We start from the raw sequence: 57,671 nt of genomic DNA, 5'->3' as shown, positions 1-57,671 counted from the left end.
GAAGTCGAAAGTGCTGCTGCCATCCAAAAAGCCGTTGGCAATGACTTCACTATTTATCTTTCCGATCGTTCAAACGCCTCCAACCGACACCTTCAGTTTAACGACACCAACCAATACACAGGCTTTGCCGTGCGCAATGGCGTAAGCGTATTAGACAAGCCAGACTTCTCTATCACACGAGGCAACAGCAAGCTTCGCTTCGCGAGCTACCTTGTTTTAAATCCAAACCAAGAAAACGAGACTCACCTACTCTCTGTACATCTGAAAGCGGGTTGCAGTGGCGCGTATCGTAATAACCGCGATTGTAAGATAGTGAAACAACAAGGACAGGCACTAGCTAAGTGGATAAAGGCGCGCGAGGACAACAAACAACATTATGTCGTGCTTGGCGACTTTAACCACAACTTGGGTTATCAAGGAGATTGGTTGTGGGACGTGATATCGGACAATACTAGTGCAAAGCTAGTGACTAAAGACACTAAAGCGGAATGTAAAGTGCGCTCTAATCGTAATCCGAATAAAACCCACCAATTCCGCTCGGTGATAGACCACATCATTGCGAGTGGTGATTTAAAGGCGTCGTCTGGTGTTCAAACCGTTTTCAAAACACAAGATGTACTCGACTATAAACTGAGTGACCATTGCCCGGTTTCTACGACACTCACTTTTTAGCGTTTAAGTACTCTTTTTAACGTTGAAGTACTTTCTTTATTGACGAACCACTCTTTTAGCGGTGAATGACCCAACCAACATTGCCGCTATAAAGAGCAGAACTTGTGTGTTGCCAGTAAAAAGGCTGGCAACCGCAGGACCAGGACACACACCCAGTAAGCCCCAACCAATACCAAACAGTGCTGCACCACCGACTAACTTTTTGTCTATCGTTTTAGAAGTCGGACAGACAACCTCATCACCAAACACAGATTCGCTTCTTGGCTTTATTAATAAAAGATAAGCAGGAACGAACACAACAAGTGCTCCGCCCATAACGAAGGCTAAGCTTGGGTCCCATGAACCGGTAATATCAAGAAAGCCGATCACTTTTGCCGGATCTGCCATACCAGAGACCACCATACCAATACCAAAGAGCACACCAGAAAATGCAACAACGGACATTTGCTTAATACTTTTCATTACGTGAGTTTTCATAACGACACTATTCCTCACGATACTAGCAAGACGGTTAACATGGCTGTGGCCATAAAAGTACACGTCGCGACCACAGAACGGATTGAGAAACGCCCTATTCCACAAATGCCATGGCCACTAGTACAACCATTGCCGATACGCGTACCAACACCGACTAACAAGCCAGCAACGATAACTAAAATAAGATCACCGCTGTACTGATCTGGTACATGCCCGCCAAGAACATAAACAGCAAACAAGCCACCTAATACCATCGCAATTAAAAAAACAATTCGCCAAACGCGGTCTGCGCTCTCAACGGCACCGTTTAAGATCCCACTGATCCCAGCAGTCTTGCCAGTAAATAGCATCAGTGTTATCGCTGATACGCCAACTATTATGCCGCCCAACAGCGACATCCAAGGAACTTCAAACATAGCAACCGCCAAACTAATTACTTACAGAACACTTGCTTAAAGGCCTCAACCAACGGACCAACTCTTTCATCAGAAATTGAATAAAATACCTGCTGAGAAACTTTTCTAGCTTTAATAATGTCGTGCTTTCTCAATACGGTGAGATGTTGTGAAAAAGCAGATTGGCTTAATGATGAACCTTCAAACAGTTCACCAACCCCTTTCTCGCCTTCAATCAGCTTACACATCACGATTAGGCGCTCTGGATGAGCCATAATTTTAAGCAGCTCACTCGCTTCGGTCGCACTTTGTAGCATACTGTCGCCCATTCTTATGCCTCTTCATTACTACATTACATTTCATTAGATATTACTAATTAATATTATTAAGTCAATGCTAATGTAGATTAAATAACATTAGACTTAGCTAATTTATTTAAGTAAGGTGTAGGCGTTTTCGATCATTCAGCAGGAGAAATCCATGAGCAAAATCGTGATTATTGGTGGGGTTGCTGGCGGTGCATCTGCAGCAGCTCGCGCTCGTCGTCTTAGTGAAGACGCAGAAATCATTATGTTTGAACGCGGTCCATTTGTGTCATTTGCAAACTGTGGCTTACCCTATCACATCGGTGGCGATATCCAAGAGCGCAGCAAACTGCTTCTTCAAACGCCTGAGAGCTTTCTAGCGCGTTTCAATGTTGATGTCCGTGTGATGAACGAAGTGGTTTCTATTAACCGTCAAGACAAAACGGTTACGGTTAACAATTTGCTTGATGGCTCGGAATACCAAGAGAGCTACGACTTTCTTCTACTCAGCCCTGGCGCAGGTCCAGTTGTGCCGCCTATTCCGGGTATTGATAACCCGTTAACGCACTCGCTGCGCAATATTCCAGATATGGATCGCATCATTAAAACGATCGAAACCAACAAAGTTGAACACGCTACGGTCGTTGGTGGTGGTTTTATCGGTTTGGAAATGATGGAAGCCTTCCACCAGCTAGGCATAAAAACCACATTAGTTGAAATGGCGGATCAAGTGATGACGCCCGTTGACCGTGAAATGGCTGGCTTCGCACATGCTGAAATTCGTGAGAAAGGCATCGACCTTAAACTTGGCGTCGCACTTGAGTCGGTGAAATTCGTACCTAACGAGCACGTGGCAAGTTTCGACTCTGGTGAAAGCGAAAAACACCAACATCTAGAAGGTGAATTGGAATTAACACTAAACAATGGTGAAAGACTCACCACCGATATTCTGATTATGGCAATTGGTGTTCGCCCCGAGACCAAATTAGCAAAAGAAGCTGGCTTAGAAATCGGCGCTCTTGGCGGTATTTATACCAATGAATACATGCAAACCAGCGATCCTTCGATCTACGCTGTCGGCGACGCGGTAGAAGAGAAAGACTTTGTGACTGGCGAGCAAACTCTAGTGCCACTTGCGGGCCCGGCAAACCGTCAAGGCCGAATGGCAGCAGACAACATGCTTGGCCGCCAAGAAACTTACCAAGGTACGCAAGGCACGGCGATCTGTAAGATTTTTGATTTAGCCGTCGCTTCTACTGGTAAAAACGAGAAACAGCTGAAACGTGAAAACATCGCTTATGAAAAAGTGTATGTGCATACAGCAAGTCACGCGAGTTACTACCCAGGTGCAGAAACCGTGTCATTCAAAATGCTGTTTGATCCAGTAACAGGTAAAATATTAGGTACGCAAGCAGTAGGTAAAGACGGTGTTGATAAACGTATCGACGTAATGGCAGTTGCTCAGCGTGCTGGTATGACGGTAGAACAACTGCAACACCTCGAGCTAACTTACGCGCCACCTTATGGCTCTGCTAAAGATGTAATTAACCAAGCGGCGTTTGTGGCAAATAACATCATCAAAGGTGACGCGATTGCGATTCATTATGATGAAATGGATTCACTGACAGAAGACCAACTGTTACTTGATGTTCGTAATCCTGGTGAATTGGAGTCCGTTGGTTATCTTGAAGGTGCAATTAATATTCCTGTCGATCAACTACGTCGTCGCATGCACGAACTTCCTAAAGACAAAGAGATCGTGATTTACTGTCAAGTTGGGTTACGTGGTAACGTAGCATACCGTCAGCTGGTCAACAATGGTTACAAAGCCCGCAACTTGATTGGTGGATACAGAACTCTCAAATTTGCTCGCTTATAACTTGATAATAAAAAGAGAAAACCACGTGCTTGGTTTTCTCTTTTTTTGCAGGAAAGAAAGCGTAGATCATTCACCTTCAATTGCCAAACGGACTGCTGCTTGAGCATGGATAGAAGTGGTATCGAGTAGTGTAACATCGGTGTGACTTTGGTTTACAAGTAAGGCAATTTCAGTACACCCGAGAATCACAGCTTCAGCTCCCTGCTCTTTTAGTTTTTCAATAATTTGCAAGTATATCGTCCTTGACTCCTCTTTGATTTCACCTTGGCATAACTCTTTATAAATAATGTTATGTACTTTAGAGCGGTCGTCTTGATCGGGAATTATGACATCAAGCCCATAACGGTCGGAAAGCCTTCCTTTATAAAAGTCTTGCTCCATTGTGAATTGAGTACCAAGGAGTCCGACCTTTTGAACCCTTTTCTCACGAAGTAACTCAGCAGTCGCGTCTGCGATATGTAGTATGGGGATATTAATACTGGCTTCAATTTGAGGCGCAACTTTGTGCATTGTGTTAGTACAAATAAGAATGAAGTCAGCGCCCCCTTTTTCTATTGAAGATGCAGCATCAGATAGAATGCTTGCCGTTTCTTCCCATTTACCTTGATGTTGAAGTTTCTCTATCTCCGAAAAATTCACGCTATACATACAAATTTTTGCGGAATTTAGGCCGCCTAACGCCTCTTTGACTCCTTCGTTGATCAATTTGTAATAACTAAGCGTCGACTCCCAGCTCATACCACCTAGAAGACCGATAGTTTTCATATAACTCTCCAATCGTTATACACCACCGTGCCAGGGGTGTTTTTACAAAAAAAATCAGCCACTTAAATAAGCAGCATTCAAGCGTCTTCACTATTGAGCATTGGGTAACACGAAAATAAAATCATTCCCACAAGGACCGCTACGCGATTCTCATATATCCTCGCAATATCGTTACTGCATTTCCAGAAAGCTTAACGTGCTCAGTGCTTAACAACTCTGTATGGACGACCCCACTTCTCTTGGAGGCTTGGAAGCCTTTCAGTTGCTTTTTGTTGAGCTCTTTAGCCCAGTAAACACATAAAGCGCAATGTGCAGAGCCTGTAACTGGGTCCTCATTAACACCTACCCAAGGCGCGAAGTATCGAGAGACAAAATCGGCGTCAGTGCTTGATTGAGCAGTGATGACGACGCCACGGCCTTTTTGTTTAAGCAGCGCACCAAATGTTTAAGCAGCGCACCAAAATCAGGGTCGAGCTGTTCAAGCACAAATTCATTATTAATGACGATCAACTGCTTATTATCAAACTGACCGTAGGCGGCTACATTGGCGGCATCTAGCCCCAAGCCATGAAGTAAGTCTTTGTTAATACTAGCTCTCATATCTAAAGTTGGAGCAGGAAACACCAAATGAATTTCTTCATGATCGAGTTGTGCAGTTAAAACCCCGGATAGCGTAACGAACTCAATCGTATCTCCAGTATTATATAACCCCTGCTCTTTCAGAACGTGCGCCGTTGCAAGTGTGCCGTGTCCACACAAAGCAACTTCCGTCCTCGGTGTAAACCAACGAAGTTGCATTGTACTGAGTGACAGAAATGCCGTTTCAGATAACGACATCTCGGCCGCGATGGCCAACATCGTTTCCTCATCAAGGCTTGACTCTGTGATACAAACACCCGCGGGATTACCTTTGAAAACCTCTGATGTAAACGAGTCAACCTGAAAAATTTTAACTTCCACGAAATATCCTTAAGTTCTATCAAACACGTAATTCTGTATCACGTGATTTTTAATATCTGTTGTTTGAGCGAAAAAAACCTATGAAATTTTCTACCAACCTTATAGGTCTTGTTGGAAGCGCTAACGAACAGGAGAATGTAGTTAATTATGCAAAACGTAAAAAGCCATCATCAATGTGACTCAATTGGATATCTTATCGGAGTTTTCGGCGTTTCTTTAGTTCTAATATGGATTGGTATTTATAAATTCACACCTACAGAGGCCAAGCTTATACAACCGCTCGTTGAAAATCATTTTCTGATGAGTTGGTTGTATGATGTGATGTCAGTTCAAGCCGTATCAAACATCATTGGCGCAACAGAAATCATTGTCGCTATTGGATTAATCGTTGGCCTTAAAAACACACGAGTCGCTTATTTTTCTGGCATAGCCGCCGCAATTATTTTTCTTGCGACACTCAGCTTTCTAATTACGACACCGAATACATGGAAAGTGTCTGATGGGGTTTTGGTGACAAACTTCTTTTTAGTAAAAGATATTCTATTTTTAGCCATTGCGATTAGCGTCATCGAACGAAACAAGCCAAACAGAGAATAACTCTAAATAGTTCGAAATCTTGTTTTTCCAGAACGTAGCCTGAAAGGTGCAAACGACTTACAGGTCGAATGGTTCTGTCAATAACTCTAAACAAAGACTCTTAAATTTAGAATGTTTAAGAGTCTTTGCCTTCTAATGATGCGAAACAACATCCTAGCGTAAAGTGAAAAGAAAAGCCTTTCACTCTACTGCTAAGGTTTATTGATACTTTGCTGAAGTAATGAACTCACCGAATGTCTCGCACCATACAACAACCGTATTGTATTCAGAAATTGAAGTGCTTTGAGGAACCTCAACAACGAAGTTATCGAACGTTTTGACATCACCAATTAAGCTCATCTCAGATTTAAGGTCATTAAACTCTTGTTCCGTTTCGACAAACTTAGGAGATAGATAGAGTTTATAGTCTGGTCCGGGAGCGAGTTTTCCTACCAACGTAATGACTTCAGAACTCAAATGAATCTCTCCCTCTCCCCAATGAAAAGCATCGCTACCTTTGAGTTCCCTCTTAAACACTGCGCTGTATTCTGCACCTTGCTTGCTCTTAGCAACTTGTTCATCGGTCGGCGCAGGTGGTGCAATAAGGATCGGTAAAGTATAGATACCTATCGCAATGCCAATAGAAACTGCCACTAAGTGACTGATTGTTAATTTAATTATATTTTTCAAGGTCATAAGCATCTTCTTATTAGTTTTACTACTTGAAATTAGATTCAAATCGGCCTTATCTGTCTATTATCGAGCAGCATAATGTCATTAACATTATACACAAGCTATGCGCACTAAATGCAGACTGAGCGCAATTAAAAACGGCTGATAATTAATATCAGCCGTTTGCTTATCGGAAATGTCGTTGTGCCGGTTTGGTCACTATTCCGCTTCCACCAAAGCGATCTTATCGGATGTCGATTTTTCCAATTTTATCGCAATAAACTTAGAGGTTGGCGTAAACGTTCTATCCCCATAACTGTCCAAAGGAACTAATGGGTTTGTTTCTGGATAGTAAGCCGCCGCCTGACCTGCTGGCACATCATAGGCAACAAGCGTAAATCCGCTTACACGACGCTCTACGCCATCTTCCCATAATGATACCATGTCCACTTTGCCGCCCGGTTCAAAACCGAGTTTACGAATATCCGCTTCATTGATGAACAGCACTTCGCGCATGCCAAATACACCACGATAACGATCATTTAAGCCGTAAAGTGTCGTATTGTATTGGTCGTGTGAGCGCATGGTTTGCAAAATCAAATCTGGCTTTTGGCCTTTTTCGAGTATCGCTTCGCTGATCAACTGCTTCGGCAACTCGCTAGAGCTGAACTGTGCTTTGCCGCTTGGTGTATTCCATCGACGCTCGGCAGCTGGGTTTACCAAGTGGAATCCACCTGGGTGTTTAAGCTTATGGTTAAAGTCGGTAAAGCCCGGAATCGTGTCGGCAATCAAATCGCGAATACGGTCGTAATCTTCAATTGCCCACAACCAATCAATTGGTTTTGCCCCGAGTGTCGCATTGGCAATACCAGCAATAATCGCTGGTTCTGAACGCAAATGCTCCGAACGCGGTTTTAGCTGACCAAATGAGATATGCACCATGCTGAAAGTATCTTCAACCGTCACACCTTGTGGGCCCGTCGCTTGCTGATCAATCTCGGTACGGCCTAAGCACGGAAGAATAAGCGCATCTTTACCTGTGACAAGGTGAGAACGATTTAACTTCGTCGAAATGTGTACGGTTAAATTACAGTTTCGCATCGCGTTGTGCGTACGTTCTGTGTCTGGCGTTGCTTGTGCAAAGTTACCGCCCAAACCGATAAATACTTTCGCTTGTCCTTCTTCCATCGCTTTAATGGCTTGCACAGTGTTGTGGCCTTCACCACGCGGGACGGCAAAGTTAAATCGACTTTCAATGCGATCCAATAACAGATCTGAAGGTTTTTCATCAATGCCCATCGTACGGTCGCCCTGAACGTTACTGTGACCACGCACTGGTGAAAGACCCGCGCCCGGCTTACCAACGTTACCTCGTAACATTTGCACGTTTGCGACTTCTTTAATGGTTGGCACAGAGTGACGATGCTGAGTCAACCCCATCGCCCAACACATGATCACACGTTCTGCACGTCGATACATGCTCGCCACCATCTCGATTTCACTTAAATCAAGACCCGATTGTTCAGCGATGTGTTCCCAAGAGGTTGCGTCCACTTCAGCCAAATACTCATCAATACCTATCGTGTGTTGCTTGATGAACTCACGGTCAAATACCGCTTTGCCACCGTTTTGCAATGCCTCGCGTTCCCATTGCAACAAGAATTTCGCGATGCCACGAAACACTGCCATGTCTCCACCTAAAGCAGGACGCAGGTACGCCGTGTTTGTAGGCTCTGAGCCGTTACTCAACATCTCAATCGGCATTTGTGGGTTTTGGAAACGCTCTAACCCGCGCTCTTTGAGCGGGTTTAGACAGATAACCTGTGCACCACGTTTTACCGCTTCGCGCAGAGGTTCAAGCATTCGTGGGTGGTTCGTGCCCGGGTTTTGACCAATCACGAAAATCGCATCAGCTTCTTCAAAATCATCAAAGATCACTGTGCCTTTACCAACACCAATAGTGTCTTTCATCCCGATTGCACTGGCTTCGTGACACATGTTGGAACAATCTGGGAAGTTGTTGGTACCGAATGCGCGCACAAATAGCTGATATAAAAACGCCGCTTCGTTGCTTGCACGACCAGAGGTATAAAACTCCGCTTGGTGCGGTGAATCCAATTGATTGAGATGTTTCGCGACAAGAGAAAAAGCCTCATCCCAAGAGACAGGTACATAGTGGTCGGACTCGGCATCGTATCGCATTGGGTGCGTGATACGGCCTTGGTATTCCAACCAGTAATCGGTTTGCGTTGAGAGAGATGAAACGTTGTGATTGGCAAAAAACTCAGGATCAACCAGACGATTGGTCGCCTCCCAGTTTACCGCTTTCGCGCCATTCTCACAGAAATTGACTTTACCGCTATCTGGCGACTCACCCCATGCACATCCCGGGCAGTCGAAACCGCCATTTTGGTTGGTTTTGAGCATAGTGCGAATGTTTTTAACTGCATTTTCACTGCCCCACCAACTTCTGGTTACGGCTTTCAGTGCACCCCAACCACCAGCTGGACCTTTGTATGTTTTTATTTGTTCTTTTTGGCTCACGACTTTACTCCTCGCAGATATACCAGCAAGCAGGGTGCCCGTGAAAACAAGCGCGTTATTTATTGAGATAATGCGGAAGTATTGAAGGGCTTAGTTTCTAATCCATGTATTTTTTAATCCAAATAAGTAACCACTCAACATGCTCTCGCTTGTCCGAGCGTTTACTTATCTAGATTCTTGATATCGGATACCCGCCTACTGTTTCTAAGACTGGTAGATTCAATTCGCATTGTTGCGTCTTGATCTAAATCAAAGATTAAGTCGTTATTCAATATGCGTCCAATTGATAATCCTGACCGAGTGATAAACAAAATCTATGACGAATTTTTCCACTGACGGTCATAACATTTTTAATCAATACAATTTATGAGGTTAATCGTTTTCCCATCCGATTCCACCTAGTTCGCTTAACGAGCTCAATAAAATCGGTACTCTTGATAATAGATAATATCTATCACACTATAGATACTTTAAATTTGACCCTAATTAATATCAGGAATAGCCTTGATTCAGATCAATTTTGAGTGTGGTTTTATTCTTGACTTGGTTTTCCATTTCCCAGTTAAAACGCTCCAGCGCTTAAAAAGTACGGTAGTGCTGTGCCCTTTTTAGGGAGTTCCCCCGTACATGTGACTCACAACGCAAGGTTAACAAGCCATTATGGATATCAAACAACTTAAATATCTCATCGCACTTGAACAGACCAAACACTTTGGTCAAGCCGCCGCATTGTGCCACATTACGCAGCCTACCTTGTCCATGAGAATCCGAAGCTTAGAGGAAGAACTCGACCTCGAATTAATCCAAAGAAGTCAACGATTTGAAGGGTTTACTGAAGCCGGAGAACGCATTTTAGCTTGGGCAAAAACCGTCTTAGCCGCTCATGATGGATTGCAAGCCGAGGCTGCTAACTGCCGTGGTCAGTTGGTCGGCTCTCTTCGGCTTGGAATGGTGCCACTCGCCAGCCAAAACCCGATGGAATTGCTCAAACCATTAGCTCACCAGTTCCCTGAGTTACGCTTTCAAATACTCTCCATGACGACCGAACAGATCATAGACCAACTCAATCGCAATCAACTTGATTTGGGGATGTGTTATGTCGATCAAGTCAACACCGCTTACTTCGATGTTATCGAACTAGATTCAACCAAACTTGGCGTTTTATTCGATGAGCGTCATTTTGATTTTGCCGAATCTGAAGTGTTGTGGGAGTCACTCAATAACATTCCGCTAGGGCTGCTTTCGAAGGGCATGCACTATCGCCACTCAATTGATCTTAGCTTTGTGAGTAAAGGGCTGGTTCCGCAAACCGTCATTGAAAGTAACTCCACCTTTCACTTGATCCAAGCAGTAACCAGTGGCCTTTGTTGCGCCATTATGCCGCTGAACTGTGGATTGGAAGAGTTGAACGATACGCTTCGCATTATCCCTATCGAAGAAGCCGCCGTTCACGCCCCGCTAGGTTTGTTAAAGCGAAAACAAGAACCCTTCTCCGCGCTAACCGATCAGTGCTTCGCAGAAGCAAAAAACATATTTAATCGATAACAAGAATCCACACGTCAATTTTTGGCATACATAACGGCTTATGAGGTGATTTCATGAGATGTACTACTCAATCTTATTTTGAACTGTCCGATTTCAATCAAGCACCACCTCAACCAAGTGCGTTCAATTACCGAGAATTGATTGATGGCCGCCCAGTGCAACAAATGTCGCTGGCGAGTGAATCCGCCTTAGCTATCAGCTACAACTGCATTAGCCAAGCGGTCATGATGGTGACGCCAGGCCATCTGGAAGACTTCGTGAAAGGATTTAGCCTAAGCACAGGCATCGTCCACGACTTCAAAGAGATCAAAGACATTGAAATTGGTGGCGATCACGAATCTCATTATGCGGAAGTAGAAATCAGCAACCGCGCTTTCTGGGCGCTAAAAACACAACGTCGGAATCTTGCAGGCACAACCGGATGCGGCATTTGTGGCGTCGAGGCTCTGGAACAAGCTTTGCCTGATTTAGCACCGCTAACACCGTCTCTTCCTCCGCGCTCCGATGTATTCGAAGGGCTGCGAGACAAAGTCGCACTGCATCAAGAAGCCGCACGTGAATCTGGCGCGCTACACGCCGCTTTATTTTCAGATTTACAAGGCAACATCAAGTTGTGCCGAGAGGACATCGGCCGTCACAACGCGCTAGATAAGTTGATTGGCGCATTGGCCAACAATCACATCGAACCTCAAAGTGGCTTCGCAATCATGACAAGCCGTTGCAGCTTAGAGTTGATCCACAAAGCCGTTCGCGCGCGTATCCCCACTCTGGTTTGCTTATCTGCACCTACAGCGTTAACTGTCGAATGGGCAAGAAGAAACCATTTGAACCTAATTCACTTACCAAAACACGGCTCGCCGCGTCTATACAGCCCTGCGCCTTAACACGTCAACCTAGCCGAATTCCTAATATTTCTAACAGAGACCTCTGGGTCTCTGTTGTTTGCTTCTCGTTCCCAATTGATACTTAGCGACAAGACACTATTCTCTCCAACCAAACGTGCTCACCCCTTGTCAGCACTAAGCTTGCATATATTAACCTGCTTGCATTTGAACGCTTTCCAATCCGATAAGAACCCTGTCAAAAACCCATAAATTAGTAAGGATTTTGTGTGACTCTTTTCACGCTTTTCCGCCTTCCTAGGCATTTCTAGGAATTTTTCCTAGCCGATCTAGGCAACCATCTCATGTGCCTCACAAAACCACTCTCTAGAATTCCGCTCAGTCAAAGGTAACAAGAGCACATAACGGTCGCCGTTGTGTTTCTAAAACAATTACAAGAGAGTTCATCATGTTAAAATTCCTCGAACAGGTGCGGAAGCCGACCCTCGATCTTCCTGTCGAAGTTAGAAGAAAGATGTGGTTTAAACCGTTCATCCAATCTTACTTGGTCGTATTTATCGGCTACCTAACCATGTACTTGATTCGTAAGAACTTCAATGTCGCGCAAAACGACATGATCTCAACTTACGGTTTGAGCATGACAGACCTAGGTCTTATTGGCCTTGGCTTCTCCATCACATACGGCATCGGTAAAACCGTTGTCTCTTACTACGCTGACGGTAAGAACACCAAGCAATTCCTCCCTTTTATGCTGATCCTTTCTGGTCTTGCAATGCTTGGTTTCAGCTTCAGCATGGGCGGCGGTAGTGCAAGCCTGTTCTTGATGGTGGCTTTCTACGCTCTGAGTGGTTTCTTCCAAAGTACTGGTGGCCCTTCTAGTTACTCAACCATTACAAAATGGACACCTCGTAACAAACGCGGCTCTTACCTAGGCTTGTGGAACATGTCACACAACGTTGGTGGTGCGGGCGCAGCGGGTGTTGCTCTTTTCGGTGCCAACTACCTATTCGACGGACACGTAATCGGCATGTTCGTGTTCCCTTCTATCATCGCGATCATCGTTGGTTTTATCGGTATGCGCTTTGGTAGCGACTCTCCAGAAGCTTACGGTCTAGGTAAAGTAGAAGAACTTTTCGATGAAGCAGTGAGTGAAGAAGACACCGCCGCTGAAGAAAACCAGATGACCAAAAAAGAAATCTTTGTTGAATACGTTCTTAAAAACAAAGTTATCTGGCTACTTTGCTTTGCCAACATCTTCCTTTACATCGTTCGTATCGGTATCGACCAATGGTCAACGGTATACGCGTACCAAGAACTTGGTCTGTCAAAAGAAACGGCAATCTCTGGCTTTACTCTATTCGAAGTCGGTGCGCTTGTGGGTACTTTGATGTGGGGTTACTTATCTGACTTAGCAAACGGTCGCCGCGCATTGGTTGCTTGTGTGTCTCTTGGTTTGATCATCGTATCGCTTGAGTTCTACCAACACGCCACTAGCGAGTTCATGTACTTAGCCTCACTATTTGTATTGGGCTTCTTGGTGTTTGGTCCGCAACTTCTTATCGGTGTTGCCGCGGTTGGTTTTGTCCCTAAAAAAGCAATCAGTGTGGCTGACGGCGTAAAAGGTACATTCGCTTACCTAATCGGTGACAGCTTCGCGAAACTTGGTCTCGGTATGATTGCAGACGGTACACCTATCTTCGGCTTAACAGGTTGGAAAGGTACCTTCGCAGCTCTAGATACCTCCGCCATGATTTGTATTGTTTTGCTTGCTTTCGTCGCTATCGCGGAAGAGAAGAAGATTCGACACGCGAAGAAGCTTCAACTTGCACAAAACCAAGCCTAACTTCTCTGCGCGCTTTACTTCGGTAAAGCGCGCAAGATCATTAAAATGAGTTGATCAATTCAGTATCATTAAAGGTTTTTCTATTGGCTCCTGTTGGAGCTTATTGTTGTTAGTCGTCTGCTCTATTTGGTTGTAATAATGATTCATGTTGCTCTAGTTGATGATCACGTCATCGTGCGTTCAGGTTTCGCACAATTATTAAATTTAGAAAGTGATATTACCGTTGTCGGTGAATTCGGCTCTGTCGCCGAAGCGCGCAAAGGCTTGCCTGCGGTACACCCTCATGTCGTCATCCTAGATATCTCCATGCCAGATGAAAGCGGCTTAAACTTTCTTAGCGAAATACCAACTGGCATTGCCTGCGTGATGCTTAGCGTGCATGACTCCCCTGCGATGGTGGAAAAATCACTAAAGCTAGGTGCAAAAGGCTATCTTAGTAAACGCTGTAGCCCAGACGAACTTATTCAAGCCGTGAGAACCAGTGCTTCTGGCGGCTGTTACCTCACATCAGATATTGCACTTAAACTTGCAACGCCTAGCGACAACACCACCTCTCTATGCCAACTGACAAAACGTGAAAACGAGGTATGTCAGCTACTTGCGACCGGGTTGGATGTAAAGTCTGTCGCGGCAGAGCTTGGCTTGAGCCACAAGACCGTGCATGTGCATCGTGCGAATGCCATCGACAAACTCGGCGTGAAAAACAACGTTGAGCTCGCCAAACTATTTTCTCAAGAGTCCTTTTAATGCGAGCTTACGCTGTTACCACCATTTGCGGACTATTTGTTATGGCTTGCGCCTGGTTCTGCTTATGGGTGATTGCCTATTACTTTGTCAATGATCCCGAACTGGCGATCTTATTGTTTCCTTTCGCTTTAAGATTAGGTGTCGCCCTACACACTCGCACCGCTTATTGGCCGACGATTTACCTTTCGGAGTGGGGACTTTCCATCGCACTTGCAATGTTACTGGGTCAACCGCAGTGGCTTACCGTGCTGATTGCGAGCATTGCCAGTATCCCGGTCACTCTGATTGCGAAAAAATACTACTACGGAGACCAAAACCGCCATTTAGCCGTGATGAGCGCAGTCATTATCATTAGCGCGTTTATTAATGTGATGGCCGTTGGTTTTCACGTTCCTTCGGTTTACATGGTATGGCTGGCTAGCATTTCTGGAGGCTTGCTCGTGGTGCCTATGTGCTACTTGTTATGGAGTTATTTGTTCCAAAGTCGTTGGTCTCCGCTTAGCTCTCTCCTACTAAGTAATGCCGTTGTATTTCAGGTGCGTCATATCGTGCTTTATGCGCTACTTTTGATCGGCAGTATTTTGGTGCAAACCAGTTTGCCTGAAGAGCTAAAACGATTTGCGCCATTTTGTATGGCGATTCCAATCATCGTGCTTGCTCTGCGTTACGGCTGGCAAGGAGCCCTGCTCGCCACCATGCTCAACAGCATTGCGCTGATTGCGGCTCGCAGCGGCGTATCAAATCTAGAAATCACCGATTTGTTATTATCTCTCTCGGCGCAAACCATCACCGGCATTATGCTCGGCTTAGGGGTTCAGAAACAAAAAGACCTCAATCACAAACTGCGCGGCGAACTTGCACGCAATCAGAATTTGTCTCGCCAGCTTATCAAAGCGGAAGAATCGGTAAGACGCGATATTGCGCGCGAGCTACATGACGAAATCGGCCAGAACATCACGGCAATCCGCACACAAGCCAACATCATTAAGCGGGTAAATAACGCAGAAACACGCGTTGGTTGCGCCGACATGATTGAAGGGCTTTCCCTCAACGTGTACGACACTACTAAGCGACTGTTAAGCAAGCTAAGACCCAAAATGCTGGATGATTTGGACTTGAAAGAATCCGTCGAGCAACTGACGCGAGAGATGGAATTCGCCAATCACGGAACGACTGTTCAACTGAACTGGCAAGGCGATTACACAAGCCTGAGTGACACACTCAAAGTAACCCTATTCCGTTTATGCCAAGAGTCATTAAATAACGCTGCCAAGTACGCAGAAGCGCAGTTGATCAATATTGAACTGACAATTGGAGAAGCTGCGGTGTCACTGATGATTCACGATGATGGTGTCGGATTCAAAGTTCAGGACAGCATGAAAGGCATGGGCGTTCGCGGCATGCAAGAACGTGTGCACGCGTTAGGTGGAAAAATGGTTATCTACTCCACCAGCGATCAAGTGATCGGCACACAAATCAGCATTACTTTACCTAAGGTGTAACTCAAGATGTTTGGATTTTTACGTTCACCTAAGTTTACTCAACCGAGCCTGAGCAACGAGCAAATCGACCAGCGTTACCACCATTGGCGTTTGCACATTATGTTGGGGATGTACATCGGCTACGCAGGTTTCTACTTTACCCGTAAGACCTTTAACTACGCCGCACCAGCGATGATTACCGATCTTGGCTTAGATAAAGGCGATTTGGGTCTTATCGGTACACTTTTCTACATTACTTACGGCTGTTCGAAGTTTATTTCTGGCACGATTTCGGATCGCTCTAATCCTCGTTATTTCATGGGATTAGGATTGATTGCGACAGGTCTGGTCAATATCGCGTTCGGCTTTTCTAGCTCACTCGCGGCTTTCATTACTCTGTGGATCTTAAACGCGTGGTTCCAAGGCTGGGGCTGGCCTTCATGCTCCAAGCTGTTAACCACTTGGTATTCACGCTCCGAGCGTGGCTTCTTATGGGCCATTTGGAACACCGCACACAACGTTGGTGGCGCGCTGATCCCTATTTGGGTGGGCTATTTAACGTTGCACTACAGCTGGCGTGAAGGCTTTATTCTACCCGGCATCATCGGGGTATTGCTCGGTCTATTCGTTTGTTGGCGATTGCGCGATAAACCCACAACAATGGGTTTACCAAGTGTCGGACAATGGCGCAACGACGCGCTAGAACTTGCGCAAGAAAATTACGGACGTGGCCTCACCTACCGCGAAATTCTGAAATCGTACGTATTTAACAACAAATACATCTGGCTGCTCGCGTTCAGTTATGTGTTGGTTTACATCGTTCGTACCGCAATCAATGACTGGGGAAACCTATACTTGACCGAGCAGCATCACTATAGCCTGATTAACGCCAACGCTGCTCTGTCTATGTTTGAAATTGGCGGTTTTGTTGGTTCATTGGTTGCGGGTTGGGGCTCAGACAAACTCTTCGGCGGTAACCGTGGGCCAATGAACTTGCTGTTCGCGATTGGGATTTTCTTATCTGTCTCTGCGCTTTGGCTGATGCCTCTGACCAACTTTGCATTCCAAGCGGCGGGATTGTTCTCCATCGGCTTCTTTGTCTTTGGACCACAAATGCTGATCGGTATGGCGGCGGCGGAGTGCTCTCACAAAGATTCTGCCGGCGCGGCAACAGGATTCGTGGGCTTGTTCGCCTACATGGGCGCAGCATTGTCAGGTTATCCACTGGCGTTAATTCTTGAAGAATATCATTGGACGGGTTTCTTCATCACCATTTCAGTTTGTGCAGCCGTCATTGGCCTTTTGTTGCTGCCATTTTTGCAAGCGCAACCATCACGAAAACCACTCGAACCAAAACCTCGGTTGTAAATCGACTTATCGCCCTTCGGGCAAATTGGCGAGTGACCTAACCGAGCTCGCCATCCTTATTTAATGTATCTCTGCTCAATTTTTCTTCCGATTCAGTTCGGAGGGTTAACTATGGGAAAAATTCATGAATTTGAACACTATTTCATCGTATAGCTTCTTTCAAATGAACAACAAAATCCAAAACTACGCTTGGGGAAGCACCTCTTCTATTCACGATTTGTTTGGCTTTTCTAACGAAACGAATGAGCCTCAAGCAGAAGTATGGATGGGTACTCACCCAAACGGCTGCTCTGAAGTTCAGATTGAGCAAAACACGCTGCCTTTGTCTGAACTGATCAAACAAAACCAACCCGCTTATTTATCAGCAGAAACCGCAGCGAAATTTGGCGACCTGCCCTTTCTGTTTAAGATCTTAGCGGCCGAACACGCACTGTCGATTCAAGTTCACCCAAGCAAACAAGATGCCGAAATAGGTTTCGAAAAAGAGCAAAGTGCTGGGATCCCACTAAACGCGAGCCATCGTAACTACAAGGATCCGAACCACAAACCTGAGTTGGTGTACGCGCTAACAAGTTACCAAGCCATGAACGGTTTTCGCTCGTATTCCGAGATTATTGAGGCATTTAGCCTTTGCGATATCGATGAGCTACGCGCGCCACTAGATGCATTCAAACACGAAGCCAACTCACAAGGTTTACGCGATTTCTTTGTGCACATTCTGACCATAGAAGGAGAAACAAAAGAGCGAGCACTGAAACAACTTCTTGCCCACGCTTCACGTCAATCGGAACAAGGCACTGACAGCGACGTTTTCCAGCTCATCTTGGATCTATCCACTCAATACCCCGGCGATGTCGGCTTGTTTGCGCCATTACTGTTGAATGTCATCACGCTGCAACCTGGCGAAGCGATGTTCCTGAGCGCAAGAACGCCACACGCTTACATTAAAGGAACGGGATTAGAGATCATGGCGAACTCAGATAACGTTTTGCGTGCAGGACTCACGCCGAAACATATGGATGTTGAAGAACTGGTTAAATGCACAGACTTTGTGCCTAAGCCGTTTAACGGCCTTGTTCTCGAACCCAATGCCAATGGTTGCCAAAGCCTTTACCCCGTTCCAGTGGCAGACTTTAGTTTCAGCATTCTTAACGAACCGAACAATGAAGTGATTGAGGCTAACAGCGCAGAGATTTTGATGGCGATTGATGCCGACCTGACACTCATCAGTGATAACGGTGAGACGTTAACCGCCGCGAAAGGACAATCGGTATTTGTTCCTGCTTACGTTGGCCATTACCGTATTCAAAGTGCGGGACGTGTGGCTCGCACCTTTAACTAACTTCTGGATAACGGATTCAAGCTAGCGTCTGACCCAAGGGACTGGGTTAGACAGCTTATTCCTCTCATAGATTGAGCCTGTCCGGTTTTAAGACACTCATTCTTACACCTTATCGACTCAAAGCCGCTGCGGTCTAAACCATCTAAGTTCTCTAAGAACCATAGATTCCTCTATTCACTGCAACATTCATTGTCAAAACCCATTTATTTCCAGTAAATTCGCCGCGCCAATATCAAATCACTTGGATAATAAAGGCGCTTGCACAGTGGTATTTGTTGCAAAACGTATAATCAACGTTGTAATCAAAGCCTCAATCACTACAATCTCTGGTTCGATTTTTCAGTTAACGTTTGTATGCCGAAGTTAAACCAAGATAACCCTGTTCAAAGCTCCGCCCTTTCCGATATCGAAACCAGCAGTAAGATTCAATCGGCATTAGAACCGAAGTTTCACAAGCCAGAGAAACGTCTCTGCTTAAGCCCTGGCCTGTCGGATAAGCATTTGGCGCGCCGTTGGCAAGTATTGGAACACGTGACCAATAAAGATCATCTCCTTGATCCTTTCACGCAGTCACATTGCGATGCTTACTCCAACAACATCGAGCACTTCATTGGTACTGTTAATGTGCCGGTCGGCATTGCAGGCCCTTTGCGCGTCAACGGCTTGTATGCGAACGATGACTTTTTGGTTCCGCTTGCAACGACAGAAGCCGCGTTAGTCGCTTCCTACAACCGTGGCGCAAATCTTATCACCGCCGCTGGTGGCGCGAGCGCATTGTTACTAAGTGAAGGGGTGAGCCGAACACCAGTATTCGCCTTTAATCACCTTGCTGACGCCGGCCAGTTCGTCAGTTGGGTTGTGACCCAGTTTGACGTATTTCGTCAAATTGCGGACTCCACCACCTCACATGGCAAACTCAAAGACATCAATGTAAATATCGAAGGAAACCATGTTTATTTGGTCTTTGAATACGTGACTGGTGACGCTTCCGGACAAAACATGGTGACCATCGCAACAAACGAAGTGTTCCATCATATTTTGGCGACCAGCCCAATCAAACCAACTCAAGCATTCTTGGATGGCAACTTATCAGGCGACAAAAAACCAAACGCGCACACACTGCGCTCGGTACGCGGTAAGAAAGTATCCGCCGAAGTGACCATTCCTGCTGAGTTGGTGGAAAAATATCTGCATACGACGCCGGAGTCTATGGTTCAATTTAGCAAAATGACCACGGTGGGTGGTTTACTCAGCGGGACAATTGGCGTCAACGCGCATTACGCAAATGCCCTTGCCGCGCTGTACATTGCTTGTGGTCAAGATGCAGCTTGTGTTGCAGAGTCTGCCATTGGAATCACTCGTATGGATGTAGACGCTCAAGGCAACTTGTACGCGTGCGTGACCTTGCCAAACATCATGGTGGGGACGGTTGGTGGTGGTACTGGCCTTCCAACGCAAAAAGCATGTTTGGATATTTTGGGTTTGCACGGCAACGGCAATGCGAAAGCGTTAGCCGAAGTCGCAGCTGCGCTTTGTCTGGCTGGCGAACTCTCGATCGTGGGCGCATTTTGTGCCGATCACTTTTCTCGTGCTCACCATAAGCTTGCCCGAAAATAACCTTTGTTGCTTTGTACAAGAGAACATCCGTGTGGTTTTCTCTTGTGCAAACCAATGGACTTTATTTATTGGCTCAATAATTTCTTGAAACTAACTTAAGCCTTAACAAACATACCAATCTCTTGTTAACAGTACTTTAGCTGTCCCCCTTCTATATCCATTGCGATATCTCTGCTTGTTACTCTTCATTGGCCATATTTAATATCAGTATCTTAGAAAAAATAGCATCAAAAACTTCTAGCACTATAGTACCAAATTCATCGTTTGAGTTTTTTGTTCACCACTTATAGCTACTATACTCGCCTATGCAGCTGCTTGATTTTCATAAATTTACTAAACAGCTCAAAAGAGCTTAATAACTCCCGTTAAATGGACTTAAATCGTTACTTCGGGTAAGCGAGTTAACTATGAGACGTCAGAAGCTAAATAAAATCTCTGCTTGGGTACTAGGATTGGCTATCTTATTGCTGAGCCATGTGCCTAATGTATCAGCACAAATACAGCAATCCCCATCCGATCAAACCGTTGCGCGTTTTCTCTATCAAACCTCTTTTGGACCAACTCCTGCGTTAATTAATGAGGTTAGGGAAAACGGGTTAGAGGACTGGATACAGAAACAAATCAACCTGCCAGCAACCTACCATCAACCACTTTATCAAACGCCTTTTTCTAAAGGCCTACAGTCAAACCGAGAAAATGCTTGGTATCAGATTGTTGTTACTGCTGAAGATCAGCTCAGACAGCGAACGGCTTATGCATTGAGTCAGATCGTAGTCGTTTCTCGTTATGGCGGCGTTCTTTCCAGCAAACCTACAGGGTTAGTGAATTACTACGATCTGTTGGTTGAGCATGCGTTTGGCAACTACCGAGACCTGTTGTATGACGTTTCCATCCATCCAGTCATGGGGAGCTATTTGTCTATGCTCGGTAGTGCAAAAGAAAATAGTGCGACAGGAACGCTTCCCGATGAGAACTTTGCTCGAGAGTTAATGCAGTTATTCACTATCGGTTTGTATGAACTCAATTTAGATGGCAGTAAAAAGCTAAACCACGAAACAGGCAAACCTATCCCCACGTACAATCAAACTGATATTCAAGAGCTCGCGCGAGCATTAACTGGATGGAAAAATTCCGACATCGCATTCGTGAAACCGATGCGAGTTATCAGTCAGCGACACGACACCGGCGAGAAGCGATTTCTAGGGAACGTGATCCCATCGGGTCTAACCGCACAAGAAGAGCTTTCAAAAGTGATTGATATGTTGATGTCTCACCCAAATGTTGCTCCATTTGTTTCAAAGTTACTTATCCAACGTTTGGTCAGTTCAAATCCAAGCCCAGAGTACGTCGCGCGTGTTGCTACGATATTTAACAACAATGGGGAAGGAGAAAAAGGCGATCTAACCGCCGTTGTTCGAGCCATATTGCTCGACCCTGAAGCATTAGGGATGACGGATACCCCGCCTATAAAAGTGAAAGAACCGATACTGGTCCTGACTAATTTTCATCGAGCATCAGGTTTTACGATTAAAGGATCACGTTACGAAGACGCAACAACGATGATGAACATCGCTAATCAAGGGCCGCTTCGTTCTCCTTCCGTGTTTAATTTTTACTCTCCAGACTATCAGCCGTCTAACGAGTTTACGGAGTCTGGTATTAACTCTCCAGAGTATGAACTTCTCAATTGGTCTGTTTATACCGATTTGGTCAACTATATGTTAACCAGCACTCGTAGAGGAGGTGGTGATTCCTACCACTTCGATCTTAACGAGTTTTATCTTCTTCTGGACGATCACCGTGCCTTAGTCGAATTGGTTAACGAGCGTTTCTTTGCTGGAACGGCTTCTGCTGAATTGAAAGAGCTCATGCTCACCGCCCTGAATGATTATCGTGGGGACTATGTGCCAACAACAAAACTCGCTCTAGTGATATTTACCGCCATTTCTGGCGACGAATTCTATATTCAGGATTAGGAGTGAATTATGGATATTTCACGACGACATTTTATACAAAGCACGCTATCGATGGGCGCACTAGCCTCTCTTAGTCTGCCAGGTTACTCTCTCGCAGCGCCATCCAATGACTTTCGAGCATTAATATGTGTGTATTTAGCAGGCGGAAACGATGCATTCAACACCATACTGCCATTATCGGAGGCGCACTATCGTCAATATTCCAAAGTCAGAGGGCCACTCTCTGTCGCCAAAGAAGACATACTCCCTATCAATTTAAGTGCTGTCGATAGCTCAAATCACCCAGTGAAGCTCGGCTTACACCCAAAGTTAAATGCGTTAACTTCCGTTTTCGAACAAGGCGATGCCAGCATCGTGCTCAATAGTGGCATTCTCAACCATCCCGTCACCAAACAAGCTATTGAGCAAGGTGAAACATCACTTCCCGAGCAACTGTTTTCTCATAATTCTCAAACAGACGCTTGGTTACTTGGTGGAATGAGCGAGTCTAAAAATCTTGGTTGGGCTGGCAGAATGTTGGATGTATTAAACTCTGAATCAGAAATAACACCGCTATACAGTGTGCATGGCAACTCGCTTTGGTTACGGGCAATGGAACACCGCCAAACCGTCCTGAAAAAAGATCGCGCAGTTCAGCTTACCGCGATTGATAACCCGCTATACAAGGGGATCTATGATCGCCTTCTCTCTCATCAAACTGACAATCTATTTAATGGTCATTTTAATTTGATGGTTGATGAGTCGATGGTAATGAGTAGTGTACTGAGCGAGCAACTCAACCACATTGCTGACGAGCCGCTGTTTACGTCATCGACGCTCGGCAAGCAGATGCAAACCGTGTACAAATTGATAGCAAGCCAAGATGTCCTGAAGCAGCAACGACAAGTCTTTTTCGTTAAACACTCTGGGTATGACCTGCACGATTCGCAACTGACACGTCATCCAGTGTTACTTGAGGATCTCGCGACAAACCTTTTAGCAATGTATCGTGCGGTCGAACGGTTAGGGCTAAACAAGCAAGTCACCTCTTTCACTATGTCTGACTTCGGTCGACGGATGATGAGCAACGGAAATGGTACCGATCATGGCTGGGGTGGCCATCAACTATTAATTGGAGGCGCGGTAAATGGGAAACAACCTATCGGTACATGGCCGGAACTAATACTGGGCGGAAACGATGATTACTCTCAAGGCCGACTCATACCCAAAATTGCCGCTGATCAAGTTGGTTCAACACTAGCGCAGTGGATGGGCGTGAGTGATAACGCTGCACTGGAATACGTCTTCCCGAACATCCGTAATTTTACTCATTCAAACCTGGGTTTTATGGCTTAAGATATTTTTCAGGTTAGCTGTAGAACGCATCATCAAATAAGGGAGCCTCGCGCTCCCTTACTCATCTTATGTTTGCAGAGTGTCCGTTACACCTCGTCGCGACGGCGTTCGTTACACAGCTTAATGGCACGCTCAAGTAATTCTAACGCGGATTGCTCACATTCAGGCAGAACCGCATCACTTTCAGAAACTGGCGTTACGCGGTCACCCCATTTCAATACTGCCGCACCCCATGTCAAACCTGCACCAAATGCAGCAAGAAGCATATTATCACCTGGGTTAACTCGACCTTGCTCTACCGCTTCACACAATCCAATTGGCACCGTCGCAGCTGAAGTATTGCCATAGTTTTGAATGTTAACAAACGCTTTGTCGTGTGGAATTCCAGACAGGTCACACAAGGTTTGAATAATACGAATATTCGCTTGATGCGGAATCACAACATCGATTTGTTCCGTCGTTAACTGTGATGCTTTCAGTACGGTTTTCGCAGCTAGCCCCATGCCTTTTACTGCACGTTTGAAAATTTCTTGTCCTACAAAGTTGAAATCCCAGTAACCGTTGTCTTCCGCAAAGCGATCCATACAAGTACCAAACTTTGGTACGGACAGAATATCGCGGCCTTTTGCGTCACAACCGATTTGAGACTGTAGTAAACCCGTTTCTTTTTCCGTTCTTGATAACACAACGGCGCCCGCACCATCACCAAATAGAACAGCGGTATCTCGCATTGCCCAATCGATGTAGAAAGACAATCTTTCCGCACCAATAATGATCGCGTTACGATAGTTACCTGATTGAATCAAACGTGTGCCCGTTTCTAGGCCATAGACAAATCCCGTACATGCGGCATTTAAGTCAAAGGCAGCGGCTGCACGAATACCTAGGTTCTGCTGTACCTTAGACGCGATATTTGGAATCAATGAATCTGGTGAACAAGTCGCCACAATGATTAAATCCACGTCTGTTGCATCGACGCCTGCTCGAGCTAATGCATGTTTAGCAGCAACGGTCGCCATGTCTGACGTGTTTACATGACTAATACGGCGGTTTTCGATACCAGTGCGGGTACGAATCCACTCATCGGAAGTATCGAGGAAAGTGCTAAGATCATCGTTAGAGAGCACGGCTGGCGGAACACATTTCCCCCAACCTGTAATTTCAGCGTAGTAATTTGTCATCGCAGACCTATTTATTGTTGTATTTTAATAAAATTTCTTAGAACCTTAGGCTCAAATACAAACCTGCGCTGCGTTATTTCGGCAGGTTAAAAAATAAGTATACAAATAATGAGGCTGACTGGTAAGTCATGTTTTCATCAATACGTAATAAAGGAAGAAGTCATGTCATCGTTTAAAACTCGCTGCCCTTCGTGCGGCGGTCTAAATCGTGTCCCTAATGAGCGCGTTGCCGAATCTGCAACTTGCGGTAAATGTAAAAGTGCACTTTTAGACGGCTCGCCTATCGAAGGTACACAAGATAACTTTTCTGCTCTATTACAAAGTGATATGCCTGTTGTAGTAGATTTTTGGGCCCCATGGTGCAACCCGTGCGTTGGTTTTGCTCCTGTTTTCTCTGATGTTGCTCATGAGCAAGCCGGAACGGCTCGTTTTGTTAAGATTGATACCGAAGCTCAACAACAACTTGCGACGCAATTTGGTATTCGCAGTATTCCTACCATTATGGTTTTCAAGAATGGTCAACGCGTTGATATGATCAATGGTGCGTTACCTAAAACTCAATTCGATCAATGGTTAAATCAAGCACTTACTAAATAATCTTCCACGCCAACCTTGTTTGTAGGTTGGCGTTTTTATGCAACTTATCAACCTATCTAGTTAACAAATATTATTTATCGAAACGACTTAAATTTATCATTTTACTTGCCTAACTATTAGCCTCATATTCGCGCCGAATAACCCTTAGATTTCATTTAACTTATAGGCGCAAAACAGTGGAAAACACAGTCGTTCCTGCAGCATCACCACGAGTTACAGTTCCAGTCGTCGCACTGTCTCTTTATGCGGTGGCTTCGGGCTATTTAATGAGCTTGATCCCTCTCATGCTCGGTGAATACAACATCTCAGCAGATTACGCGAGTTGGTTGGCGAGTGTGTTTTATGGCGGCTTATTAACCGGTGCTATTTTTATTGAACGTATCGTACGTCAAGTTGGTCACCGTAACGCGTTTATTGGTTGCTTGGCCGTATTTTCGCTAACTATCGTCACACTACCCGTGTTTGCTAACGGATTGATGTGGCTTGCCGCTCGCTTTATTGCCGGTATCGCGGTTGCTGGTGTTTTTGTCATTGTTGAGTCTTGGCTAATGTCTGGAGACGAAGCATCGCGTGCGAAACGTTTGAGCTTGTACATGCTATCGCTTTATGGTGGTTCAGCATTAGGCCAGTTTGGTATTGGCGTGCTTGGCGTAAGTGGCGGCGTTCCGTTTATTGCGATCACGACGTTGATCCTAATGGCGATGCTGGTGCTAATGTTCATTGAGTGTGAGCAGCCAAACAGCCATGAATCAACCGCTTTATCATTTAAGCAAATTGCCAAACTAAACCATGCAGCAATTATTGGTTGTGTTGTTTCAGGTTTGACCTTAGGCGCGATCTACGGATTAATGCCAGTTGAGTTAACTAACCGTAAAATTAGCCATCAAGACATTGGTACATTGATGGCGCTAGTGATTCTAGGTGGCATGCTAGTTCAACCAATGGTGACCGCGTTAAACAAATACATGAGCCGCACAGTGCTAATGGCGTTTTTCTGTATTTTGGGTATTTTTTCGATCGGTATGACGTTTATTTCCTCGTCAGCCGTGGTATTGGCTGCTGCATTATTCTTTTTAGGTGCAGCTACTTTTGCTTTGTACCCGATTGCAATCAACTTAGGTTGCGAAGGTCTTGATGAACGCTTTATTGTCTCTGCGACACAAGTCATGCTGTTTAGCTACAGCATCGGCTCTGTTGCTGGTCCTGTTGTCGCTGATAAATTCATGGGCCAAGAACACGGCTTGCTAGGCTACTTGTTTGCCGCTTTGGTTGCGACTGGCGTATACATGCTACTTGCTGCGAGCAAAACCAAGCAGCGTATGGCCGCTGGCCTCTAACCACGCCGCTTCTACTCAACGAAAACGAGGGCATGTCGCCCTCGTTTTTTTATTCTTCGAATTTTTGTTTAGATAAACGCTTGTGACGGTTTGACGCGTTCGCTGCAGGCTTTTCCGGTACCATGCGCTTTTCATGAAGCAAATGACGAACCGCCAAGATGGGATGTTTCAGTAACATTCTGGGGCCAGAGTAACGCATGACCAAACGCATTTGTTCTTTCGGCTCTGGTTTGTAGCAGTGAATCGGACATTTGTTACACGTCGGTTTATTCTCTCCATAAGGACAGCGGTCGAGGCGCACTTCTGCGTATTCAAGCAGCTCACGACATTCTGAGCATAAGTCACGTTTTGTTCCATGATGGTCATGACAGTAAACCTCTACCATGGCTTTTACTGTCTTAAATTCAGTGGCGAGTTTGCCAAGTAAAATATCGCTCATGCGCTATCCAAAAATCACAACATCATTGTGTAAAGTTCTAACGTGCGGCCATTATCATATTGCTGCTCAACTCGTTCAAACTCAAAGCCCAGTTTTTTGAGCAAACTTATACTACGAATATTGTCATTATTGGTGATGGCAACCAAATTATCGAGTTTCATTTCCTCTCTAGCGTATTCCAGCACTGCGGTTGCAGACTCCGTTCCGTAGCCGAAGCCATAAGCGGAAGGTAAAAATCCATATGCGAGATCATAGTATTGTAATGTGTCACGTTTAACCAACCCACAAATCCCGATGGGTTGCCCATCTTCTTTCTTCTCTACAACGAGTAAACTCACGCCTTTAATTTGTTGCATGCGTAGCATGTTTTCTTTTATGTAACGCGCCGCTTCATATTCGGTACGAATTTGTTTGTCTCCGACAAAACGGTAGAAGTCTGGGTGGTTATAAAGTTCTAGTATAAATGGTGCATCATCTACACTCACAAGACGCAGTATCAAACGTTCGGTGTACAGTGTTTTCATTTGGGCTCCATTAAAACGCGATAGATGATTGGACATAGGAACGTACTTGAATTTTGCGACCGATACCGGCGCTTATTTAGTTGTAACTTGATAAAAAAGTAACTATCCTGCCTCGCTAAATTAAAGGACCACCACCATGAACCGCAAGAAGAAAATCAATCAGATCTTGAAAGCGAAGCAGAAGAAGCATAACGCTAAGCTACATAAGAGCAATAAGCCGCGTTATATCTCCAAAGCTGAACGCGCGAAAATGGAAGCTGAAGAACAAAACCAAGCTTCAGAACACACGGAAAACGTTGTAGACACAGCGCAGACAGATCAAGCCTAAAAGAAAAGCCGCTTTCAGCGGCTTTTTTGATATTCGGAGAGAGTTAGCTTTAGTATTCGACACTGTAGTTCAGTGTGAATGTGCGACCTCTTCCTTTGTAGTCGTACGCTGCTGCATCGTAGTGTGCTGCATAAAGAATCTGCGCACGTTGTCCCCAAGCGGTTGTGTAGTCTTCGTCAAATAGGTTTTGAATACCAAAACCTAACTGCCCGATAGGTAGTGTTACGTTACCAAGAAGATCAAACGTAGTGTATCCATCTAGTTTATTGTTTGCGTCATCTTCGTAATCAAACATCGTCTGGCTTTGTAAACGTACTGAATAGCCATCCTGATAGTAAGCCGCCCACGCGTTCGCTTTTGATGTACTTGCTTTACCCGCGCTTAGATCTTCCCACTTACCGTTGGTTTTCAGCTCAGAAACCACATAGTGACCTGATGCACCTAACAAAATATCACGGTTTACCCAGTAGTTAATGTTTGCTTCGGCACCGTATACACGTTGCTCGTCATCAACATTGGTGATTAGGAGCGTCTTCTTGTCATACTTGATTGAGTTATCCGACACCGAGTAGTAACCCGCCGCTTGCAGTGCGACAGTATCGGTATCTAATCGGTAACCGATTTCATAGCTGTCCGTTTTGATGCCCGACATTTTTGAGTCAGATACGTTAATGCTATTGTTCAACGCGTAGTGACCATTTGCATCCGCGGCATCGTAGCTACCTTGGCCGTAGTACTTTGCAGGATCAGCGAGTTCGAAACCTTGAGAGAAGTTCGCCCAAAGCTGAGATTCATCGTTAAGCTGATAAATGGTGCCCAAATTAAATAAGCTCACAGAGTAGTCAGTGCTGCCACCTGGTACCGCATCCGCTGATACACCATTACCCGATGCGATCTTCTTTTGTATACTATAGGCAACAAAATCATCAATCTTATTGTCCATGTATTGGTAGCGGTAGCCTGCTTGTACTGACCAATCTTGATTGATTTGGTAATCCCCTTGGACAAACATTGCGTAAGACGCCACATCAACATCTGGGTAACGCCCCACTTCGGCATAGGTTCGATTAATTAAGTTCCCAGAGCTGTTCGCAATGGTTGGCTCGAACAGAGCCTGGTTACTTTCAAAACGGTCTAAGTACGCATCGACACCATAAACAAGTTTGAATGACTCCCAGCTTTTAGCTAACGCTAAGCGCCCAGCAAAAACTTCTGTTTTTTGTTGAGAGGCACTTTGGTAATAAGGAGTAAAGGTTTGGTCTTCACTACGGTAAGATAACTCGCCTATCAGTTGATGACCGAATACGCTGTCGTGAGCGTAGTTCGCACTTAAGAGAACTCGCTCTGTACCATGTTCACGGTCGGAATCGAACCCCTCTCGTACATCAACAAATTTATTGTTAACAATGTACAAACCGTATGGCGAATCTTGCTGGCTGTCATAGTATTGTGCGACAAGGTTTAACTTGCTGGCATCGGAGATTTGAATCTCGGTCGATCCCATAACATCGAGCGTTGAATTATACTGCAAGGAGCCCTGTGAAATGTCTGGGGTGACAATGTCGCCATTTGCGTCAAATGCACCTTGTGTCTCGGTGTACACAACCGAACCTCTAGCGGTAATTCGCTCATTACCACCCGAGATAGACTGAGCGAGTTTGTAATCAAAGTCATCGCTGCTATTAAAGCCTGTAGTGCCACTCACGTAGGATTCAAACGACAAGTCATCCGAGTACGCTTTCTTGGTGATAATGTTAATAACACCACCAGTAGCGCCTGCACCATAAATGGAGGTTGCACCAGATAGTACTTCAATTCGCTCGATGTTGAATGGGTCTATTGCGTCTAACTGACGACTAATCGGGCGAGAAGACTGTAACGAGACACCATCAATCATTACCAACATTGCTCTACCGCGAAGGTTCTGACCATAGTTAGTTCGACCACCGGTGCCGACGTCTAAAGAAGGGATGGTGGCAGAAAGAATATCACCCAGTGTCTTGCCCGCACGATATTGCTGAGCAATCTCTTCTTGGCCAACAAACCAAACCGTTCCTGGAATATCGGAGATCGATTTCGGCATCACACTGCCTACAACAACCAATTGCTCATCGCTCGGAGTCGATGTTTGTTGAAGATCTTCTGCTGCTATTGAGCTAACTGCGTATCCACTGCTCATCGCAAGTACGATGAGATTGAAAGAAAACGTCCTTTTCATCATTGTATTTATCTTTTTGTTGTCAACAAGAGTATGCAATGATACTTATTCTCACTCTCAAATCGAGCACTGTTACACAAGTTAAATAAATGTTAATTAAGAACCTTCTTGCTGATAAGCTGTCGATTTTCCTCTAAACGAGGACAATCTGCACAAAGCTTTCTGCCTTCACACTTATAGACTAAACAACAACTTTTTCTTACTAACTTTAGCGGCTGATCAGATTCCGTCTCATGAAGTGAGCGGCTATTATCAACATCCAAACCCATTGCGCTTAGCCACAAGACCGCATGCTCCTGAAGTGTCGAGTTAGTCATTTGCGGAAAGCGCTGTTGGAGACGAATTAAACAAGCCATGATTCCGTCCGACATCAATTGATGGGTGAAGCCAGGACGAATGCGTGTCCATTGACTCATCTCTTGTTGATAGAAGTCGAACAGTTCTCGGATTTGACGCCCCGCCTCTTTTATCAACGCCTCTGGCTCGCCATGTATATGCGCTTCGTCGGAGAATCGGTACCCAGAAACAAAACAAGGTTTGAGGTGCTGCGCTATCTCGCGAATGTTTGGCAACGTGTGGTAACCGTAAATAGAGATGAATGCGACATAAACTGGCTGCCAACAAAGTAAATCCCACGTTCTTGTCAACCAATATGCTTTTCCCGCTTCCGGATGAGCCTCCGAGATTTGCTGGTAAAGGCCTTGGATGATCGGGTTGATATCATTTTCGATATGGATAGCTTCTTGCCCTATCTCGCCGATATCACCGTGTAGGTAAGGTGTTATCTCACTCGAAGTTTGAAACAGTTGCGGGAAAAATTGCTCAGACATGATGGCTTATTGTAGTTGTATTCATTCTGACACCTTTATACCCAAGCACTAATCGCAATGCAAACTATTATCCTTTGCGTTTTCATAACAAAGAAACACTCTTAGGGTTAGCTATGACTGTATTTCCGCGTTCTGTGAAACTGTAAGGTCTGGTTACGTATGCGATGAATAGCAACAAACTCTTAAACCTCTTCGCATTTAACGCTCACATGATCGCAAAAATACACAGCATAAAAACACCCTGATAAAACTGTGTTAACAGTTCACCTGTGTAGCGTGAGTTATTGCCAATAATTGAATATTGCTGTTTCTTATCCAGCGGATTGTGAACAACATGAAGTATTTTCTTTCTGAATATCGAGACAATACAAAGAGGTAATTTGGCTATGTAGCCCTCTGTTTTGAATAAGGAAATCCACATGTTGTATCTTGAGTTTCTATTTTTGCTCGTGATGCTGTATATCGGCTCACGTTATGGTGGTATAGGCCTTGGGGTCGTATCCGGAATTGGCTTGGTGATTGAAGTCTTCATCTTTAAGATGCCGCCAACCTCTCCTCCTGTCACCGTCATGTTGATCATTTTAGCGGTGGTAACATGTGCTTCCATTCTTGAAGCCGCTGGCGGTTTGAAATACATGCTGCAAGTTGCCGAGCGTGTGCTTCGTAAGAACCCAAAACGCGTCACCCTTATTGCTCCGTTCGTGACTTACTTTATGACCTTCCTACTTGGTACAGGTCACGCGGTTTACTCTATCATGCCAATCATTGGCGACGTTGCGCTTAAAAACGGCATTCGTCCAGAGCGTCCTATGGCTGCCGCTTCTGTCGCCTCTCAAATCGCAATCACAGCCTCGCCAATTTCAGCGGCCGTAGTTTACTACTTGGCGCAACTCTCTGATATTCAACACGAGATCACTCTGCTCTCAATTCTGCTCGTTACTGTACCTGCAACCTTATTCGGTACGTTGTTGATGTCACTTTACAGCCTAAAGCGTGGTAAAGAACTAGACGACGATGAAGAATACCAAGAGCGTTTGAAAGATCCTGTGTGGAGAGAAAAAATCCTCAACACAACTGCAACGTCTCTTGATGAAGTACTACCAACAAGTGCTCGTAACTCTGTATTGCTGTTCATTGCATCGATCTTGGTTATCGTCGTTATCGCGATGTGGCCAGACATTCGTACCATCGTAGATGGCTCGAAGCCAATCAGCATGGCGGTTGTGATTCAAATGATGATGCTCTGCTTCGGCGGTATCATTTTGCTTGCGACCAAAACTGACCCGCGTGACGTACCAAATGGGGTGGTATTTAAATCTGGTATGGTGGCGGCGATTGCTATCTTCGGTATTGCATGGATGTCAGATACCTACTTCCAGTACGCTATGCCTCAATTTAAATCCGGCATCGTAGAGATGGTAACCAACTACCCTTGGACATTCGCGCTTGCGTTATTCATCGTGTCGGTTGTGGTGAACTCTCAAGCTGCAACGGCTCGCATGATGCTACCTGTTGGTCTCGGCTTAGGTTTGGAACCTGCGCTGCTTATCGGCTTGATGCCAGCGGTATATGGCTACTTCTTTATTCCCAACTACCCTTCAGATATCGCGACTGTGAACTTCGATACCTCGGGCACAACTAAGATTGGTAAGTGGTACTTCAACCACTCATTCATGTCTGTGGGCTTAATCGGCGTGATTGGTGCGTGTTGCTTGGGTTACTTGCTAGGGCAAATGATCATTCCTTCGTAACTAGCCAAATCAACGATAAATTAGAGGCGAGTCATTGTACGTTTTCGTACAGCCTGAGTGACTCGCCTTTCTTTATTGCACTATTAACTACAGCAAGAAATCGTCATCAATCGCGACAAAATTGTCGGCACAATCAATCAGAGTTTGAGATGTAAGTTTAGGTACACCATAAACGGTCACCGTTTTATTGAAGCGCTGCTGAATTCTCTCTACTAGCAGACTAAAGTCTCCATCTCCCGAAACTAGAATCACTTCCTCAACTTCGGGAGCAATTTCAATTGCATCGAGAGTAATACCCACATCCCAATCGCCTTTCGAGCTGCCATCACGACGCTGGATGTAGGGTTTAAGCATCACCTCAAATCCAACACCGCGTAAAATGTGATGAAACTGACGTTGTTTTGGATCGTTACTCGCGATGGCATAAGCACGAGCACTTACCACCTCTTTCCCTTGTGTGGCGACATACCAAAACTGGTTGTAATCAAAATTGCTTCGATACGCTTCGCGACAGGTGTAATACACATTCTGTACATCAACCAAAATGGCGATTTTTTGTTTGCTTTCCGAACTCATCTATTTCTACGCTCAATTTATTTGCTGCCTACCCTATGCCAGTTTTGGAAAAAGCACAATGAGCCAATTCCACTAAACTTAACGTATAAAAAGTTATTTGGGTTTCTAGGGGAACTGTCATGGGCGGAAAGTTACTAGTGATACTGCTTTCTTGTATCTTGTCATCGACAGCATTTGGTTATCCAGCGCACTCCAAATACTGGCCACATAGAAGTGTGCTCTACTTTGCGCCGGAAAATGATGAATACGTCAAACAATTCTTGCTAGAAACACTTATGAATGAGTGTGAGTTGGAAGACAGAGATGTCGTCACACTGGTCATTACAGAACAAGGTTATACCTTTCCTGCTTGGCTTAAAGAAGAGTTCGACCTAAAAATGCTAGCTCGTCTTTATGCGGTCGAAAAAGGTTCTCATACTGCTATTTTGCTTGGTAAAGATGGTCTAGAAAAGCACCGTTGGGGCGCAGAAACAGACTGGCCGTTTATCAACAACCTCATTGATCAAATGCCTATGCGTAAGCAAGAAATGCAGAGGCAACAAAGCCCCTGTAAAATATAGTCACTTCTGGGCAGTATTACTTTGCGAACCAATCCAACTTGTTGTGAAGTTGAGTCACGCTGCCAACCACAATCAATGCTGGGCTCACGGCTTGCTCTGCCATGATCGATAGCTCGTTCAACTTTCCTTGGAACACGCGCTGCTCTGGGCGCGTACCGTTTTCAATAATGGCGCATGACATCTCAGGATCTAACCCATGAGTGATCAGCTTATCCATAATATGGCCGCTTTGCTTCAACCCCATATAGAACACAAGTGTGTTGTTGGATTGCGCTAGTGAATGCCATTCAATCTCACGCCCATCTTTTTGTACATGACCAGTGATAAATTGAACACTTTGAGCATAGTCACGGTGCGTTAATGGAATACCAGCGTATGCCGTTGCACCCGCCGCCGCCGTAATACCAGGAACCACTTCGTATTTGATGCCAAATTCGGCTAGCTCTTCTAGCTCTTCACCACCACGGCCAAAGATAAATGAGTCCCCACCTTTTAGGCGCACAACGCGTTTACCTTCTTGCGCTTTCTGCACCAAGATTTGGTTGATTTGATCTTGAGGCACACAGTGAAAGTCTAATTTTTTACCTACGTAGATCATCTCTGCTGATGCGTGAGCCAATTCAAGAATGTCTTTCGACACCAATCGGTCGTACACCACAACTTCAGCCGCTTGAATGGCTTTTAAGCCTTTTACTGTGAGCAAATCAGGATCACCTGGACCTGCACCAACAAGAGAAACAAAGCCGCTGTTTAAAGATGAGTTAACAGTTGTCATATCAACGCCTATCGAAAATTTGGACATAAAAAGTAACACTCAAGTCATTAACTCAAGGTTAAAATCACCCCAAGGAGTTATTACTTTTTATAGTTAAATCAATACAATACTTATCGAAAGTTAAATGAGTTGAACAGCCCTACCTACCATAGGTAGGGCCAGATAAAAGCGGTTTATTTTGCGATTGCAGGCTCTGTTTTTACTTCTTCTTCAACTACGTTGATAGAAGGCGCTGTTTTTGCGTGAGTTAGGTACAGTGGAATACAAGTCATTACGAGACCACCGACAATATTACCTAGAATGGTTGGAATAAGGTTGAAGTTCAACCAAGTCGCGATACCAAAATCCGCACCTAGAATCATACCTAGTGGGAATAGGAACATGTTTACTACGGTGTGTTCAAATACTAGCGCAAAGAAGATGAAGATTGGGAACCACATCATTGCTACACGACCAGACACTGAACGTGCTGTCATGTTGCCGATAACGCCAAGACACACCATTAGGTTACAGAAGATGCCGCGTACGAAACACGTGATCCATCCGTCCATACCCATGTTTTCAAAACCAAGGCTACGCGCGGTAGAAACAGCGACAAATTTCTTCGCTACTGCGTTCAGTTCTAGAGAGAAGTTACCTGTTAGAGAGATAGCCACTAGGTAAGCAACGATCAGAGAACCGATAAGGTTACCCAAGCCTACAAGACCCCAACAACGGAAGATACGACCCCAAGTGATGCCCGGACGGTTCGCAAACTTAGCCAGAGGCGCTAGACCAAAAACACCGGTTACTAGGTCATAACCCATCACACTTAGAATTACGAAACCAACGGGGAAAACAAGTGCACCTACAAGGCCGATACCCGTTTGTACAATCGCGGTAATAGCAACCACCACCGCAAGCGAAAGAATAACGCCAGCCATCGTACCGCGAAGCAGAAGATCTCGCGTGCTTGTATTGGTTTTCGCTTCACCAACATTGATCATGGTTTGCACGAATTCTGCAGGCTTAAAATCAGTAGACATGAATGTGTCCTTATCCAAAATTGAAAGTTAAAAAGTTAAAGATTTAATAGAGAAAGGCTTCCCGTTGACACCTGAACGCTGTCTACAACACCTCGCTTCCCTGTTCCCCTGAGTTGATGCTTGGAAAGCCTTTGTCTATTAAATCTAGGTTTCAGTTCATTCCCTCCCCTAAGAGGAGGGAATGAAAACCAAGCTTACGCAGAGATTTCTACTTCGCCGTTTGTTACGCGGGTTTTGTACGCTTTCACGCTAAAACGCTCGTCTTCCATGCACGCACCTGTTGTCAGGTTAAAGCGTTGCTTCTTAAGTGGGCTAGCCACCCAAAGCTCGCCTTGGTGCTCACAGATCAAACCGCGAGAAAGCACGTTTGATTGGAAGAACGGGTCTGTGTTGCTGATCGCCAGCACTTCTTCTGCTTGTGTTGGGCGGAATACCGCAACTTGCTGACCATCAACCAGTGCACAAACACCCGTGCCCGGTACGATGTCGCTGATTTGGCAAATCTTTTCAAATGACATAATCAACCTTCCCTTATGCTTCAGTGATCGCTACGTGTAGGATGTCGCCTTTCGCTTCAGGGTGTTTTTCCGTGAAGGTTGCTGGGCGGTGCTGTTCACGCTCTTGTACAAACACGACGTTTTCATCGCGCTTGTCAGAGTTGATGAAGTGCGCGAAACGAGTCAGTTGTGATTCGTCGTTGATGGTCGCAGTCCACTCACACTCGTACTCGTCTACAAGCTTCGCTACGTCTGCCTCTAGTTGAGCGTTGATACCAAGCTTGTCGTTAACAATCACTTCGCGTAGGTAGTCAACGCCACCTTCCATGTTTTCCATCCAAACTGATGTGCGTTGTAGTGGCGCAGCAGTACGGATGTAGAACATCATGAAGCGGTCGATGTACTTGATTAGTGTTTCTTTATCTAGGTCACTTGCAAGTAGGTCTGCGTGACGAGGTTTCATGCCGCCGTTACCACATACGTACATGTTCCAACCTGCGTCAGTCGCGATGATGCCAAGGTCTTTACCTTGTGCTTCCGCACACTCACGAGTACAACCAGAAACACCGAACTTCATCTTATGAGGTGTACGAATGCCTTTGTAACGGTTCTCGATGTAAGAACCCAGACCAACAGAGTCTTGAACGCCGTAACGACACCAAGTTGAGCCCACACATGTCTTCGCCATACGAAGTGCTTTTGCGTACGCTTGACCTGTTTCGAAACCAGCGTCGATAAGCTTGCGCCAGATCTCTGGAAGATCGTCTTTTTGAGCACCAAACAGACCAATACGTTGAGCACCGGTTACTTTGGTGTATAGGTTGTATTCTGCTGCAACGTTCGCTAGTGCACTCAGTGCTTGAGGTGTTACTTCGCCACCCGCCATACGTGGGATAACAGAGTAAGTACCGTCTTTTTGGATGTTACCTAGGAAGTTATCGTTCGTGTCGTGCAGCTTAACCAGTTGTGGCTTAAGAATGTGCTCACCCCAGCAAGAAGCCAAGATAGAACCAGCCAGTGGTTTACAAACTTCACAGCCGTAACCTTTGCCGTATTTCTCTAGAAGCTCATCAAACGTTTTGATCTCTTCAATGCGGATTAGGTGGAACAGCTCTTGGCGTGAGTATGCAAAGTGCTCACACACGTCGTTCTTCACTTCGATACCAGATTTAGCAAGCTCAGCATTTAGAACAGAGGTCACTAGAGGAATACAACCACCACAGCCTGTACCCGCGCCCGTCACTGCTTTGATGTCGCCCAACGTGTGGTGACCATTAGCGACCGCTTGTGCGACCTTGCCTTTTGTCACGTCGAAACAAGAACAGATCACTGCGCTTTCTGGTAGAGCGTCTGCACCTAGTGCTGGTTTCTCAGCGCCTGCGTGTGCAGGAAGGATCAACGCATCCGGGTGTTCTGGTAGGTCGATTTCGTTCAACATAAGTTGAAGCAGGTCGCCGTAGTCAGACGTATCGCCAACCATAACCGCGCCAAGCAGTTTCTTGTTGTCTTCAGAAACGACAAGACGTTTGTAAACTTCTTGCTCTTCGTTCTGGTAAACGTAACTCTTACACCCTTCAGTACGACCGTTCGCGTCACCGATAGAGCCTACTTTCACGCCAAGAAGTTTCAGCTTCGCAGACATGTCAGCGCCTTCGAATTTGCTTTCTGTGTTACCTAGTAGGTGGTCAACAGCAACGGTCGCCATCTTGTAGCCAGGAGCAACAAGGCCGTAGAACATTTCGTTCCAAGACGCACACTCACCGATAGCGTAGATGTTCTCATCAGAAGTCTGACAATGGTCGTTGATAGCAACACCGCCACGAGGTGCCACTTCTAGCTCCATTTGGCGTGCTAGTTTGTCTTGTGGGCGAATACCTGCAGAGAATACGATGAAGTCTGTTTCTAGCTCTGAACCGTCAGCAAAACGCATAACGTTGCGTGCGTTTGTGCCTTCTGCCGCAATCTCAAGCGTGTTTTTGCTGGTGTGAACGTTCACGCCCATACGCTCGATCTTTTGACGAAGTTGGTTACCACCAGCCAGGTCAAGTTGCTCAGCCATTAGCTTTGGCGCGAACTCAACAACGTGCGTTTCTACACCCAGTGCTTTCAGTGCGCCTGCTGCTTCAAGGCCTAGCAGACCACCACCGACAACAACACCTGATTTGCTCTTCTTCGCACACGCTTCGATCGCTTTAAGATCTTCGATAGTACGGTAAACAAAACAGTCTTTGCTTTCGTGACCTTTGATAGGTGGAACAAATGGGAATGAGCCAGTAGCAAGAATCAGCTTGTCGTATTGAACTTCTCGGCCAGTGCTTGAGTAAACAATGCGGTTTTCACGGTTGATGTTAATCGCGCGTTCGCCGATCAGCATGTTAATACCGTGTTTCTCGTAGAAGCCTTCTTTCACTAAAGAAAGTTCATCTGCAGTATGGTGAGAAAAGTAAGAGGAAAGGTGCACACGGTCGTATGCGACACGAGGTTCTTCACAGAAAACCGTAATGTCCATATTAGACATATCAGCTTTCTCGACTAAGTCTTCAATATAACGGTGCCCTACCATACCGTTACCGATGACTACTAGCTTCAACTTGCTCATTATAATTCCTAAGAGTTAGGTTCTTATCACTGAGCTCATTGTTAATTGTGAAAGAAAATTAATACATGATGTAAATCAATTACAATTTCAAACTACCCTAAAGGGGTAGATGAACGTAATTATCTGACTATTGCGAAATAAAAAGTAATTTATTAACGGATATTGGTAGTTTTAACAAACTGAGATAACCGAAGCCATACTAGCAACGGACTATACCGTTTTGCTTTATGAAGTAAGGCTGACCATCGAAACCGAGCACACCTACGATAAATCCTGTTTTGCTTCTAAACGACGCACTCACTTGACTTCACCGTTTCAAGGTGATCAGAGAACAATATCTGAAGTGATTGAAAGGTTTAGAAAAATCAAGCTTCACAATAAAAATTTTTTACTAGCTAAGTCGCATTATAAAGACTAAAATCAGGTTTAGTTCATATGGAATAGCGTCCATATGGTTGATACCGTAATTGACATATAGAGTGCCGTCCCATTTTTGTGAGGCGGCCTTTTATTTGGGAGTCATAAAATGTCAGAAAACAATTCTATCTACATCTCAAGCTTAGATATGAACCGAATCACGGCCTTGTTGGATAAAATGCCAAACATCGCAGCGGAGCTTGTGGAATTAGAAGCAGAGCTCGACCGAGCAACAGTTCTTGAGCCAGAACAAATGCCAGATAACGTGGTCACGATGAACTCAACTGTAGAGTTTAAATTTGCAGGTGAAGATAGAACCATGACAAAGACATTGGTTTACCCTTCTGAACTGAAAAGCAGTGATGATATCTCTATTTTTGCGCCCGTAGGCAGCGCACTGATCGGTTTGTCTGTTGGTCAAAAACTTGAATGGCCAATGCCAAATAATCAAGTGAAGACAATTGAAATTGTCGATATCACATACCAGCCTGAGCGTTGTGGTGCACTAAACCGCTAACCCTCAGTAGTCCCGGTGCAAAGGCCTCCATTTAAGACTTTGCACCAGGAGAGCCCCTCGCTTGCCCCCTATTTCCTTCTTTTTCCAAGTATTTACTTTGCTGCTCTTAAGTAACATCACCGATTTTTTATTATTTACCGCATATTCAATACTTATATCTCCAAGCTCAATCATAGAAATTGCAAAGTATTTTTCGTATATTGTCGCTCCGAAATCGACGTAAATTATGCGCAAAATGGAAGAATATCTAACTCGAATTGCCTGCTTAGAAAAAGAAAATGAAGAGCTGAAGCGGAAGAATGCGCGACTACAAGAAAAGTTGAATGCTGCACTCGACAGTAATGGACTGTGTTTGTGGGAGCAGCATATTCCTTCAGGTACTTTGACGATATTCAATATGCAGTGGGGAAAAATGCTAGGTTATCAGCCCCATGAGTTAACCGCGACGGTTGAAACGTGGAAAAACAATCTCCACCCTGAAGATTATGATCTTGCGGTGGGTGCATTTGAAGATCACCTAGCAGGCAAGACCGACCTTTATGAGGTAGTGCATCGCATGATTCATAAAGACGGCAGTGATAGCTGGGTCTACGATCGAGGGCGCATCGTCGAGTATGGTTCTGATGGCGAACCACTACGGATGATGGGTACTCATATCGATATTACAAAAGAAAAGCGTTATGAGCAGCAACTGGCCAAGTTGGCTTCGAGTGATCCATTGACTGGATTGTTAAATAGAAAAGCAATTGAGGAAAACTTTAATCATCAACCTCAAACCGAACCGTCTCAGCAGTCTGCTTTAGTGTTTGTTGATATAGATAATTTTAAAGCAGTTAACGACCAGCTAGGCCATCATACTGGCGACACCCTCCTCATCAATATCGCCAATAGCTTAACAGAGCTTGCGTCAAGCAAGTCTCAAGTTGGACGCATAGGAGGCGATGAATTTGTTATCTTAAACTGGCATTCAAGTCGAGAGGAAATATCCCAACTTTGCAATCAACTCTTAGATTCAATCATTCCAGCGATAAATCAAGACTTACATAAAGTAACGATAGGAATGAGTATCGGTGTTTGTCTCTTTAACAAAGGAAAGCAACCGTTTAATGAAGTGTATCAAAAAGCCGATCACGCAATGTATGAGATAAAGAAAAATGGCAAAAATGGAGTACAATTTTTCAACTTAAAAAGTTGATATCTCTCCATAAATCATCATGTTATGAAATCAGTCATTTGCTACAACTTGAACTAACTAAAGATAAATTCTTTATATCTAAGCCAGTTACCGAAATTACCCCTAGGTACTCATAAATTTGGCACGATACAAATAAATCCCCTCCTCTCCTAGCATCAACCCAATAAGCAACTACACTCATTTAACTGATAGATTAATTACTACTATTATGAAGGGAGTTGTTTTTGATGGATACAAAACAGATTTCTACAGTTATCATAATTTTAGTTCTTTCTGCATTAGTAGTTGCTTATTTAAAGTTAACAACGGTATCAAATGCTATCCACAAACCTACAACAATCGGTATATCTAAGACGCCTCTGTCAGCCCCTTTTATCATTGCAGAGCACATAGGTGCGTTTGAAGAAAACGATTTAAACGTCGAACTTATCATGTGCTTTGGAGGGGTCGAATGTTCAAACCTACTTCTAGAAAACCATGTTAATTACGCCACTTTTTCTGAAAGCGTACTGATGTTTAAAAGCTTTGAATACAAAGATTTAGCATTAATCACTTCTTTTGCATCTTCTACGAATGATATTAAGCTGCTAACTAAAAAGCGGTCTGGCATAGAAAGTATAGATAAATTACCAGGAAAAAAGGTTGGTGTAATAAAAAAGAGCGCTAGCGAATATTACTTAGACTTGTTGCTACAGGTAAATGACATTGATTTAGAAAAAGTAGAAAAAATATCATCAACAACGCAGGTTATTATAAATCATTTAATGCAAGGAAACGTCGATGCAATATCTACTTGGGAGCCATACGGATTTATGGCCAAGAATAGAATAAATGAAGAAGTAAAGAACATAGGAATTATTGGCGTGTATAAACTTTACTTTTTGCTTGTATCAAAAGAAATACACATTGAAAAATCAGATCAAGAAGTAATGAAAATAATAAAGTCACTTCATCACTCAATTAACTGGATGGATAAAAACCCTCATTTAACAATGAAAATACTATCACAAAAACTTAACACAACAGTTGAAGAAATATCTTGGAGTTGGGATGATTATAACTTTCGATTAAATTTAACGAATTCTTTATTATTTACATTACAATCAGAAGCTAATTGGGCATTAAAACAAAACTATGTAGAAGGACAGATTCCAAATTACAGAAAAATATTTAAAGAAAACTATATCAATTCATATTTTGATGGTCTAGATTAAAATGCATCGTTCGTTAAACCACTATTTAGCATCACTATTCAGTCTAAGCGTAATACTATGTATCAGCGTTATAGTATACATAAGCTTCATAAAAATAGAAGATTATAAAGCCAAGAAACAATTAAACCAAATAATGGACATACAAATATCATTAGAGTCATTAAGTAGTTATCTTTGGGCTTACACTCAAAATAGGGGAAAAAACAATTTCACACAATTCATGATTTCTCATAACAAATTAAACGAATTATTATCTCAAAATGAAGATGTTTTATACCTTACTAAAGACCTAAAAAAAATGAATCTCGAACTGTATTTTTTAGTTCAATACGAAAATAATCATTTACTAGACAAAGATCACCATTATGATTCAGTCGTAAATTATAATAAATCAAATCCTGTCATACAATCCAGAATAAACATTGTATCCCAGGATATGAATAATGAAATAATATATATTTATAAAAAAATACTTAATAATAAGTCTACAAAACTACAAAATTTAAATTATTACACTCAAGCAGGTATTATTTTTATCTCTCTGGTTGTTATGCTATTATGCTTTTATATAAAAATAAAGTTCAAGAGAAGCTTTCAAAGGTTTATAAATGGAATAAAACAATTAAGCAGGTCAAATTTTGACTATAAAATCCCTTCAGAAAATCAATTCACGGAATTTGAAAATCTGTCTTGTTACTTCAATAAAATGGCGGCATTGTTAAACCACACAACAATATCAAAATCAAAACTTAAAGAAGAAGTAGAGAATCAAACTTCAGTTCTAAATCGTCAAAAAGAAAGTTTGGTATTTTTGTCTGAGCACGACTCCTTAACTAATATCTACAATCGTCGAGCAATAGAAAAACATTTGATCCAGCTTACGCGTAATTTCAGAGGCAGTGAGAATAGTTTTAGTTTGTTTTTTATAGATTTAAATTTATTTAAGGATATTAACGATAGCCATGGCCATGAGGCAGGTGATGCAGTGTTAAAATCTGTAGCTAGTAGATTATCAAGTATTATCGACGAATCAGACATGGTAGGCCGCTTTGGTGGAGATGAATTTATTATTATTCATCGTTCACACACAACAGGTACGTCTCTGTCTGCATGTGCACTACGCTATATCCAAGAAATAGAAAAAGTAATTCATTTTAAAGGTAAAGAGTTATGCGTCGGAGCTAGCATTGGTATTGCACTCTATCCTGAGCATGGGTCGAATGTACATGAATTATTAACAGCGGCAGACAAGTCTATGTATCAGTCAAAACGTTCTAAAGCTAGCTCGTTCACTATTGTCGACAACAGCAGTTCGCTGTTAAAGAGGCCTATGTTTTAATCTAAAGTAGCTGTGGAAACGTTCTACATGCGAATATTCAACGACATCGACCACTGTGGCCACTTACAGTAATAAAGCCGCTTTTATCACATAGCAAAAGCTAAACTCGTAAGCTAAACGCTCTCCAGGCATTGAAGAAAAATAATCCATTGTGAATGGTTAATCCTCCCCTTTTAAACGTCAACTTTCACCACCATATGATAGTTAAGATTCATTAACAGGCTATAACTATCCTATGTCTTTTCCTCGTTTATCTGTTCTGGATTTGGCACCCGTGTCCGACGGAACAAACTTCACCGAAACGTTCGAACGCTCCGTTGAATTAGCTCAATCAATCGAGTCCTGGGGCTATCATCGGTTTTGGATGGCTGAACACCATAACATGCCCGACATCGCCAGTGCCGCAACCAGTGTATTACTCAGTCATATTGGAGCGCACACGAACTCGATCCGTTTAGGATCAGGTGGAATCATGTTACCTAACCATGCACCACTAGTTATTGCAGAGCAATTCGGAACGTTAGAGGCATTATACCCTGGTCGTATTGACCTCGGATTAGGACGCGCACCAGGCACCGACTACCAAACAATGCATGCATTAAGGCGGGAACCAGAGCATATGGATCCTGACTTTGAAGAGCTGTTGGAGGAACTTAATTTCTTTCTTGGTCCCGTATCTCGAAATCAACCAGTCGCGGCTTATCCAGGTAACAACACATCTCTGCCGATTTGGCTTCTGGGGTCGAGTACATACAGCGCACGTTTAGCAGCTAAGAGAGGCTTACCTTTCGCATTTGCTGCACACTTTGCTCCAGATGCAATGTCTCGTGCTCTAAACTTTTATCGAGATGAGTTTGTCCCATCCGAGCATTTAGCTCAACCCTATGTGATGATTTGTGCCAACGTTATCGTAGCGGATACTCAGTCACATGCAGATTTTCTCGCGACAACAGAGAAGCAAAAATTCTTAAAAATGATTCGCGGCAATCGCGAAAAACTTCGCGCACCAGCGAAAAGTATGGCACCACTATGGTCAGCACAGGAAAAGCTTTACGTTGAAACTCAATTACGTGAATCTATCCATGGTGATCAAACATATGTAAGACAGAAAATTGAGAAACTTTTGGAACGCACTGGGGCAGATGAAATTATGGTAAACACGATGGTGTTTGAACAATCTGAGAAGTTGAGATCCTACAGGTTACTATCGGAACTCATGGACAAGTAAAAGAATGGAGGCGCCTCCCGGAGTCGAACCGAGGTCCACGGATTTGCAATCCGCTGCATAGCCACTCTGCCAAGGCGCCTTTCTGATATTGTATCTCTGTCACCAAAGATTTTGATGGTGCCCCGGGCCGGACTTGAACCGGCACAGCGCGAACGCCGAGGGATTTTAAATCCCTTGTGTCTACCAATTCCACCACCAGGGCAACGCAATCATGCGATGGGTTAGACACCATCTATCTCGCGACCTTTGCCGTGAGAACGAGGCGTACTTTAACGGATTAATTTATCTGGTCAACAAAAAATTAGTCTTTTTTATTCAAATGGTTAAAAAGACGACTCTAACGAACAAAGGGCGATCATTTTGCTTATTTGATCATCAATACGCTTTGCTTTCGTGCCTTTTAACCTTCTCATTTTATATCAATGAAGAGCCAACAAATCGCGCAAGTTAACAGTATGGGTATAAACTTAACGTGTATTTCAGAGAACAAAATAGCGCTCATCATGTTTCGAAAACCATCATTTCACTTACCCTTACATGCCGACTCCGAACTCGACTTCGTAGTGCCCCACTTCTTCCTTAGTGAATTTGATTATGCACGCTCTCTGGAGCTGGGAGTCATCGAAGACTTGGATCCTGAATATACACACCAGTATCGCGTCACACTAAGGCGCATACGCTCACTATGCTTACTACTTCGCGAACTGATCCCTCCTTTTGAGCAGCGTATTTTGAAACCTCATTTAAAAACAATGATGAAGAAAACAAATAAGCTGCGTGATTTGGACGTATTTATCTTGGGCAAAAAACAATACATTGAAATGCTCCCAAACCACAAATCGTCTCTTGAGCAGTTTTTTGGCTTTATCGAAGCCGAACGTGCTTACGAACAGGCAAAAGTTACGCGTTGGCTAGCTACAGAAGAATACACAACGCACTGCACTTTGGTCAGGAATAGTCTGTTGCGAAGTACGCAACACGAACGAGTGGATAGCAACGTACCTGCGTTACTCTTCGCAAGCCAAAAAATCTCCGATCAATTTAAAAAAGTTGATAAAGCACGGCGCAAGATCTCGGACAAAAGTCGTGACAGCGTGATTCATTCGATGCGGATAAAGTGCAAAGCGCTGCGTTATCTGTTAGAAGGGTTTTCCACGCTCTATACTTCCCAACAGCACAAAAACAACGTGAAACAACTAAAACTATTGCAAGATAAGCTCGGTGACTTTAACGACACTTCAAGTCAAATTGAATTTTTCGCACAACTCAAAGAGACAGCAAATCTCAATAAAAAAGATCGTAAGGCTTTGAAAAAGCTAATTAACGTGCTTAGCGAACATCATGAACTCTCTCGCCAAACCATCTTGACGCATTTAAGCCAGTTTGAGTCTTTCATTCGCGATACCAATACACAGAATCTCTATCGGCTCTAAATCAAGGTTCACGTATTTTTAATATTCATTAATTACAGTCAACCGTTAGGCTCCACTAAGAAAGATAACGTGAAACCATTAAAACGATACCAATACGAGCGCTATGCGGTGCTTTGTAATCTCGCCTACCCTCGCGTCTTCAGGCAAACTCAATACGGGTTCGATCCTAATGGGCAACGAGTCATTAGAAATGAACACGGTAAGATTATGATTCGCGTGCTCTGGAGTAAAAAACAGAGTGAAGTGGTCGTAGTGATTAAAGGCTCACACAGTATCAGTGATTGGTTGTTGAACTTCGCGATGTGGACGAGAAGCTGTCGAAGGTTGGGACTAAACTATCGCATTCACGCGGGTTTCTATCATCTGTTGTTCCAAGAAAGTTTACCGAGCCGGAATGAAGATCGGTTAGGGTTGACCGTGATCGAACGCCTCGAAGGTATCGTTGTACCACTTATTCTCAGGGGGAAAAGAATCACTATTACTGGCCACTCTTCAGGTGGCGCGATTGGCAGTGTTTTTGCTGACTATATTGAGAAAAAATACCCAAAAAGCATTAAACGCGTGGTCACTTTCGGACAGCCCGCTGTCGGGGATTGGACGTTTAAGAAACGCTACCGTTTGGGGCACAAAACATACAGGATTTGTTGCGACATCGACATCGTGACCTTTATGCCGCCCGTACCTTTTTTGTATTGGCATGTAGGCAAAATGCTATGGTTATATAACGGGAGAATATACGAGAACACCCCAACGCTCATACGGCTTGGGCGCTCCTTATTTAGTTGGTTAATGCGACCGTTCTCTTATCACTTTATGAGTAAATACATTCGCGACAAAGACTTTTTTGATGAACGCTGAGTTAAACATCCGAAAGGTATGAAGTATAGACACGAAAAAGCCGGACTTCGCCGGCTTTACGATTAAGTGGTGATCTACAGAGAGGCAATTTCTTTTTCAAGTTGATATTTGTTATCTGTGACAATTCGCTCTAACACTTCAACACGTCGCTTCAAGTCACCAATTTGCTTGTTAAGGTTATCTTGTTCTTCTCGGCTCATCGTATTACGTTCAGATATCTCCAACGCTCTTACTTCTTTACGATGGTTCAAGATTAACTTTATTATCCCGCCCCCAAATATGGCACCGAACACAATAGCCACAACCAATACATCAGCAATAGATTCCATTCTTTATCTTCCTCTAGATTATGCTCAAATATAAGTTACTCATTTGTCGAATGAATATCAAATAACACATTGATTCATTGAAAAGTTTTATTAAGAATTGCCTACTCTGTATCAAAATCACAGGAATGGATTATTCAACGCCAACCCAAACCGAGACAGATCCGCCGTTTACTGGGAACTCGGCCCAACCATTCGCATCAGTCCAAACTTCTTCAGTTCGGATACCCAACTTGTCTACGTAGCGAGCACTTGGTTTACCCGTATACATCCACTTCGAACCGCCAGGTCCATCACTCATGATCACGGCCATTGAATGTGGATGATTTGCATCACCTTCTCGAGTCCAACCAATTACGTCCCAGTGGTCGAGATAAGAATGTTGTTTGCCATACGCATAATCTTTACGCAGTGTTACTAGCTCTTTAATGTAAGGCACTTTGACCATATTGATGTCATGCCCTTTATCACTGTACTGCGCGCCGTAGTAATCTGCATAAAACACGGATGGATAACCTTCTTCACGCAATAAGATAAATGCGTAAGCGAGCGGCTTAAACCACCAATCAACCGTCGACTCCAAAGCCTGCAAAGGTTGAGTATCATGGTTTTCTACTAAGGTTACCGCTTTGACTGGATTGTCCTTCATCAGCGTACCATCCATGATTTGACGCATATCGTAGCTACCACCCGATTTAGACGCATTGTAGAAGTTCATATGTAACGGTGCGTCGAATAGAGACATGCTGCCAGAAGTTTTGGTGATAAAGTTATGCAGCTGATTCACATCGTAGTTCCAGTACTCTCCGACCGTGAAAAGTTCTTTCCCTGTTTTCCAACGTAGGTGATCAATCCATTCTTGCAGGTATTGATATTTGATGTGCTTCACCGCGTCCATTCTAAACCCATCAACACCAGTCATGTTGATATACCACTCACCCCAGTCTTTCAGCTCTTGCTTCACTTCAGGGTGATCCATGTCTAGGTCAGCGTACATAAGGTAATCGTAGTTGCCTTTTTCCGAGCTCACTTCCCAATCCCATGCCTTACCCTCGCCTTTGAATTTGAAGATAGCTTTTTCTTCGCCAGCATCGTCCCAATCCACGCCATCAAAGTGGTACCACGTCCAATGAAAGTTTGAGTACTTGTCGTTGCGCCCAGGGAAATCAAACTCTACCCACGCTTCAATCCATTTATCACCAAGTTCAATATTTCGGTTGTTCCAATCTACGCGCTTGGTATCAACCCAAGACTTTCCATCCGCACCACCGCGATGGTTGAACACCACATCGCCATAAATCTGGATATTGTTTTTATGGGCAGCATTGATGGCGCTTAGGTACTGATCTTTGGTGCCATACTTGGTGCGCACCGAACCTTTTTGATCAAACTCTCCCAAATCGTACATATCATAAACGCCATAACCGACGTCGTTGCTACCACCAGCACCTTTATAGGCGGGCGGCAACCATAACGCAGTAAAGCCGTTGTCAGATAGTGCCGACGCGTTGTTTTCAACTTGTGTCCAGAGTGCACCGTCATTTGGCACATACCAATGGAAATACTGCATCATGGTGCCATTTTGTGCCGCCATTACAGGCGAACTGAGCAGCAAAGTTAAGGGTAAAAGTGTAGGTTTAAGGTTGAATGTTTTCATTATTTTTCTCTCACGTTAAGGACTAGAATCCTCCTTTCTGCATATACGCACCAAGCGATACTAACTATGACGCTAGCTAGGTTGCTGCCTGTAATACAAAAAGTTCGGATTACAATCGAAGAGAAACTATCACCAATCACACTATACAATTATTGAGTTGTCTAACATTTATAAAATCAATAATTAGCGCGTTAAAAATATTGAATGGTGATCAAAACATGGGAGACTTTAGGAAAGCGCGAAGGGTTACGAAAAGGCGGATTAAAAACGAAAAAAGCCAGTCATTTAAGACTGGCTTTCGAAATAGTGGAGGCGCCTCCCGGAGTCGAACCGAGGTCCACGGATTTGCAATCCGCTGCATAGCCACTCTGCCAAGGCGCCTTTCTGATATTGTATCTCTGTCACCAAAGATTTTGATGGTGCCCCGGGCCGGACTTGAACCGGCACAGCGCGAACGCCGAGGGATTTTAAATCCCTTGTGTCTACCAATTCCACCACCAGGGCAACGCAATCATGCGATGGGTTAGACACCATCTGTCTCATCGACCTTTGCCGTGAGAACGAGGCGTACTTTAACGGATTAATTTATCTGGTCAACAATAAATTTTATCTTTTTTATTTAAGTGCTTAAAAAGCGATCTGACTAGTACATTTGGCATTCAATTAGACCAATAAGCACCCGTTCCCTTTCATTAGCCCTGAAGTCATACGCATACTAGTGTCCGTAACTGCTTCGAGGTAAACACGCGACTATCACGTTATGAACGCTGATCTTTTCACCGCTGTAACATCTGTAACAATTTAATTCCCTACTCTTGGCACGATTGCGTACAGAACATCATATTTTGTTACTGATAACTTTATATCGAATGTGGTCGTACCTTTATAAAATCATTGACTTTTTTTATTTTCAAACAAAGCTCAATTCATTATCGAAAATATCAATAAATAATGGTACGTTACACGAGTTGCAGTAATTTAATGGACATATATCACATATAAGGATGTGGTTTACTTTGGCGACACAACATAAGAAAAACAAGGTATATCACTAATGTCTATCAAGAATCTTTCTATAGCGAAAAAGATATCGCTATCGTTTTTACTCATTGCCATCGTCAACATTGCATTTGGCGTGTTTTTATCTACAGAGCTCAAAAGCATCAAATCTGAGCTTTTAAACTATACCGATGATACGCTTCCTGCAATGGAAAGGGTCGATTCGATTCGAGATCATTTGTCTCGCTGGCGCCGAGCTCAATTTGCTGCGTACACTTATGAAGACGCAGACCAAGTCAAAACTAAAATTTCTAACAATATTAGAGAACGCGAAAAGATCACTAGAGAGCTCAACGCTTACGGTGAAACTATCTGGCCTGGCGAAGAGCAGCAAACTTACCAGCGTCTTATGCGTCAGTGGAAAAAGTACTTGGATACTATGGACCAGTACAATGAAGCGATGCTAGCTAACGACAAAAGCAAGGCCCACCCTATTTTGGCGAACTCTTTGTCTGCTTTCGAAGCGGTTGACTCAGAGTTAGGCGAACTAATCCGTCTCCTTAAAGAAGCTATGGATAGCAACAAAACTCATATCCTGTCCTCTGTAAATGGATTGAGTAATTCTTCAATTGCAAGTAACGTGATTATTCTACTGATCATGGTAGGCATGACATACGTGCTGACTCGCCTAATTTGTGGCCCACTTAAACTTGTTGTTGAGCAAGCAAATGCCATCGCGACAGGTGATCTATCAAGTGACATTGACCGTAAAGCAATCGGCAATGACGAGCTTGGTGAACTGGCAGACGCGACCACTAAGATGCAAGACGACTTACGCCAAGTTATCGATAATGTGATTGCTGCAGTTACTCAGTTAAGCAGCGCTGTCGAAGAGATGAACCAAATCTCCGATATTTCTGCGTCTGGTATGAAAGATCAACAGCTGCAAATTACGCACATCGCAACAGCAATGACAGAAATGAAAGCGGCCGTAGCCGATGTTGCTCGTAACACTGAAGACTCAGCGAACCAAGCTAACGAAGCAAACCGCCGCACACAACACGGTGTTCGTGAAACCCAAGGTATGGTTGACGCGATTCAAGAAGTTTCAAACGTAATTGGCGCTGCAGGCGATACCGTAGCAGAGCTTGAACAGCAATCGAATAAAATTAACGTGATCGTGGATGTTATCCGCGACATCGCCGATCAAACCAACCTACTTGCACTTAATGCAGCCATTGAAGCGGCGCGTGCTGGTGAGTCTGGTCGTGGCTTTGCCGTCGTTGCAGACGAAGTTCGAACTCTTGCCGGCCGTACGCAAGATTCAACGAGTGAAATCACTTCGATCATTGAGCAGCTACAATCACTTGCAAAAGACGCAAAATCAGCCACTGAACTTTCTAGAACCAGTATCTCAGAATGTGCAGAACAAGGCATTCAATCAAAACAGCTGATGAGCGACATTGAGCATTCGATTTCGGACATCTCAGACATGGGTACCCAAATCGCCACGGCTTGTAACCAGCAAGACTCCGTTGCGGAAGAGCTTAACCGCAGCATTGAAAACATACATTTGGCATCTCAAGAGGTCTCGCAAGGCTCGGAGCAAACCGCACAGGCGTGCCGCGAACTAAGCCAGCTATCCATTTCTCTTAAAGATGTAATGAGCCGCTTTAAACTGAGTTAAACTCAGTGGGTACCTTAGTAGATATCAAATCAATCCCGATTTGCTTAAATTGAATGTCATCACTGAGGTATATTTAGGTATATATTAAATCACTATCTTAACAAACGCTCCAAAGCACCACTTGGAGCGTTTTACTTCGTCAGGTACTTTCCCCAAGTACTCAATAACATAACCAATACAAAAAACGCGTACGGAGACTTTATGCGCTTAAATAAAACCTTACTATCACTGACTATCGCTGCTGCAATCGCGGTTCCTGTAATGCAAGCTACTGCTGCTCCTCTGCAAATTAGCAATACAGCAGCAAAAGCAGAGCAAGTTCAAGGTGCTAACGCTTGGCTAGAAATAAACTTAGGTCAGTTCCGCGATAATATTGAGCAGTTTAAATCGCACATGGATGGCAAAACGAAAATCTGCGCCGTGATGAAAGCCGACGCATACGGTAATGGTATCGCAGGCCTGATGCCGACTATTATCGAACAACAAATTCCTTGCGTTGCCGTTGCAAGTAACGCCGAAGCACAAACTGTTCGCGACAGTGGCTTTAAAGGCCAACTCATGCGTGTACGCTCAGCGGATATTGGCGAGATTGAAGCCGCAATCGACCTAAATGTCGAAGAGTTGATAGGCACAGCAGAGCAAGCTAAAGCACTGTCTAAACTAGCCGAGAAAGCTGGTAAAGAACTCAAAGTTCACCTTGCTCTTAACGACGGTGGTATGGGACGTAATGGTGTTGATATGACGACAGAAGCGGGCAAGAAAGAAGCGCTAGAAATCGCTCAACAAGCTGGCGTTAATATTGTTGGTATCATGACTCATTTCCCTAACTACAATGCAGACGACGTGCGCCAAAAGTTAGCTTCATTCAAAGACAGTTCTGCATGGCTGATTAAAGAAGCGAATCTAAAACGCGACAACATTTTACTGCACGTAGCAAACTCTTACACCGCGCTTAATGTTCCTGAGGCCCAGCTTGATATGGTTCGTCCTGGTGGCGTTTTATACGGAGACTTACCAACTAACCCTGAGTACCCTTCTATCGTGTCTTTCAAAACACGCGTGGCATCCGTTCACCACCTGCCAAAAAATAGCACAGTCGGTTACGACAGCAGCTACACAACAAGCAAAGAAAGCTTAATGGCGAACATTCCTGTTGGTTACTCTGATGGCTATCCACGAAAAATGGGGAATACAGCAGAAGTTCTGATCAATGGCCAACGTGCAAAAGTTGCGGGCGTTGCTTCAATGAACACCACAATGGTAGATGTTACAGGTATCAAAGATGTTGAGCCTGGTTCTGAAGTTGTTTTGTTTGGCTCCCAACAAGGCAAAACGATTTCAGCTGCTGAGATGGAAAAACACGCAGAAGTCATCTTCCCTGAACTATATACGGTTTGGGGAAGCGCGAACCCTCGTGTCTACGTAAAATAAACCTACTAAGTTATTCGTAACAGAGCGAAAAAGCGAGCCTGGTGCTCGCTTTCTTTCTTATCTACTAATTTGTACTAGCTCGTGATTCTATCAATTAAACAGAGCTTACTATTTCTGTTGTTTTACTCTTCTTTAGCACTACCAAGTGCGACTCTCTACACTCTGTTTCTTAAAGCCGCTTGGATGGCTCATTTTTATATAGCACTTAGTGTTTGAAAGCCCCTCTAATTGATGTTAAACATGAAGTTTACAAAAGAATAACAAACACACTCGTATGGCACTGCCCCTTTGCCTGCTAGCTAGGTATCTCTATGACAGAAAATACTCAACATCTTCAACGCTCCTCCACTGAGTTGCACGAATTTAATCGGCTTGACGTCTGGAACGGCTTCACCCAACTTTTACCTCTCTCTATGTTCGTGGTCATATTTGGCCTCGCTTTCGGTGTTGCTGCCGTACAGACTGGACTAGATGTATTTCCCACTATGTTGATGAGCACACTGGTCTTCGCCGGTGCTTCACAATTTGCCACGTTAGAAATGTGGGGAGCAGAAGTCCCTCTCATTCCAGTTCTTATTACTGTATTTGCTATTAATGCTCGTCACCTCTTGATGGGAGCCACACTTTATCCATGGTTACGACAACTCCCACCAACAAAACGTTACGGTGTAATGCTGGTTGCATCAGACGCCAACTGGGCAATGGCACTCAATGCATTTGGTAGAAAAGAACCAGGCTTTGGCTTGCTTGTTGGTGGCGGCTTAGCGATGTGGTCTTTTTGGATTGTGGGCACCTGGATCGGCATTTATTTTGGTAGCGCAATCAAAGATCCGGTGGGCCTCGGGCTCGATATGGTTATGGGATGCTTCCTGCTGTCTATGGTGGTAGCCGGGCCGAAAGACTTAAGAATCTTTGCAATTTGGGCCATAGCAGCAGCCTCTTCTATGTTGGCGTATTGGTATTTGCCAGAGAATAGCCACGTAGTGGTTGGCGCCATTACTGGCGGAGTCTTGGGTGCTTGTTGGAAGGAGAAGAAAGCATGAACATCGAAACAACCTTAGGTGGCACACTGCTTATCATCATCGCTATGGCGCTAGTCACGCTCATAACCCGCTGGGGCGGAGTGTATGTAATGTCATTCATTCCAATTAGCGAACGGGTTCAACGTTTCATTACTGCGATGTCAGGCTCTGTATTGGTTGCGCTTTTAGCTCCGCTAGCAGTAGAGGGTGATAACGGTGCTAGAGCAGCACTGTTTTCTACTGCCGTTGTCATGTTCATCGTGAAAAAGCCTCTACCCGCAATTGCAGCAGGCATCATCGCCGCCGCCGCAGTACGTGCTCTTTAGTCGCTGTTTCAACGCCGATACCAGTCATCAATAAAAGACCCAAAACACTAAGCCCTGATGTCACAAGTGTCATCAGGGCTTATCTTATGCTCATCATTTTAACGATGAACAACGATTATTAATCATGGTGAGACAGCACATTACGCACAGCAGTTACAATTGCGCTTATATTTGTCCATTTTACCAATACCAGGGTTAAAGGTATTGGTTGGGTCTAATTCGTGGTAAAACCTCTGCAACGAGTTTTCGGCTTCATACAAGTGACCCACGTTATGTTCTGCTGGGTATTTGGCACCACGGCTATTGAGGTGCTCTAGCATCAGCTTTTTCATCAACTTCGTGTCAGTCCCTTTTTTGAAAATGTAATCTTGATGGAAGACGTAACACATAAAGTGACCATAATAGAGCGCTTGAACAAGGTTCTTACTTACCTCTTCAGGCAAAGTTTCTAGCCACTCTTCATCATTACGTCGCAAAGCAATATCAAGTGCAACGATGTCTTCTACGTCTTTTCGGTGAATCGTCTCGTAACGAATTGCTGCACCTGCTGCTGCAAAGCGATGTAAATAAGCTTTTTTACCCTCTTCCGGCGTACACTCGAAGAAATCACAGTCGTCTTCAACAGCCCAAACTTCTTTGAGGTATTTTTGCGCCTCAGCAATACCACCATCACTCATTTTCAATACCAGGTGATGCTCATACTTGTCACGGAAATCCAGCATTCGTTCTGGTAAATGTTGTGGGAACAACTTGCTCGCGTAGTACAAAATGGTGTCTGGTAGATATTTACTGACAAATGGGATGCGCTCTAAGAAATTTTCTACCTTAGCTTTAAGTGCGAACATTTTTGGCAACTTATCTGTACCTAACAAGTCGATGGATAAGAACACATCCTTGCCGTACTTCTCTGCCATGTTGAAGATATCTCGATGCAAGTATTCTCCCATCTCAGGCAAGTTATCAAACGTAGATAAGAAGTCTTTTCGCAACTTCGTTAGTTTCGCAGGGTCATTGGTGCCAAGGTAAAAAACCTGCTCTTTTTCGGGTACTGGGTAGCTGTCAACCCGAACGGCAAAAACCCCCAACTTACCAGCGCAGCCACTGGCTTCAAATAATCGGCGTTCATCGGCATTAAAGCGAGAAGGAATGTCAGAAGTCACGTCTCGAACACGTTCATCGTATTCTTTGTCTGATGCCATTCGCTCATCATGAATGATCTTCGCTGGGTCAAAGTTCCCTTCTTGCAGGTTTGTTAGAATTTCTTCTGGCGTTTCACCTAATCCTTCAATACCAAGGTGGTTCACCAAATGTAACTGGCCTTGCTTATCCACCTGCGCATAGATCGCCAGTTCCGTATAAGCAGGACCACGCTTAACTAGCGCACCGCCTGAGTTATTGGCGATACCACCGACCACAGTGGCACCTAGCGATGAAGAGCCGATGATAGAATGCGGTGCTCGGTTCACTGCCTTCAGCTCTTTCTCCAAAGAGTGTAAGCTCGCACCAGGCAAGCAAACCGCCTGCTTACCGCCATCTAATAAGTGAATCTTCTTGATTTTGGTAATATTGATCACAACCACATCGCGATCATAATCATTACCACTCGGAGCTGAGCCCTCTGTTAAACCTGTTTTAGCCGCCTGCATGATAATGATGCAGTTTGCTTCAACACACTGTTTAATAATCTTCCATTGTTCTAGAAGAGTGTTAGGAAACACGATAGCAAGCGCATTACCACTACCCGAACGAAACCCCGAGCGGTAATATTTCGTTTTAACCTCGTCGGTTAGAACATTTTCTTCCCCCACGATGGTTTTAAATTCTTCAATCAGCTGCTTTTGTTTCATATCCGTATCTCTAGTTATTGTACTTCGCTCACAACACCGCTTAGCGGCAGGCATGGCGTTTGAGCCACTATAAGCAGTCCATTTCTCTGCGTCTATGTCAGGCGGACGAACAATACGTAATCAATAAACAACAAACAAAATAATTCTTTATTTTTCTGTTACTTATCTTTCACATTTGAGAAATTTAACGTAAGAAACAGACCGTTTCTTAAAAGAAACAATAGCAAAACCATTTGTTAACAGTTGTGCGGGGTATCTTGTTATCAATATTAGTGAAGAAAACGAGGAGAAGCGTAAGCTCCTAAATTTAAGAGGACTCTTAGAAATGAAGATGGAAACATAAGCTCAACACCAACATAACGATCGGTGTTGAGTTATTGGCTTAAAATCGATGGTTTTGACTTTGAAAGCTTGTGTATAGATGATCGATAAAGATCTTAATTTTTTCTGGTTGCTGACGAGTGTAAGGGTACACCGCATAAATACCCAAACATTTGGCTGTTTCGTCTTTAAATAACTGAATCAGACTGCCTTGCTTTAAGTCTTCATAAACCAATACACGCGGCACATAGATGATTCCCTGCCCTAACAGCGCCACATTTCTCAATACAGAAGAATTGTTAGTACAGAGGTTACCGTCGACGGTGATTTGATATACCTCGTCTCCATCTTTAAACGCCCACTCATGCGCTCCGGTTTCTTGGTAGGAATAGACTAAACAATTGTGTTTAGCCAAGGCTTGAGGTTGTTTAGGTATGCCATGTTTAGCTAGGTATTGGGGTGACGCGCAAATGATCCAATTTGCATCCACCAGCTTTCTTGCAATCAGACTAGAATCTGGCAACACACCCGTTCTAATTGCCAAATCAAAACGTTCATTCACGATATCGACGAAACGATTATCTAGATCCATATCGATATTGATGTCTGGGTATTTCTGATTAAATTCATTAATCACTTGAGGAAGAATTAATTCACCAGAGATAGTAGGCACCGAAATTTTAATGTTTCCAGATAAGTTTTTACCTAAACCCACAATGGATTCTTCCGCCGTTGCCACCGCTTGATAAACCGCTTTTGCATGAGTAAAAAACGCTCGTCCTGCTTCAGTCAACGTTAGCGTTCGCGTTGTTCGGTAGAGAAGCTGTACACCAAGCTCTTGTTCAAGCTTGGCAATCCGTTTACTGACGACCGATTTGGTCAGTGACATATGTCTCGCGGCAGCACTGAATGAACCTTGCTCGATCAAGTGATAAAAAATGATGTAATCGTCGGTATTTCTCATGCGTCTTCGTCAAATCCTTTGGAAGCCCGTATTGTAAACTGAAATTGGCTGAGGTGCGAAACATCGGGTCACACTTAATATCAGAAACTCGTGACAGAGATGGGGTTGCTAAGCTCACAGGTAATGAAAAAGAGATGGTGTGAATTTATCAGTCTTCAGATACAAAAAAACCAGCTTTCGCTGGTTTTAAGTTGATGCACTTGGCATCGAGATACCGCCATAGCCATATCTGAATAATTTGGAGCGACACACGAGGTTCGAACTCGTGACCTCAACCTTGGCAAGGTTGCGCTCTACCAACTGAGCTAGTGT

The 57,671-nt window shown here is 44.2% G+C and carries 49 protein-coding genes, 4 tRNA genes and 1 pseudogene (1 of these 54 running past the window's edge); 29 read left to right on the top strand and 25 right to left on the bottom strand.

The window, feature by feature from the left end:
• Positions 1 to 672, top strand: partial view of an endonuclease/exonuclease/phosphatase family protein gene (locus tag R7E29_RS03910; protein ID WP_025767757.1) — the 3' portion only. 192 nt of this gene lie to the left of the window's left edge; only the last 672 of its 864 coding nucleotides appear in the window; its start codon lies off the left edge, out of view; its stop codon occupies positions 670 to 672.
• Between the two features lie 36 nt (positions 673 to 708).
• Here the strand turns inward: R7E29_RS03910 and R7E29_RS03905 are convergent, their stop codons facing one another.
• The 3 genes from R7E29_RS03905 to R7E29_RS03895 are packed head-to-tail and all read right to left on the bottom strand — an operon-like array spanning position 709 to position 1,873.
• A complete protein-coding gene (locus tag R7E29_RS03905) occupies positions 709 to 1,149 on the bottom strand; it encodes a YeeE/YedE family protein (protein WP_017820171.1) in 441 nt (146 codons plus the stop codon).
• 14 nt (positions 1,150 to 1,163) lie between these two features.
• Positions 1,164 to 1,577: a YeeE/YedE family protein gene (locus R7E29_RS03900; RefSeq protein ID WP_373417491.1), complete on the bottom strand. Its 414-nt coding sequence runs from the start codon at positions 1,575 to 1,577 to the stop codon at positions 1,164 to 1,166.
• A gap of 5 nt (positions 1,578 to 1,582) precedes the next feature.
• On the bottom strand, positions 1,583 to 1,873 hold the full coding sequence (locus R7E29_RS03895; protein ID WP_005376206.1) for an ArsR/SmtB family transcription factor: 291 nt from the start codon (positions 1,871 to 1,873) through the stop codon (positions 1,583 to 1,585).
• Positions 1,874 to 2,024: 151 nt separating this feature from the next.
• Between R7E29_RS03895 and R7E29_RS03890 the strand changes: the two genes are divergently transcribed.
• Entirely contained in the window at positions 2,025 to 3,728 is a 1,704-nt protein-coding gene (locus R7E29_RS03890) for an FAD-dependent oxidoreductase (protein WP_054575973.1), read from the top strand.
• A gap of 66 nt (positions 3,729 to 3,794) precedes the next feature.
• Here R7E29_RS03890 and R7E29_RS03885 read toward each other — a convergent pair whose 3' ends face one another.
• Positions 3,795 to 4,493, bottom strand: coding sequence for an aspartate/glutamate racemase family protein (locus R7E29_RS03885; protein ID WP_054575972.1), 699 nt, complete (start codon positions 4,491 to 4,493; stop codon positions 3,795 to 3,797).
• Between the two features lie 139 nt (positions 4,494 to 4,632).
• Positions 4,633 to 5,453 (bottom strand): annotated as a pseudogene (locus R7E29_RS03880) (PhzF family phenazine biosynthesis protein).
• A 147-nt stretch (positions 5,454 to 5,600) separates the two neighbouring features.
• On the opposite strand from R7E29_RS03880, the gene R7E29_RS03875 reads away from it, so the two are divergent.
• Positions 5,601 to 6,050 carry a YkgB family protein gene (locus R7E29_RS03875; RefSeq protein ID WP_005376100.1) on the top strand — a complete coding sequence of 150 codons (450 nt, stop codon included), beginning with the start codon at positions 5,601 to 5,603 and terminating at the stop codon, positions 6,048 to 6,050.
• 198 nt (positions 6,051 to 6,248) lie between these two features.
• Here the strand turns inward: R7E29_RS03875 and R7E29_RS03870 are convergent, their stop codons facing one another.
• Complete coding sequence (locus R7E29_RS03870) at positions 6,249 to 6,725, bottom strand: DM13 domain-containing protein (RefSeq protein WP_005376099.1); 477 nt, start codon at positions 6,723 to 6,725, stop codon at positions 6,249 to 6,251.
• A gap of 195 nt (positions 6,726 to 6,920) precedes the next feature.
• Positions 6,921 to 9,245: an FdhF/YdeP family oxidoreductase gene (locus R7E29_RS03865; RefSeq protein ID WP_054575970.1), complete on the bottom strand. Its 2,325-nt coding sequence runs from the start codon at positions 9,243 to 9,245 to the stop codon at positions 6,921 to 6,923.
• A gap of 660 nt (positions 9,246 to 9,905) precedes the next feature.
• Here R7E29_RS03865 and R7E29_RS03860 point away from each other — a divergent pair.
• From R7E29_RS03860 to R7E29_RS03815, 10 genes are all read left to right on the top strand, one after another.
• Positions 9,906 to 10,790: a LysR family transcriptional regulator gene (locus R7E29_RS03860; RefSeq protein WP_005388011.1), complete on the top strand. Its 885-nt coding sequence runs from the start codon at positions 9,906 to 9,908 to the stop codon at positions 10,788 to 10,790.
• 53 nt (positions 10,791 to 10,843) lie between these two features.
• Positions 10,844 to 11,674 carry a formate dehydrogenase accessory sulfurtransferase FdhD gene (gene fdhD, locus R7E29_RS03855; protein ID WP_054575969.1) on the top strand — a complete coding sequence of 277 codons (831 nt, stop codon included), beginning with the start codon at positions 10,844 to 10,846 and terminating at the stop codon, positions 11,672 to 11,674.
• Between the two features lie 406 nt (positions 11,675 to 12,080).
• On the top strand, positions 12,081 to 13,475 hold the full coding sequence (uhpT, locus tag R7E29_RS03850) for a hexose-6-phosphate:phosphate antiporter (protein WP_021707729.1): 1,395 nt from the start codon (positions 12,081 to 12,083) through the stop codon (positions 13,473 to 13,475).
• Positions 13,476 to 13,613: 138 nt separating this feature from the next.
• Positions 13,614 to 14,222 (top strand): transcriptional regulator UhpA, encoded by a 609-nt coding sequence (uhpA, locus tag R7E29_RS03845; protein WP_005376090.1) that lies wholly within the window; start codon positions 13,614 to 13,616, stop codon positions 14,220 to 14,222.
• Positions 14,222 to 15,724: a signal transduction histidine-protein kinase/phosphatase UhpB gene (gene uhpB, locus R7E29_RS03840; protein ID WP_054575968.1), complete on the top strand. Its 1,503-nt coding sequence runs from the start codon at positions 14,222 to 14,224 to the stop codon at positions 15,722 to 15,724. The genes uhpA and uhpB overlap by 1 nt, the downstream gene beginning before the upstream one ends.
• Positions 15,725 to 15,730: 6 nt before the next feature.
• The gene (locus R7E29_RS03835; RefSeq protein ID WP_053307712.1) at positions 15,731 to 17,071 is read left to right on the top strand and encodes an MFS transporter; all 1,341 of its coding nucleotides are present in this window, start codon (positions 15,731 to 15,733) and stop codon (positions 17,069 to 17,071) included.
• A 124-nt stretch (positions 17,072 to 17,195) separates the two neighbouring features.
• Complete coding sequence (gene manA, locus R7E29_RS03830) at positions 17,196 to 18,413, top strand: mannose-6-phosphate isomerase, class I (protein WP_054575431.1); 1,218 nt, start codon at positions 17,196 to 17,198, stop codon at positions 18,411 to 18,413.
• A gap of 354 nt (positions 18,414 to 18,767) precedes the next feature.
• The gene (locus R7E29_RS03825) at positions 18,768 to 20,030 is read left to right on the top strand and encodes a hydroxymethylglutaryl-CoA reductase (RefSeq protein ID WP_054575967.1); all 1,263 of its coding nucleotides are present in this window, start codon (positions 18,768 to 18,770) and stop codon (positions 20,028 to 20,030) included.
• Positions 20,031 to 20,437: 407 nt separating this feature from the next.
• Positions 20,438 to 22,006: a DUF1800 family protein gene (locus R7E29_RS03820; protein ID WP_054575966.1), complete on the top strand. Its 1,569-nt coding sequence runs from the start codon at positions 20,438 to 20,440 to the stop codon at positions 22,004 to 22,006.
• A 9-nt stretch (positions 22,007 to 22,015) separates the two neighbouring features.
• Positions 22,016 to 23,341 (top strand): DUF1501 domain-containing protein, encoded by a 1,326-nt coding sequence (locus tag R7E29_RS03815; protein ID WP_213906684.1) that lies wholly within the window; start codon positions 22,016 to 22,018, stop codon positions 23,339 to 23,341.
• Positions 23,342 to 23,427: 86 nt separating this feature from the next.
• Here R7E29_RS03815 and R7E29_RS03810 read toward each other — a convergent pair whose 3' ends face one another.
• Entirely contained in the window at positions 23,428 to 24,522 is a 1,095-nt protein-coding gene (locus tag R7E29_RS03810) for a ketoacyl-ACP synthase III (protein ID WP_213906683.1), read from the bottom strand.
• 162 nt (positions 24,523 to 24,684) lie between these two features.
• Here R7E29_RS03810 and trxC point away from each other — a divergent pair, with 162 nt between their 5' ends.
• On the top strand, positions 24,685 to 25,119 hold the full coding sequence (gene trxC / locus R7E29_RS03805; protein WP_005387991.1) for a thioredoxin TrxC: 435 nt from the start codon (positions 24,685 to 24,687) through the stop codon (positions 25,117 to 25,119).
• Positions 25,120 to 25,295: 176 nt separating this feature from the next.
• Positions 25,296 to 26,456: an MFS transporter gene (locus tag R7E29_RS03800; protein ID WP_033907039.1), complete on the top strand. Its 1,161-nt coding sequence runs from the start codon at positions 25,296 to 25,298 to the stop codon at positions 26,454 to 26,456.
• Between the two features lie 49 nt (positions 26,457 to 26,505).
• Here the strand turns inward: R7E29_RS03800 and R7E29_RS03795 are convergent, their stop codons facing one another.
• Positions 26,506 to 26,895, bottom strand: coding sequence for a nitrous oxide-stimulated promoter family protein (locus tag R7E29_RS03795; RefSeq protein WP_054575964.1), 390 nt, complete (start codon positions 26,893 to 26,895; stop codon positions 26,506 to 26,508).
• 14 nt (positions 26,896 to 26,909) lie between these two features.
• Positions 26,910 to 27,419: a GNAT family N-acetyltransferase gene (locus R7E29_RS03790; protein ID WP_054575963.1), complete on the bottom strand. Its 510-nt coding sequence runs from the start codon at positions 27,417 to 27,419 to the stop codon at positions 26,910 to 26,912.
• A 136-nt stretch (positions 27,420 to 27,555) separates the two neighbouring features.
• On the opposite strand from R7E29_RS03790, the gene R7E29_RS03785 reads away from it, so the two are divergent.
• Entirely contained in the window at positions 27,556 to 27,747 is a 192-nt protein-coding gene (locus tag R7E29_RS03785; protein ID WP_005376066.1) for a DUF2986 domain-containing protein, read from the top strand.
• Between the two features lie 49 nt (positions 27,748 to 27,796).
• Here R7E29_RS03785 and R7E29_RS03780 read toward each other — a convergent pair whose 3' ends face one another.
• Positions 27,797 to 29,968, bottom strand: a complete 2,172-nt coding sequence (locus tag R7E29_RS03780; protein ID WP_054575962.1) for a TonB-dependent receptor — start codon at positions 29,966 to 29,968, stop codon at positions 27,797 to 27,799.
• A gap of 89 nt (positions 29,969 to 30,057) precedes the next feature.
• Positions 30,058 to 30,795 (bottom strand): siderophore ferric iron reductase, encoded by a 738-nt coding sequence (locus R7E29_RS03775; RefSeq protein WP_054575961.1) that lies wholly within the window; start codon positions 30,793 to 30,795, stop codon positions 30,058 to 30,060.
• A gap of 419 nt (positions 30,796 to 31,214) precedes the next feature.
• Between R7E29_RS03775 and R7E29_RS03770 the strand changes: the two genes are divergently transcribed.
• Positions 31,215 to 32,546, top strand: a complete 1,332-nt coding sequence (locus R7E29_RS03770) for an anaerobic C4-dicarboxylate transporter (protein ID WP_005376060.1) — start codon at positions 31,215 to 31,217, stop codon at positions 32,544 to 32,546.
• A gap of 87 nt (positions 32,547 to 32,633) precedes the next feature.
• Here the strand turns inward: R7E29_RS03770 and R7E29_RS03765 are convergent, their stop codons facing one another.
• Positions 32,634 to 33,122: an NYN domain-containing protein gene (locus R7E29_RS03765; RefSeq protein WP_005387978.1), complete on the bottom strand. Its 489-nt coding sequence runs from the start codon at positions 33,120 to 33,122 to the stop codon at positions 32,634 to 32,636.
• Positions 33,123 to 33,241: 119 nt separating this feature from the next.
• Here R7E29_RS03765 and R7E29_RS03760 point away from each other — a divergent pair, with 119 nt between their 5' ends.
• A complete protein-coding gene (locus tag R7E29_RS03760; protein ID WP_017820187.1) occupies positions 33,242 to 33,682 on the top strand; it encodes a DUF4174 domain-containing protein in 441 nt (146 codons plus the stop codon).
• A gap of 16 nt (positions 33,683 to 33,698) precedes the next feature.
• Here the strand turns inward: R7E29_RS03760 and cobA are convergent, their stop codons facing one another.
• The 4 genes from cobA to nirB all read right to left on the bottom strand — a co-directional run bounded on the left by cobA (position 33,699) and on the right by nirB (position 38,578).
• Positions 33,699 to 34,457 (bottom strand): uroporphyrinogen-III C-methyltransferase, encoded by a 759-nt coding sequence (gene cobA / locus R7E29_RS03755; RefSeq protein ID WP_054575960.1) that lies wholly within the window; start codon positions 34,455 to 34,457, stop codon positions 33,699 to 33,701.
• Positions 34,458 to 34,630: 173 nt separating this feature from the next.
• A complete protein-coding gene (locus R7E29_RS03750; RefSeq protein ID WP_033907034.1) occupies positions 34,631 to 35,482 on the bottom strand; it encodes a formate/nitrite transporter family protein in 852 nt (283 codons plus the stop codon).
• Positions 35,483 to 35,676: 194 nt separating this feature from the next.
• Positions 35,677 to 36,000, bottom strand: a complete 324-nt coding sequence (gene nirD, locus R7E29_RS03745) for a nitrite reductase small subunit NirD (protein ID WP_005387969.1) — start codon at positions 35,998 to 36,000, stop codon at positions 35,677 to 35,679.
• A 13-nt stretch (positions 36,001 to 36,013) separates the two neighbouring features.
• Positions 36,014 to 38,578 (bottom strand): nitrite reductase large subunit NirB, encoded by a 2,565-nt coding sequence (gene nirB / locus R7E29_RS03740; RefSeq protein ID WP_054575959.1) that lies wholly within the window; start codon positions 38,576 to 38,578, stop codon positions 36,014 to 36,016.
• A gap of 526 nt (positions 38,579 to 39,104) precedes the next feature.
• Here nirB and rnk point away from each other — a divergent pair.
• From rnk to R7E29_RS03715, 5 genes are all read left to right on the top strand, one after another.
• Entirely contained in the window at positions 39,105 to 39,512 is a 408-nt protein-coding gene (gene rnk / locus R7E29_RS03735) for a nucleoside diphosphate kinase regulator (protein ID WP_005394604.1), read from the top strand.
• Positions 39,513 to 39,747: 235 nt separating this feature from the next.
• Positions 39,748 to 40,707 (top strand): GGDEF domain-containing protein, encoded by a 960-nt coding sequence (locus tag R7E29_RS03730; protein ID WP_025767735.1) that lies wholly within the window; start codon positions 39,748 to 39,750, stop codon positions 40,705 to 40,707.
• A 227-nt stretch (positions 40,708 to 40,934) separates the two neighbouring features.
• Positions 40,935 to 41,921, top strand: a complete 987-nt coding sequence (locus R7E29_RS03725) for an ABC transporter substrate-binding protein (protein ID WP_005376042.1) — start codon at positions 40,935 to 40,937, stop codon at positions 41,919 to 41,921.
• Between the two features lie 298 nt (positions 41,922 to 42,219).
• Positions 42,220 to 43,260, top strand: coding sequence for a diguanylate cyclase domain-containing protein (locus tag R7E29_RS03720; protein ID WP_250158468.1), 1,041 nt, complete (start codon positions 42,220 to 42,222; stop codon positions 43,258 to 43,260).
• 235 nt (positions 43,261 to 43,495) lie between these two features.
• A complete protein-coding gene (locus tag R7E29_RS03715; protein ID WP_318082406.1) occupies positions 43,496 to 44,488 on the top strand; it encodes an LLM class flavin-dependent oxidoreductase in 993 nt (330 codons plus the stop codon).
• 5 nt (positions 44,489 to 44,493) lie between these two features.
• On the opposite strand, the gene R7E29_RS03710 is transcribed toward R7E29_RS03715, so the two are convergent.
• Positions 44,494 to 44,567: transfer RNA gene (locus R7E29_RS03710), tRNA-Cys, on the bottom strand.
• A gap of 36 nt (positions 44,568 to 44,603) precedes the next feature.
• Positions 44,604 to 44,690 (bottom strand) — tRNA-Leu (locus tag R7E29_RS03705).
• Positions 44,691 to 44,991: 301 nt separating this feature from the next.
• On the opposite strand from R7E29_RS03705, the gene R7E29_RS03700 reads away from it, so the two are divergent.
• Positions 44,992 to 45,921 carry a CHAD domain-containing protein gene (locus R7E29_RS03700; protein WP_318082405.1) on the top strand — a complete coding sequence of 310 codons (930 nt, stop codon included), beginning with the start codon at positions 44,992 to 44,994 and terminating at the stop codon, positions 45,919 to 45,921.
• Positions 45,922 to 45,990: 69 nt separating this feature from the next.
• Complete coding sequence (locus tag R7E29_RS03695) at positions 45,991 to 46,779, top strand: lipase family protein (RefSeq protein WP_005375991.1); 789 nt, start codon at positions 45,991 to 45,993, stop codon at positions 46,777 to 46,779.
• Positions 46,780 to 46,853: 74 nt separating this feature from the next.
• On the opposite strand, the gene R7E29_RS03690 is transcribed toward R7E29_RS03695, so the two are convergent.
• The 4 genes from R7E29_RS03690 to R7E29_RS03675 all read right to left on the bottom strand — a co-directional run bounded on the left by R7E29_RS03690 (position 46,854) and on the right by R7E29_RS03675 (position 49,266).
• Positions 46,854 to 47,108 (bottom strand): hypothetical protein, encoded by a 255-nt coding sequence (locus R7E29_RS03690; RefSeq protein ID WP_005375990.1) that lies wholly within the window; start codon positions 47,106 to 47,108, stop codon positions 46,854 to 46,856.
• A gap of 130 nt (positions 47,109 to 47,238) precedes the next feature.
• Positions 47,239 to 48,762, bottom strand: a complete 1,524-nt coding sequence (gene amyS, locus R7E29_RS03685) for an alpha-amylase (protein WP_053350850.1) — start codon at positions 48,760 to 48,762, stop codon at positions 47,239 to 47,241.
• Positions 48,763 to 49,069: 307 nt separating this feature from the next.
• Positions 49,070 to 49,143 (bottom strand) — tRNA-Cys (locus R7E29_RS03680).
• Between the two features lie 36 nt (positions 49,144 to 49,179).
• Positions 49,180 to 49,266 (bottom strand) — tRNA-Leu (locus tag R7E29_RS03675).
• A gap of 550 nt (positions 49,267 to 49,816) precedes the next feature.
• Here R7E29_RS03675 and R7E29_RS03670 point away from each other — a divergent pair.
• The 4 genes from R7E29_RS03670 to R7E29_RS03655 all read left to right on the top strand — a co-directional run bounded on the left by R7E29_RS03670 (position 49,817) and on the right by R7E29_RS03655 (position 54,227).
• Positions 49,817 to 51,448, top strand: coding sequence for a methyl-accepting chemotaxis protein (locus tag R7E29_RS03670; protein WP_053303666.1), 1,632 nt, complete (start codon positions 49,817 to 49,819; stop codon positions 51,446 to 51,448).
• A gap of 201 nt (positions 51,449 to 51,649) precedes the next feature.
• Positions 51,650 to 52,879 (top strand): alanine racemase, encoded by a 1,230-nt coding sequence (alr, locus tag R7E29_RS03665; protein ID WP_054576738.1) that lies wholly within the window; start codon positions 51,650 to 51,652, stop codon positions 52,877 to 52,879.
• Positions 52,880 to 53,190: 311 nt separating this feature from the next.
• Positions 53,191 to 53,922 carry an AzlC family ABC transporter permease gene (locus R7E29_RS03660; protein WP_017820197.1) on the top strand — a complete coding sequence of 244 codons (732 nt, stop codon included), beginning with the start codon at positions 53,191 to 53,193 and terminating at the stop codon, positions 53,920 to 53,922.
• On the top strand, positions 53,919 to 54,227 hold the full coding sequence (locus tag R7E29_RS03655) for an AzlD family protein (RefSeq protein ID WP_017820198.1): 309 nt from the start codon (positions 53,919 to 53,921) through the stop codon (positions 54,225 to 54,227). The genes R7E29_RS03660 and R7E29_RS03655 overlap by 4 nt, the downstream gene beginning before the upstream one ends.
• A gap of 140 nt (positions 54,228 to 54,367) precedes the next feature.
• On the opposite strand, the gene dld is transcribed toward R7E29_RS03655, so the two are convergent.
• Positions 54,368 to 56,074, bottom strand: coding sequence for a D-lactate dehydrogenase (dld, locus tag R7E29_RS03650; RefSeq protein ID WP_054576739.1), 1,707 nt, complete (start codon positions 56,072 to 56,074; stop codon positions 54,368 to 54,370).
• 382 nt (positions 56,075 to 56,456) lie between these two features.
• The gene (locus tag R7E29_RS03645) at positions 56,457 to 57,359 is read right to left on the bottom strand and encodes a LysR family transcriptional regulator (protein WP_017633645.1); all 903 of its coding nucleotides are present in this window, start codon (positions 57,357 to 57,359) and stop codon (positions 56,457 to 56,459) included.
• Positions 57,360 to 57,671 lie beyond the last annotated feature (312 nt).

It is taken from the genome of Vibrio sp. Vb1729 (assembly GCF_033338655.1).
Lineage (GTDB): Bacteria > Pseudomonadota > Gammaproteobacteria > Enterobacterales > Vibrionaceae > Vibrio > Vibrio alginolyticus.
Note: the sequence above shows the minus strand (reverse complement) of the source record. Positions and strands in the feature narration are given on the sequence as shown.

Excerpts from the sequence above, each read along its gene's own strand:
- alr (WP_054576738.1), top strand. The coding sequence starts at position 51,650 with ATGCGCTTAAATAAAACCTTACTATCACTGACTATCGCTGCTGCAATC.
- R7E29_RS03885 (WP_054575972.1), bottom strand. The coding sequence starts at position 4,493 with ATGAAAACTATCGGTCTTCTAGGTGGTATGAGCTGGGAGTCGACGCTT.
- R7E29_RS03700 (WP_318082405.1), top strand. The coding sequence starts at position 44,992 with ATGTTTCGAAAACCATCATTTCACTTACCCTTACATGCCGACTCCGAA.
- R7E29_RS03765 (WP_005387978.1), bottom strand. The coding sequence starts at position 33,122 with ATGAGTTCGGAAAGCAAACAAAAAATCGCCATTTTGGTTGATGTACAG.
- R7E29_RS03775 (WP_054575961.1), bottom strand. The coding sequence starts at position 30,795 with ATGTCTGAGCAATTTTTCCCGCAACTGTTTCAAACTTCGAGTGAGATA.
- R7E29_RS03790 (WP_054575963.1), bottom strand. The coding sequence starts at position 27,419 with ATGAAAACACTGTACACCGAACGTTTGATACTGCGTCTTGTGAGTGTA.
- R7E29_RS03870 (WP_005376099.1), bottom strand. The coding sequence starts at position 6,725 with ATGACCTTGAAAAATATAATTAAATTAACAATCAGTCACTTAGTGGCA.
- R7E29_RS03655 (WP_017820198.1), top strand. The coding sequence starts at position 53,919 with ATGAACATCGAAACAACCTTAGGTGGCACACTGCTTATCATCATCGCT.
- R7E29_RS03890 (WP_054575973.1), top strand. The coding sequence starts at position 2,025 with ATGAGCAAAATCGTGATTATTGGTGGGGTTGCTGGCGGTGCATCTGCA.
- manA (WP_054575431.1), top strand. The coding sequence starts at position 17,196 with ATGAATTTGAACACTATTTCATCGTATAGCTTCTTTCAAATGAACAAC.
- R7E29_RS03720 (WP_250158468.1), top strand. The coding sequence starts at position 42,220 with ATGAATCTCGAACTGTATTTTTTAGTTCAATACGAAAATAATCATTTA.
- R7E29_RS03690 (WP_005375990.1), bottom strand. The coding sequence starts at position 47,108 with ATGGAATCTATTGCTGATGTATTGGTTGTGGCTATTGTGTTCGGTGCC.
- R7E29_RS03760 (WP_017820187.1), top strand. The coding sequence starts at position 33,242 with ATGGGCGGAAAGTTACTAGTGATACTGCTTTCTTGTATCTTGTCATCG.
- R7E29_RS03715 (WP_318082406.1), top strand. The coding sequence starts at position 43,496 with ATGTCTTTTCCTCGTTTATCTGTTCTGGATTTGGCACCCGTGTCCGAC.
- R7E29_RS03820 (WP_054575966.1), top strand. The coding sequence starts at position 20,438 with ATGAGACGTCAGAAGCTAAATAAAATCTCTGCTTGGGTACTAGGATTG.
- uhpT (WP_021707729.1), top strand. The coding sequence starts at position 12,081 with ATGTTAAAATTCCTCGAACAGGTGCGGAAGCCGACCCTCGATCTTCCT.
- nirD (WP_005387969.1), bottom strand. The coding sequence starts at position 36,000 with ATGTCATTTGAAAAGATTTGCCAAATCAGCGACATCGTACCGGGCACG.
- R7E29_RS03725 (WP_005376042.1), top strand. The coding sequence starts at position 40,935 with ATGGATACAAAACAGATTTCTACAGTTATCATAATTTTAGTTCTTTCT.
- uhpA (WP_005376090.1), top strand. The coding sequence starts at position 13,614 with ATGATTCATGTTGCTCTAGTTGATGATCACGTCATCGTGCGTTCAGGT.
- R7E29_RS03750 (WP_033907034.1), bottom strand. The coding sequence starts at position 35,482 with ATGTCTACTGATTTTAAGCCTGCAGAATTCGTGCAAACCATGATCAAT.
- R7E29_RS03905 (WP_017820171.1), bottom strand. The coding sequence starts at position 1,149 with ATGAAAACTCACGTAATGAAAAGTATTAAGCAAATGTCCGTTGTTGCA.
- R7E29_RS03825 (WP_054575967.1), top strand. The coding sequence starts at position 18,768 with ATGCCGAAGTTAAACCAAGATAACCCTGTTCAAAGCTCCGCCCTTTCC.
- dld (WP_054576739.1), bottom strand. The coding sequence starts at position 56,074 with ATGAAACAAAAGCAGCTGATTGAAGAATTTAAAACCATCGTGGGGGAA.
- R7E29_RS03895 (WP_005376206.1), bottom strand. The coding sequence starts at position 1,873 with ATGGGCGACAGTATGCTACAAAGTGCGACCGAAGCGAGTGAGCTGCTT.
- R7E29_RS03645 (WP_017633645.1), bottom strand. The coding sequence starts at position 57,359 with ATGAGAAATACCGACGATTACATCATTTTTTATCACTTGATCGAGCAA.
- R7E29_RS03660 (WP_017820197.1), top strand. The coding sequence starts at position 53,191 with ATGACAGAAAATACTCAACATCTTCAACGCTCCTCCACTGAGTTGCAC.
- R7E29_RS03860 (WP_005388011.1), top strand. The coding sequence starts at position 9,906 with ATGGATATCAAACAACTTAAATATCTCATCGCACTTGAACAGACCAAA.
- fdhD (WP_054575969.1), top strand. The coding sequence starts at position 10,844 with ATGAGATGTACTACTCAATCTTATTTTGAACTGTCCGATTTCAATCAA.
- R7E29_RS03670 (WP_053303666.1), top strand. The coding sequence starts at position 49,817 with ATGTCTATCAAGAATCTTTCTATAGCGAAAAAGATATCGCTATCGTTT.
- R7E29_RS03770 (WP_005376060.1), top strand. The coding sequence starts at position 31,215 with ATGTTGTATCTTGAGTTTCTATTTTTGCTCGTGATGCTGTATATCGGC.
- nirB (WP_054575959.1), bottom strand. The coding sequence starts at position 38,578 with ATGAGCAAGTTGAAGCTAGTAGTCATCGGTAACGGTATGGTAGGGCAC.
- trxC (WP_005387991.1), top strand. The coding sequence starts at position 24,685 with ATGTCATCGTTTAAAACTCGCTGCCCTTCGTGCGGCGGTCTAAATCGT.
- R7E29_RS03780 (WP_054575962.1), bottom strand. The coding sequence starts at position 29,968 with ATGATGAAAAGGACGTTTTCTTTCAATCTCATCGTACTTGCGATGAGC.
- R7E29_RS03835 (WP_053307712.1), top strand. The coding sequence starts at position 15,731 with ATGTTTGGATTTTTACGTTCACCTAAGTTTACTCAACCGAGCCTGAGC.
- R7E29_RS03815 (WP_213906684.1), top strand. The coding sequence starts at position 22,016 with ATGGATATTTCACGACGACATTTTATACAAAGCACGCTATCGATGGGC.
- rnk (WP_005394604.1), top strand. The coding sequence starts at position 39,105 with ATGTCAGAAAACAATTCTATCTACATCTCAAGCTTAGATATGAACCGA.
- R7E29_RS03785 (WP_005376066.1), top strand. The coding sequence starts at position 27,556 with ATGAACCGCAAGAAGAAAATCAATCAGATCTTGAAAGCGAAGCAGAAG.
- amyS (WP_053350850.1), bottom strand. The coding sequence starts at position 48,762 with ATGAAAACATTCAACCTTAAACCTACACTTTTACCCTTAACTTTGCTG.
- cobA (WP_054575960.1), bottom strand. The coding sequence starts at position 34,457 with ATGACAACTGTTAACTCATCTTTAAACAGCGGCTTTGTTTCTCTTGTT.
- uhpB (WP_054575968.1), top strand. The coding sequence starts at position 14,222 with ATGCGAGCTTACGCTGTTACCACCATTTGCGGACTATTTGTTATGGCT.
- R7E29_RS03810 (WP_213906683.1), bottom strand. The coding sequence starts at position 24,522 with ATGACAAATTACTACGCTGAAATTACAGGTTGGGGGAAATGTGTTCCG.
- R7E29_RS03795 (WP_054575964.1), bottom strand. The coding sequence starts at position 26,895 with ATGAGCGATATTTTACTTGGCAAACTCGCCACTGAATTTAAGACAGTA.
- R7E29_RS03730 (WP_025767735.1), top strand. The coding sequence starts at position 39,748 with ATGGAAGAATATCTAACTCGAATTGCCTGCTTAGAAAAAGAAAATGAA.
- R7E29_RS03875 (WP_005376100.1), top strand. The coding sequence starts at position 5,601 with ATGCAAAACGTAAAAAGCCATCATCAATGTGACTCAATTGGATATCTT.